General features: G+C 58.4%; 55 protein-coding genes, 1 tRNA gene, 2 pseudogenes and 1 riboswitch (1 of these 59 cut by a window edge). Of the genes and pseudogenes, 14 read left to right on the forward strand and 44 right to left on the reverse strand.

The genetic code is table 11. The annotated features are described in order from the left end of the window. A pseudogene (locus tag TRM7615_RS16790) lies at positions 1–127 on the forward strand (amino acid ABC transporter ATP-binding protein); the annotation flags it as partial. 49 nt (positions 128–176) lie between these two features. Here TRM7615_RS16790 and TRM7615_RS16795 read toward each other — a convergent pair. The 12 genes from TRM7615_RS16795 to yidD form a co-directional block, all read right to left on the reverse strand. Next, positions 177–674: a SixA phosphatase family protein gene (locus tag TRM7615_RS16795; protein WP_108789635.1), complete on the reverse strand. Its 498-nt coding sequence runs from the start codon at positions 672–674 to the stop codon at positions 177–179. Next, the gene (locus TRM7615_RS16800; RefSeq protein ID WP_235824122.1) at positions 671–1,384 is read right to left on the reverse strand and encodes a ferredoxin; all 714 of its coding nucleotides are present in this window, start codon (positions 1,382–1,384) and stop codon (positions 671–673) included. The genes TRM7615_RS16795 and TRM7615_RS16800 overlap by 4 nt, the downstream gene beginning before the upstream one ends. After that, on the reverse strand, positions 1,321–2,115 hold the full coding sequence (locus TRM7615_RS16805) for a sterol desaturase family protein (RefSeq protein WP_108789639.1): 795 nt from the start codon (positions 2,113–2,115) through the stop codon (positions 1,321–1,323). The genes TRM7615_RS16800 and TRM7615_RS16805 overlap by 64 nt, the downstream gene beginning before the upstream one ends. A 57-nt stretch (positions 2,116–2,172) precedes the next feature. After that, complete coding sequence (gene argB / locus TRM7615_RS16810; RefSeq protein ID WP_108789641.1) at positions 2,173–3,036, reverse strand: acetylglutamate kinase; 864 nt, start codon at positions 3,034–3,036, stop codon at positions 2,173–2,175. Between the two features lie 113 nt (positions 3,037–3,149). Beyond that, positions 3,150–4,559: a PepSY-associated TM helix domain-containing protein gene (locus TRM7615_RS16815; RefSeq protein WP_108789643.1), complete on the reverse strand. Its 1,410-nt coding sequence runs from the start codon at positions 4,557–4,559 to the stop codon at positions 3,150–3,152. A gap of 73 nt (positions 4,560–4,632) precedes the next feature. Next, on the reverse strand, positions 4,633–4,998 hold the full coding sequence (locus TRM7615_RS16820; protein ID WP_181893234.1) for a DUF2946 family protein: 366 nt from the start codon (positions 4,996–4,998) through the stop codon (positions 4,633–4,635). Next, entirely contained in the window at positions 4,995–5,648 is a 654-nt protein-coding gene (yihA, locus tag TRM7615_RS16825) for a ribosome biogenesis GTP-binding protein YihA/YsxC (RefSeq protein ID WP_108789645.1), read from the reverse strand. The genes TRM7615_RS16820 and yihA overlap by 4 nt, the downstream gene beginning before the upstream one ends. Next, positions 5,645–6,385 (reverse strand): MOSC domain-containing protein, encoded by a 741-nt coding sequence (locus TRM7615_RS16830; RefSeq protein WP_108789647.1) that lies wholly within the window; start codon positions 6,383–6,385, stop codon positions 5,645–5,647. Before TRM7615_RS16830 ends, yihA begins: the two co-directional genes overlap by 4 nt. Then, a complete protein-coding gene (gene yidC, locus TRM7615_RS16835; protein WP_108789649.1) occupies positions 6,382–8,202 on the reverse strand; it encodes a membrane protein insertase YidC in 1,821 nt (606 codons plus the stop codon). The genes TRM7615_RS16830 and yidC overlap by 4 nt, the downstream gene beginning before the upstream one ends. A 126-nt stretch (positions 8,203–8,328) precedes the next feature. Beyond that, entirely contained in the window at positions 8,329–9,870 is a 1,542-nt protein-coding gene (locus TRM7615_RS16840; protein ID WP_108789651.1) for a putative bifunctional diguanylate cyclase/phosphodiesterase, read from the reverse strand. 75 nt (positions 9,871–9,945) lie between these two features. Then, positions 9,946–10,815 (reverse strand): tRNA 2-thiocytidine(32) synthetase TtcA, encoded by an 870-nt coding sequence (ttcA, locus tag TRM7615_RS16845; RefSeq protein WP_108789653.1) that lies wholly within the window; start codon positions 10,813–10,815, stop codon positions 9,946–9,948. A gap of 159 nt (positions 10,816–10,974) precedes the next feature. Further along, a complete protein-coding gene (gene yidD, locus TRM7615_RS16850) occupies positions 10,975–11,253 on the reverse strand; it encodes a membrane protein insertion efficiency factor YidD (protein WP_108790062.1) in 279 nt (92 codons plus the stop codon). A gap of 110 nt (positions 11,254–11,363) precedes the next feature. Between yidD and TRM7615_RS25360 the strand changes: the two genes are divergently transcribed. Further along, positions 11,364–12,602, forward strand: a complete 1,239-nt coding sequence (locus TRM7615_RS25360) for a pentapeptide repeat-containing protein (protein ID WP_125133702.1) — start codon at positions 11,364–11,366, stop codon at positions 12,600–12,602. A gap of 236 nt (positions 12,603–12,838) precedes the next feature. Then, positions 12,839–14,242 carry an MATE family efflux transporter gene (locus TRM7615_RS16865; protein WP_235824123.1) on the forward strand — a complete coding sequence of 468 codons (1,404 nt, stop codon included), beginning with the start codon at positions 12,839–12,841 and terminating at the stop codon, positions 14,240–14,242. Between the two features lie 3 nt (positions 14,243–14,245). Here TRM7615_RS16865 and rnpA read toward each other — a convergent pair whose 3' ends face one another. After that, positions 14,246–14,668: a ribonuclease P protein component gene (gene rnpA, locus TRM7615_RS16870; protein WP_108789659.1), complete on the reverse strand. Its 423-nt coding sequence runs from the start codon at positions 14,666–14,668 to the stop codon at positions 14,246–14,248. Positions 14,669–14,693: 25 nt separating this feature from the next. Continuing rightward, the gene (gene rpmH / locus TRM7615_RS16875) at positions 14,694–14,828 is read right to left on the reverse strand and encodes a 50S ribosomal protein L34 (protein WP_005980833.1); all 135 of its coding nucleotides are present in this window, start codon (positions 14,826–14,828) and stop codon (positions 14,694–14,696) included. A 314-nt stretch (positions 14,829–15,142) separates the two neighbouring features. On the opposite strand from rpmH, the gene TRM7615_RS16880 reads away from it, so the two are divergent. The 6 genes and pseudogenes from TRM7615_RS16880 to TRM7615_RS16905 all read left to right on the forward strand — a co-directional run bounded on the left by TRM7615_RS16880 (position 15,143) and on the right by TRM7615_RS16905 (position 23,522). Continuing rightward, positions 15,143–15,874 carry a TVP38/TMEM64 family protein gene (locus tag TRM7615_RS16880; protein WP_108790066.1) on the forward strand — a complete coding sequence of 244 codons (732 nt, stop codon included), beginning with the start codon at positions 15,143–15,145 and terminating at the stop codon, positions 15,872–15,874. A gap of 3 nt (positions 15,875–15,877) precedes the next feature. Further along, complete coding sequence (locus TRM7615_RS16885) at positions 15,878–17,296, forward strand: dihydrolipoyl dehydrogenase family protein (RefSeq protein WP_108789661.1); 1,419 nt, start codon at positions 15,878–15,880, stop codon at positions 17,294–17,296. A 16-nt stretch (positions 17,297–17,312) separates the two neighbouring features. Continuing rightward, on the forward strand, positions 17,313–18,698 hold the full coding sequence (locus TRM7615_RS16890; RefSeq protein WP_108789663.1) for a sensor histidine kinase: 1,386 nt from the start codon (positions 17,313–17,315) through the stop codon (positions 18,696–18,698). Between the two features lie 64 nt (positions 18,699–18,762). Further along, positions 18,763–18,839 (forward strand) — tRNA-Arg (locus TRM7615_RS16895). A 217-nt stretch (positions 18,840–19,056) separates the two neighbouring features. After that, a pseudogene (locus tag TRM7615_RS16900) lies at positions 19,057–20,037 on the forward strand (IS5 family transposase). A gap of 494 nt (positions 20,038–20,531) precedes the next feature. Then, the gene (locus TRM7615_RS16905) at positions 20,532–23,522 is read left to right on the forward strand and encodes a calcium-binding protein (RefSeq protein ID WP_108789665.1); all 2,991 of its coding nucleotides are present in this window, start codon (positions 20,532–20,534) and stop codon (positions 23,520–23,522) included. A 47-nt stretch (positions 23,523–23,569) separates the two neighbouring features. Here TRM7615_RS16905 and TRM7615_RS16910 read toward each other — a convergent pair whose 3' ends face one another. The 14 genes from TRM7615_RS16910 to TRM7615_RS16975 form a co-directional block, all read right to left on the reverse strand. Further along, a complete protein-coding gene (locus TRM7615_RS16910; RefSeq protein WP_125133703.1) occupies positions 23,570–23,806 on the reverse strand; it encodes a hypothetical protein in 237 nt (78 codons plus the stop codon). 40 nt (positions 23,807–23,846) lie between these two features. After that, on the reverse strand, positions 23,847–24,992 hold the full coding sequence (locus TRM7615_RS16915; RefSeq protein ID WP_108789669.1) for a M56 family metallopeptidase: 1,146 nt from the start codon (positions 24,990–24,992) through the stop codon (positions 23,847–23,849). Next, positions 24,979–25,371 (reverse strand): BlaI/MecI/CopY family transcriptional regulator, encoded by a 393-nt coding sequence (locus tag TRM7615_RS16920; protein WP_108789671.1) that lies wholly within the window; start codon positions 25,369–25,371, stop codon positions 24,979–24,981. Before TRM7615_RS16920 ends, TRM7615_RS16915 begins: the two co-directional genes overlap by 14 nt. Positions 25,372–25,451: 80 nt before the next feature. Then, positions 25,452–25,853, reverse strand: a complete 402-nt coding sequence (locus tag TRM7615_RS16925; protein WP_108789673.1) for a DUF2160 domain-containing protein — start codon at positions 25,851–25,853, stop codon at positions 25,452–25,454. Then, the gene (locus TRM7615_RS16930) at positions 25,853–26,650 is read right to left on the reverse strand and encodes a carbohydrate ABC transporter permease (RefSeq protein ID WP_108789675.1); all 798 of its coding nucleotides are present in this window, start codon (positions 26,648–26,650) and stop codon (positions 25,853–25,855) included. The genes TRM7615_RS16925 and TRM7615_RS16930 overlap by 1 nt, the downstream gene beginning before the upstream one ends. Next, positions 26,647–27,510, reverse strand: a complete 864-nt coding sequence (locus TRM7615_RS16935) for a carbohydrate ABC transporter permease (RefSeq protein ID WP_108790068.1) — start codon at positions 27,508–27,510, stop codon at positions 26,647–26,649. The genes TRM7615_RS16930 and TRM7615_RS16935 overlap by 4 nt, the downstream gene beginning before the upstream one ends. Then, complete coding sequence (locus TRM7615_RS16940) at positions 27,507–28,580, reverse strand: ABC transporter ATP-binding protein (protein ID WP_108789677.1); 1,074 nt, start codon at positions 28,578–28,580, stop codon at positions 27,507–27,509. Before TRM7615_RS16940 ends, TRM7615_RS16935 begins: the two co-directional genes overlap by 4 nt. Further along, the gene (locus TRM7615_RS16945; RefSeq protein ID WP_108789679.1) at positions 28,580–29,644 is read right to left on the reverse strand and encodes an ABC transporter ATP-binding protein; all 1,065 of its coding nucleotides are present in this window, start codon (positions 29,642–29,644) and stop codon (positions 28,580–28,582) included. Before TRM7615_RS16945 ends, TRM7615_RS16940 begins: the two co-directional genes overlap by 1 nt. Before the next feature lie 95 nt (positions 29,645–29,739). Then, positions 29,740–31,473: an ABC transporter substrate-binding protein gene (locus TRM7615_RS16950; RefSeq protein ID WP_108790070.1), complete on the reverse strand. Its 1,734-nt coding sequence runs from the start codon at positions 31,471–31,473 to the stop codon at positions 29,740–29,742. Positions 31,474–31,712: 239 nt separating this feature from the next. Beyond that, a complete protein-coding gene (locus tag TRM7615_RS16955; RefSeq protein WP_108789681.1) occupies positions 31,713–32,363 on the reverse strand; it encodes an energy-coupling factor ABC transporter ATP-binding protein in 651 nt (216 codons plus the stop codon). Further along, the gene (cbiQ, locus tag TRM7615_RS16960) at positions 32,360–33,142 is read right to left on the reverse strand and encodes a cobalt ECF transporter T component CbiQ (protein WP_108789683.1); all 783 of its coding nucleotides are present in this window, start codon (positions 33,140–33,142) and stop codon (positions 32,360–32,362) included. Before cbiQ ends, TRM7615_RS16955 begins: the two co-directional genes overlap by 4 nt. Then, on the reverse strand, positions 33,142–33,723 hold the full coding sequence (locus TRM7615_RS16965; RefSeq protein WP_108789685.1) for a NikL family nickel/cobalt ECF transporter subunit: 582 nt from the start codon (positions 33,721–33,723) through the stop codon (positions 33,142–33,144). The genes cbiQ and TRM7615_RS16965 overlap by 1 nt, the downstream gene beginning before the upstream one ends. After that, positions 33,720–34,331, reverse strand: coding sequence for a cobalt transporter CbiM (gene cbiM / locus TRM7615_RS16970; protein ID WP_108789687.1), 612 nt, complete (start codon positions 34,329–34,331; stop codon positions 33,720–33,722). The genes TRM7615_RS16965 and cbiM overlap by 4 nt, the downstream gene beginning before the upstream one ends. A gap of 6 nt (positions 34,332–34,337) precedes the next feature. Further along, positions 34,338–35,123, reverse strand: coding sequence for a DUF4198 domain-containing protein (locus TRM7615_RS16975; protein WP_108789689.1), 786 nt, complete (start codon positions 35,121–35,123; stop codon positions 34,338–34,340). A 129-nt stretch (positions 35,124–35,252) separates the two neighbouring features. Next, positions 35,253–35,453: riboswitch (cobalamin riboswitch) on the reverse strand. Positions 35,454–35,667: 214 nt separating this feature from the next. Between TRM7615_RS16975 and TRM7615_RS16980 the strand changes: the two genes are divergently transcribed. Next, on the forward strand, positions 35,668–36,063 hold the full coding sequence (locus TRM7615_RS16980) for a VOC family protein (RefSeq protein WP_108789691.1): 396 nt from the start codon (positions 35,668–35,670) through the stop codon (positions 36,061–36,063). 23 nt (positions 36,064–36,086) lie between these two features. Here the strand turns inward: TRM7615_RS16980 and TRM7615_RS16985 are convergent, their stop codons facing one another. From TRM7615_RS16985 to TRM7615_RS17010, 6 genes are all read right to left on the reverse strand, one after another. Then, a complete protein-coding gene (locus TRM7615_RS16985) occupies positions 36,087–37,718 on the reverse strand; it encodes a class I adenylate-forming enzyme family protein (protein WP_108789693.1) in 1,632 nt (543 codons plus the stop codon). Further along, complete coding sequence (locus TRM7615_RS16990) at positions 37,715–38,497, reverse strand: enoyl-CoA hydratase/isomerase family protein (protein WP_108789695.1); 783 nt, start codon at positions 38,495–38,497, stop codon at positions 37,715–37,717. Before TRM7615_RS16990 ends, TRM7615_RS16985 begins: the two co-directional genes overlap by 4 nt. Before the next feature lie 20 nt (positions 38,498–38,517). Beyond that, the gene (locus tag TRM7615_RS16995; protein ID WP_108789697.1) at positions 38,518–39,306 is read right to left on the reverse strand and encodes an ABC transporter permease; all 789 of its coding nucleotides are present in this window, start codon (positions 39,304–39,306) and stop codon (positions 38,518–38,520) included. Then, positions 39,306–40,127, reverse strand: coding sequence for an ABC transporter permease (locus TRM7615_RS17000; protein ID WP_108789699.1), 822 nt, complete (start codon positions 40,125–40,127; stop codon positions 39,306–39,308). The genes TRM7615_RS16995 and TRM7615_RS17000 overlap by 1 nt, the downstream gene beginning before the upstream one ends. 63 nt (positions 40,128–40,190) lie before the next feature. Next, entirely contained in the window at positions 40,191–41,243 is a 1,053-nt protein-coding gene (locus TRM7615_RS17005; protein WP_108789701.1) for an ABC transporter substrate-binding protein, read from the reverse strand. Positions 41,244–41,269: 26 nt separating this feature from the next. Beyond that, entirely contained in the window at positions 41,270–42,328 is a 1,059-nt protein-coding gene (locus TRM7615_RS17010) for an ABC transporter ATP-binding protein (RefSeq protein ID WP_108789703.1), read from the reverse strand. Positions 42,329–42,497: 169 nt separating this feature from the next. Here TRM7615_RS17010 and TRM7615_RS17015 point away from each other — a divergent pair, with 169 nt between their 5' ends. Further along, a complete protein-coding gene (locus TRM7615_RS17015) occupies positions 42,498–43,118 on the forward strand; it encodes a TetR/AcrR family transcriptional regulator (RefSeq protein WP_165821461.1) in 621 nt (206 codons plus the stop codon). A gap of 58 nt (positions 43,119–43,176) precedes the next feature. Here TRM7615_RS17015 and TRM7615_RS17020 read toward each other — a convergent pair whose 3' ends face one another. From TRM7615_RS17020 to TRM7615_RS17050, 7 genes are all read right to left on the reverse strand, one after another. Then, positions 43,177–43,548 carry a cupin domain-containing protein gene (locus tag TRM7615_RS17020; RefSeq protein ID WP_108789707.1) on the reverse strand — a complete coding sequence of 124 codons (372 nt, stop codon included), beginning with the start codon at positions 43,546–43,548 and terminating at the stop codon, positions 43,177–43,179. Positions 43,549–43,605: 57 nt separating this feature from the next. Next, a complete protein-coding gene (locus tag TRM7615_RS17025; protein WP_108789709.1) occupies positions 43,606–45,009 on the reverse strand; it encodes an NAD(P)/FAD-dependent oxidoreductase in 1,404 nt (467 codons plus the stop codon). A gap of 30 nt (positions 45,010–45,039) precedes the next feature. Further along, complete coding sequence (locus TRM7615_RS17030; protein ID WP_108789711.1) at positions 45,040–45,426, reverse strand: nuclear transport factor 2 family protein; 387 nt, start codon at positions 45,424–45,426, stop codon at positions 45,040–45,042. 138 nt (positions 45,427–45,564) lie between these two features. Continuing rightward, positions 45,565–46,059: a universal stress protein gene (locus tag TRM7615_RS17035; protein WP_108789713.1), complete on the reverse strand. Its 495-nt coding sequence runs from the start codon at positions 46,057–46,059 to the stop codon at positions 45,565–45,567. A gap of 16 nt (positions 46,060–46,075) precedes the next feature. Then, positions 46,076–47,416, reverse strand: a complete 1,341-nt coding sequence (locus TRM7615_RS17040) for a TRAP transporter large permease (RefSeq protein WP_108789715.1) — start codon at positions 47,414–47,416, stop codon at positions 46,076–46,078. Between the two features lie 16 nt (positions 47,417–47,432). Continuing rightward, a complete protein-coding gene (locus TRM7615_RS17045) occupies positions 47,433–47,969 on the reverse strand; it encodes a TRAP transporter small permease (RefSeq protein ID WP_085794163.1) in 537 nt (178 codons plus the stop codon). A 71-nt stretch (positions 47,970–48,040) separates the two neighbouring features. After that, positions 48,041–49,048: a TRAP transporter substrate-binding protein gene (locus tag TRM7615_RS17050; RefSeq protein WP_108789717.1), complete on the reverse strand. Its 1,008-nt coding sequence runs from the start codon at positions 49,046–49,048 to the stop codon at positions 48,041–48,043. A gap of 157 nt (positions 49,049–49,205) precedes the next feature. On the opposite strand from TRM7615_RS17050, the gene TRM7615_RS17055 reads away from it, so the two are divergent. Further along, a complete protein-coding gene (locus tag TRM7615_RS17055; RefSeq protein WP_108789719.1) occupies positions 49,206–50,144 on the forward strand; it encodes a LysR family transcriptional regulator in 939 nt (312 codons plus the stop codon). A gap of 6 nt (positions 50,145–50,150) precedes the next feature. On the opposite strand, the gene gap is transcribed toward TRM7615_RS17055, so the two are convergent. Beyond that, on the reverse strand, positions 50,151–51,182 hold the full coding sequence (gap, locus tag TRM7615_RS17060) for a type I glyceraldehyde-3-phosphate dehydrogenase (protein WP_108789721.1): 1,032 nt from the start codon (positions 51,180–51,182) through the stop codon (positions 50,151–50,153). 339 nt (positions 51,183–51,521) lie between these two features. On the opposite strand from gap, the gene TRM7615_RS17065 reads away from it, so the two are divergent. Then, the gene (locus TRM7615_RS17065) at positions 51,522–52,304 is read left to right on the forward strand and encodes a pyridoxine 5'-phosphate synthase (protein ID WP_108789723.1); all 783 of its coding nucleotides are present in this window, start codon (positions 51,522–51,524) and stop codon (positions 52,302–52,304) included. Positions 52,305–52,307: 3 nt separating this feature from the next. Here the strand turns inward: TRM7615_RS17065 and TRM7615_RS17070 are convergent, their stop codons facing one another. Then, positions 52,308–54,728 carry a GcvT family protein gene (locus TRM7615_RS17070; RefSeq protein WP_108789725.1) on the reverse strand — a complete coding sequence of 807 codons (2,421 nt, stop codon included), beginning with the start codon at positions 54,726–54,728 and terminating at the stop codon, positions 52,308–52,310. Beyond that, positions 54,725–56,176, reverse strand: coding sequence for a trimethylamine methyltransferase family protein (locus TRM7615_RS17075; protein ID WP_222850547.1), 1,452 nt, complete (start codon positions 56,174–56,176; stop codon positions 54,725–54,727). Before TRM7615_RS17075 ends, TRM7615_RS17070 begins: the two co-directional genes overlap by 4 nt. Before the next feature lie 194 nt (positions 56,177–56,370). Between TRM7615_RS17075 and TRM7615_RS17080 the strand changes: the two genes are divergently transcribed. Beyond that, position 56,371, forward strand: a 1-nt sliver of a protein-coding gene (locus TRM7615_RS17080) for an SRPBCC family protein (protein WP_108789729.1). 443 nt of this gene lie beyond the right edge of the window; only 1 of the gene's 444 nt is visible here; only part of the start codon is in view: it crosses the right edge, with 1 base visible at position 56,371; the stop codon falls past the right edge of the window.

Raw genomic sequence — 56,371 nt, forward strand, 5'->3', positions numbered from 1 at the left:
GGTTGCGAACCGCGTGATCTTTATGGATGCCGGTCAGATCGTGGAACAGAACGAACCCGAAGAGTTCTTCAACAACCCGCAATCGGACCGGACCAAGCTGTTCCTCAGCCAGATCTTGGGCCACTGACACTGGGTCTTTCAGAATGTGAAAAGGGCGGGGAATTCCCCGCCCTTTTTCAATCCAGAAGTTCTCGTGGGACGATGAAGTCCTGAACCAAACCGCTGTGCCAATCCACCTCGTCCCACTTGGGCGCATCGAAGGTCATGATCGTGGTGGCGCAGGTTGGGTAGTCGTGGAAACGCTCGGCGTCAGGCGGGGCCTGCACGATCTGGCCCGCAAACTCGGCCATGCCGGGGTTGTGCCCCAGCAGCAGCACGGCTTGTCCGGTGGCGTGGTTCAGCTCGTTCAGAATTTGCTGCGCGGATGCGTGATACAGATCGTCCGTGAAGGTCGTCGTGCGCGCAGTCAGGGCCATGCGTTGATAGGTTTCGCGCGTGCGGTGCGATGAAGAGCTGAGCACTTGGTCCGGCAACACGCCCTTTTTCTTGAGCCAGACCCCAACAGCCTCGGCCGAGGCGCGGCCACGTTTGTTCAACGGGCGGGCGTGATCGGGCAAGCCAGGGTCGCCCCAACTGGATTTTGCATGCCGCGTCAGGATCAGGGTCAAGGTCATGATGGGTGAAATGCTCTCATGTGATGTGCGGTTTGGGCTTGGCTGCGTCCAGCCCCTGCGCTGACTGGGCAGGCCAGGCGGGTGGCGCAGCCTTCGGTCAGGCAGGTCTGTCCGGCTGGTGTGTTCAGATAGGCGTGGCAGTTGTCGACGTCATAGAACGACTGGGCATTCAGGGCTTCGACCGGGCAGGCGGTGGCGCAGGGGGCAGGGCAATCTGTGCAGGGTGAAACACCTGATGGCTGGGGAATGTCGAATTCCTGCTCGAAATGCAGCGCACCTCGGAATGAGATCAGCATGCCGACAGTGTCCTGCACCAGGGCGCCCACAGGGCTGGTGAAGGTGCGCCCGGATTTAAGGGCCCAATCGATGAAAGGCGTGTAGGGCGGCCCGCCAAAGGGAAAGTAGGCCGTTGCAGTGAAATCCTGCGCCAAGCCTTGCACCACCCTGGTTGACCATCGGTCGATCGGATGGCGCAGCCCGTCTGTCCACTCAGGAGAGGTTTCGAATGTGTCCCAAAACGCGGCGGCTGTACCGAGCAGGATCAGCGTTCCACCGTTCAGCTGTTTGGCCTTGCTCATGCGTGGGTGCTGTGCCCCCATGACGATGAGGCCTGTCGCGCGGGCTGCGGCCTCTACCTTGGCATAGCTCACTTGCGTCGAAACGGGAGCGTCAGGCTCCATTTCAGGTGCGCGGGTCGATCGTCCTGCCATTCCAATCCCACCGTCATCTGGTCATGCCCCTGCTCTGGCTGCGCGACATAGGTTCCGAACATGTGGTCCCAAATCGACAGGGCGAACCCATAGTTGCTGTCATGTTCATGCCGGTGCACCGAATGATGAACCCGGTGCATGTCCGGCGTCACCAGAACCCTACGCAGGACAGCATCCAGAGCAAGAGGAAGTTTTAGGTTCGCGTGATTGAACAGCGCCGTGCCGTTGAGCAGAATTTCAAAAATCAGCACGGCCAGAGCACTTGGCCCAAGCAGATAGACCAACCCGATCTTCAGCAGCATCGACAGGGCAATCTCGATGGGATGAAATCGCACGGCGGTGGTCACATCCATGTCGCGATCCGCATGATGAACCCGGTGCAACCGCCACAGCAGCGGCACCTTATGGGTGATCAGATGTTGCGCCCAGATGGCAAAGTCCAGCACCAGTACGCAGACAATCAGCTCAATCCATGCGGGCCAGTCCAAAGCGTTGAACAAACCCCAACCTTGTACCTGCGCATCCCAGGCCGCCCCAATCGCCAGAAGAGGCAGCACAGCCGCCATCAGACGCAGAGTGAGCGTATTCAGAATGGTAATGCTCAGATTGGTGCGCCAACGGTCTGCTCGTGGGAGAGAACGGGGTCGACGGGGTAGGGCGGCCTCTGACAGGGCACAGGCTGCGAACAGGCCCAGAAACACGGCAAAGCGGATGGGGATCTCATGTTCCATCCCGTCACATTCCGACAACGAAATGTGTAATGCAAGCCGGAACGCGACACGAATGCGTCAGTTGGGGCGGATCATCGATCCTGCGCCGTGATCTGTGAAGAGCTCCAGGAGAACACAATTCTGAACCCGGCCATCAACGATGGTACAGGCTCGTACCCCATTGCGCACGGCATCCAGCGCCGTTTCCGTCTTGGGGATCATACCCCCTGCGATCACGCCGCTTGCGGTCATCGCCTCGACATCTGCTGCCGTAAGTTCGGTGACTACGTCGCCTGCAGCGTTCTTCACGCCGGCCACATCGGTCAACAGCAACAGGCGATCAGCTTGCAGGGCAGACGCAATCGCACCCGCAGCAGTGTCGCCGTTGATGTTGTAAGTCTCGCCATTCCGACCTGCGCCCAACGGGGCGATCACTGGAATCACGTCCTTTTCAAACAGATCATGCAGGATTTTGGGATTCATCTGCGATGGTGTACCGACGAATCCAAGCGAGGCGTCGGTCTGATCACAGGTGATCAGATTGGCGTCCTTGCCGGACAACCCCACGGCTGTGCCACCCTGCGCGTTGATCGCCTGCACAATGCGTTTGTTTACAACGCCGGACAGCACCATCTCGACCACCTCGACGGTGGCGGCATCCGTGACGCGTTTACCGTTCACGAACTCGGACTGGATATCAAGTTTCTTCAGCATGGCGTTGATCATAGGACCACCGCCGTGGACGATCACGGGGTTCACGCCAACTTGCTGCATCAGAACGATGTCACGGGCAAAGCTTTCCATCGCCTCGTCGCTGCCCATGGCATGTCCACCCAGCTTGATAACGACGATCGCGCCGTCATAGCGTTGAAGGTATGGCAAGGCACTGCTGAGTGTGGCGGCGGTCGCAATCCAATCGCGGTTCATGTTCTGCTTCTTCATCGTCCAAGTCCCTTTGGCCACCCGTGTTAGGGCCTTTGGCACGATAAGCCAAGTTAGGATTGCCCAAGAGCCCCCTGTCGCGACGGTGACACACCGTCGCGACAGGGGGGAGTTCAGCTGAGCGCCCGTTTCATCGCCGGGATATTCCCCAGAATCAGAAAGTCAAAGGCCAACACCACAAGCAAGGTGAGGCCGACAAGCGGAAAGGCCATTGAGGTGAACAACCCGACGAGCACAGCGCTCTTCCAGAACGGTAGATCTGCGGGCAACGGAGGCGCGGCCAGGCGTCCGGCGCGGGACGGGCGGCGCTTGACCCACATGACGATGCCCGAGACGCAGATAAAGATCACTGACAGGCAGAACAGCGTGTTCAGCACAAAGTTCCAGGTGCCCATGAGCCCCATGTGGAACGGGATGCCAAGCGCCATGGCCTTGCCCATCACCGAGTAATCGGCATAGTGCACATCGGCCAGGATCTTGCCGGTGTATTGGTCCACATGCACGGTCCGGTCGGTGGTCGGCTCATCGGAATCGCTGCTCATGGAATCGCGGTTCAGGGTCCAAACACCGCCTTTCCCGTTGGGATAGGCGACCCGGAACCGGCCATCCATTCCCAACGACACCCCAAGCGCGGCCACTGTGTCGATGTTTACAGGCTGGCCTTGAGGCACGCCGATTGCACCTGAGTTCGAGCCGGAGGCAGGCATGGGTGTCTGCTCCAGCGCCCAGGGGACATCGTTTTGCGCGCCGTGGTTCATGCTTGCGTGGACGTCATCGGACAGCGGAACGTTGTCCCATTTTTCAGCTGGGAAACTGCTCCAAGGTTGCACGATCATGCCGCCCCAAACGCCGGCCCAGGCAAGGCCAGAGATCAGGAACACGACCAGCAGACCAGACATCCAGAACCCGGTGACCGCATGCAGGGATTTCCAGAACGCCCGCCCCTGCGCGCGCAGGTTCGGAACAAAGGCCACCATAGCATTTCCACGCGGCCACCACAGATATAGGCCAGTAAATACCAGCACGAGGCTCAAACCAGCCGCGATCTCTAGCAACCTGTCGCCTGTATCGCCAATCAGCAGGGTCGAGTGGATGTTGTCAGCCAGATCGTACCAGCCTGCGCGCCGATCCCATGTCTCGGTCACTGCACCGGTGTAGGGGTCCAGGGCGACCATTTTCTGACCATCCTCGGTCTTGATGCGGAACACGGTGGCCAAAGTGTCGGATTTGGGGCCGATCCATTCGACAATCGTTCCGGGGGCGGATTGGGTTGCCAGATATGCCTGCTCCGAGATTGGCAAAGCGACCTCTCCGCGGGGGACAGCGATTTTTTCACCATCGCGGCCGTCAAATTGGGTGATGAACATCATCATCAGGCCAGTGACGGCCAGGATGATCAGGAAGGGGATAACAAAAATCCCCGCGTAAAAATGCCATCGCCACGCGGCAAAATAGAACTTCTGTGCAAAGCCATCAGGGTTCTGAGTATCGCCCAGGGGGGTGGTGTTGAGGTTCAACGCCATTGGATTCTCCATATCGGAACGGGCCTTGTGCTGCGGGCACAGGCCTAATTGAGTGTTGGGTGTTCGTGAAAAGTCAGGAGAGCGCAGGCGGCCCGCGCGCATCATAGCGCCAGTGGAATCCGGCAGAGCGATGCGTGAATTCGGCACGGGCCCAACGGGCTTGTGCCGGGAACGTCAGAGGGAACGGTCCCTCAAAGGTCATGCTTGGCGTGACGTCGGTCAATCCGGCATAGGGGCAAGGCATCCGTTCGTCACTGTCTTGATGGTCCGGCTCGTCCTCGTTCAGGTCGACCCAGGTTTCGACAACGCCATCCGAGGTGCAAAGCACCAGCAGCATCCGACCGTCAGCCGTGGTCGCAGGCATCCAGCCTTGAGGAATCGCGCTGGTCACTGCCACCGCGATCAAGACCATCACTGCTGCAAACCGGATCAGGATCATTCGAGTGTTGCAATCACCGATCGCAAGGTCGAAATTCCATCGCCCTTTTCCGACGAGGTCAGGATGATCTCGGGGAAAGCGGCGGGGTGTTTGGACAGCGCACCGCGCACCTGTGCCAAGATGCGTTCGCGGTCCTTGGCCTTGACCTTGTCAGTCTTGGTCAGGACGCATTGAAAGGTCACGGCGCTGGTGTCCAGCAGCTTCATGATTTCGTCATCCACTGGTTTGACACCGTGGCGCGCGTCGATCAGCACAAAGGCGCGGCGCAGGGTCTGACGCCCGCTAAGGTATTGCTTAAGCAGCCGTTGCCATTTCTCGACGACCGGCAGCGGCGCGTTGGCATACCCATAGCCCGGTAGATCCACCAGATAGAGGTCCGGCCCTTGGGTGAAATAGTTGATCTCTTGCGTGCGGCCCGGCGTGTTCGATGCGCGCGCCAGTCCCTTGGTTCCGGTCAGCGCGTTGATCAGGCTGGACTTGCCCACGTTCGAGCGGCCGGCAAAGCACACCTCGATCCGATCTGCTGGGGGCAGGCCGGACATTGCGACAACGCCTTTGACAAACTCGGACTGGCCGGCAAACAGCTTGCGGCCGTGTTCGATGGTGGCGGTGTCCGGGGTCTCAACCTCGGGGAACGGGAGTTGGGTCATAGCAGAGTTACCTTGTCTCCGACGGACAGTTGGCCACCTTGGATCACTTCGGCTTGGACGCTGAAATCCTGATGGCCCCAATGTGACAGGGCGCCCAACGTATCCACGTCGCGGATGCCGGTTTCGGGGTTCGCTGTGGTGGCCAGGCATCGGGTTGTGGGTTCAATGACTCGGAAAACGGCCTCGCCGATTTGAACCTCACGCCCGACCCAGTCGAGCTCTTGCCATTCGGGCACCTGATCGAACCAGACGTTGCCGCGCCAGCGATGAATGGACAGATCCTGCCCCAACTGACGCTCGACCGCGCGGTGCGAGGCCATGTTGCACAATGTCACGGAGGGGAAGTCGGCATCTGTCATGCCACGACCGGGCACGCGTACCAACCGTGCCGAGGCTGCGCGATCTGCAGGCATAAGGGGCTTCACCCAGTCCAGGAACGGTTGCGTGTCAGTCTCTGGATCGAACTCCAGATCGGAACGCTCTGGATGGGACAGAATGATCCGCCCACTGTCCAACAGCTTGCAACTCATGGCCATGAGTTGCGGTGCCTTGGCGCCACGGCTGAAGTTGGCGCAAGGCACCCATTCAGAGCCATCGGCCTTGGACCGTTCATGGGCAACCGCCCAAATGCGATCCCCGGGCATGGTCTGCCCGGGGGTGAATGTTGCCTGCTGCACCGCCTCTCGGCCGTGGCTCTTTATGGGATGCCGCCAGAGGCTGGTGACGAAGCCGGTCATTTCTGATCCGGTTTCGGCGACTTCTTGAACGACGATTTGATGTTGCCAAAGACGTCCGGCTTGTAGCCCTGGCTGCGCATGATCAGATACTGCTGCGTGAACGTGATCGTGTTGTTTGCAATCCAGTAGACCACCAGACCGCTGGCAAAGCTGCCCAGCATGAACATGAACACCCACGGCATCCAGGCAAAGATCATTTGCTGCGTCGGGTCGGTGGGCGCCGGATTCAGCTTCTGTTGCAGCCACATCGAGATACCCAACAGCAACGGAAGGATGCCGATGAAGATCAGCGCCATGATCGATTCCGGTGCCGGGCCACCCCAGGGCAGCCAGCCAAAGCCGTTCATGATTGAGGTCGGATCCGGCATGCTGAGGTCTTGGAACGGGCCAAACCAAGGGGCTTGACGCAGTTCGATGGTGACAAAAATCACCTTGTAGAGCGAGAAGAAGATCGGGATCTGCAAGAGGATCGGCAGACAGCCCGCAGCGGGGTTCACCTTTTCCTTCTTGTATAGCTCCATCATGCCTTGCTGCATCTTTTGACGGTCGTCACCAGCTGCCTCTTTCAGGGCCTCCATCTGCGGCTGCAGTTCCTTCATCTTCGCCATCGAGACGTAGGACTTATAGGCCAGCGGGAAGAGGATCGCCTTGATGATCAGCGTCAGACCAACGATCGACCAACCCATGTTTCCGATCAACTTGTTGATCTCGTGCAGGAGCCAGAAGATTGGCTTGGTCAAGAAAAAGAACCAACCCCAGTCGATGCTGTCGATGTAGCCTTCGATACCGGTGCGCTCGTAGTTGCGAATGGTTTCCCATTCTTTGGCGCCTGCAAAAAGGCGGGTCGATACGGCGGCGGTTTCACCAGCTGCAACTGTCAGGGTCGGCAGGACCGTTTCGGTCTGGTAGATTTTGCGGCGATCGTCATATTTGGCAGCGGCCTTGAACTTGCTGCCGGGTTCCGGGATCAGCGTTGTCATCCAATAGTGGTCGGTAAAGCCGATCCAGCCGTTTTCCTGAACCTGGAACACCTCAGCCTGCACGCCCTCATTCGGGTCGATGTCAAAGTCCCGCACATTGCTATAGGAAATTTCGGCCAATGTACCATCGGTCATACCGACGACGCCTTCGTGCAGGATGAAAAAGCCCTTCAGACCCGGCAAATCGGCGTCCTCACCCGTGCCGTGGCGCGCCAGGATTCCATAAGGTGCCATGCTTGCACTAGAGTCAGAATTGTTGGTGACCGATTGAGTGACCGAGAACATGTAATTCTCGTCCACAGAAATCTCGCGGCGGAAGGTCAGGCCATTGGGGCTCTGCCATGCCAGCGTGATTGGAGTGTCGACCGTCAAGTTGGTCCCTTTTTCAAGGGTCCAGTTGGTGTTTGCACCGGGAACATCGTCACTCGAAACACCCGAGCCGGGCGCCCAGCCATAAAGCGCGTAATACGCCGATTCCGAACCCAGCGGATACAGAACCTTTTCGATCGGCGAGTTCGGTTCGATCGAAACGCGATAGTCCTTGAGTGACAGGTCATCGATACGGCCACCCTTGAGCGAGACGCTGCCGGTCAAGCGCGGGGTGTCGATATCGATCCTCGGTGCTTCGGCGGCTTCCTCAGCCTCAGCTTCAACCGGGCCCGCTGTTGTCGCATCTGCGGCCGATGGGGCTGTGGCGACTGACCCTTCGGTTGCTGCGATTGTCGCGTCTTCGGTCGGGGTGCTGGGCTCTGGCGGTGGGAACAGCACAAACCAGACCAGGATCACGAGAAAGCTGAGCGCGGTTGCGAGGATGAGATTCTTGTTCTGATCGTCCATCGGGGACAGCCACCTTGTGCGTTATGAGACAAGGGAGGGTTCAACAGAGTGCAGGTCAAAAGGTCAAGCGGAATCACGTCGCATCCTGGCCTAAAACGGGATGAAACGCCCCGATGTGAGCCTGTTTCAGCCTGTTTCGCGTCCAATGCGCGGTGCATCCTGCAGTTTCGCCTGGTGCGCGGCAATCCAATCCAATGTCTGATCAAAGGGCATGGGCTTGCCGATGCCAAAGCCTTGGACATGATCGCAACCGAGTTGAGCAAGAAGCGCATGTTCACCGACTGTCTCGACCCCTTCGGCCAAGGTTTCCAGCTCCAACCGTTCTGCCATTGTCAGGATCGCACCGATGAGACGCTGTTGCTCGGGGTCACGGTCGGCCTTCATGACAAAGGATCGGTCAATTTTGATCCGAGTGATCGCAAACCGGCGGATGGACGCGATCGAGGCATGACCGGTGCCAAAGTCATCCAGGTCAATGCGACACCCCAAAGCACCCAGACCTGCAACATTGCGGGTAATGATGTCGTCAGGCGTATTACTGAATACGGTTTCGAGGATTTCGACGGACAGGCGATCGGGCGTCAATTCGAACCGATCCAACTCCCACCGAATTTTTTCTACAAGCTCCGGGTTACACAATTCGTCCGAGGCAAAGTTGACGCCAACTCGCGGCACATCAACCCCTGCGCCATCCCAGGCCTTGAGTGCAGTCAATGCGTGATAGAGCATGACCTGGCCTAACCGCTCCAACAGTCCGGTCTGTTCGATCATTGGCAGAAACTTGTCCGGGGTCAGAACACCGCGTACAGGATGAGTCCAACGCGCCAAAGCTTCAAAGCCGGTTACGCGTCCTGTATCGGTCGAAATCTGCGGCTGATACCAAGGCTGGATCTGACCATTTTCCAAGGCGCTGACCAATTCTGACCGTAGATCATTATCCAACGTTGTGCGTTTCTGCATATCCGGTGAAAACGCACGTATGGTGGACGGACCACAGGCCTTGGCTTCGAGCAGAGCGATCTTTGCGGCGTCCAGCCATTCCAGGGCTTGGGTCCCTGGCGCACGAGACTGCTGGCAAAAGCCAATGGAGCAGGAAACGTAGACTGAACTACCGTCAACAGAAATTGGATCCTCGACGGCGCTTTGGATGCGCCCTGCCAGTTGTATACACAGCTCCAGATCCAGTTGGGGTACGGGGGAGAGGCAAACCGCAAATGTACCATCTTCGAGGCGGGCAACGGTATCCTGGTCGCGCACAGCAGACAAAATGCGTTCGCCGATGTGTTGTGCGACCAAATCACGTGTAGCGTTCCCAAGGCGCTCGGAAAGTTCCTTGAATTCGTCGATTTCGATCAGAAAGTTGGCGGACTTTAGGCCGGTGACCTTGGCTTGCGCAAAAGTGCCTTCGACAGCGCGAATGTATTCATCGCGCAGAACAAAGCCGGTTAAACGATCGCGCGCTTCGTTCACTTGAGCTGGCCATTTGCCCAAAGCTCCTGCAAACGCGAACAAAAGCGGTAACGCCAGCGACACGAACATCAGTGCGGCCTCGCCTCCGACCCAATAGGCGCCCAGCGTTATGGCGGGAAGAAAGGCGAGAATCGGGGGGCCCATCAATACCGGCAACACCCGGGAACGGATCTGGGAAATGTACTGCAAAATCAGCATGTTACTGGTCTGGCCTTTCGCTGGGGGCTCATTCTGACACAGGAAGAACCCTAGGAAACCAAACTGACCCAGACGTTAACGGAGGACGGGAATTTCGTTGGAATTTTCGGAAAATTTTTCTGGCGCCCTCTCGAGCCCCGCAAAGTCAAACAGTTTGGGGTCCAGCAGGTGCGAGGGGCGGGCATTCATCAACGCGCGGAACATGACCTGGCGGCGACCGGGGGAATTTTTCTCCCAGCCATCCAGAATCTGCTTCACCTGTTGGCGCTGCAAGCCGTCCTGAGACCCACACAGATCGCAAGGAATGATGGGATAGTTCATTGCTGTCGCGAACTTCTCGCAATCGGCTTCGGCCACATGCGCCAGCGGGCGATAGACAAACAGATCGCCCTCTTCGTTCACCAACTTGGGCGGCATCGTCGCCAGGCGCCCGCCGTGGAAGAGGTTCATGAAAAACGTCTCGAGGATATCATCGCGGTGATGCCCAAGCACCACGGCTGAACACCCCTCTTCACGTGCAATTCGGTAGAGATTACCGCGCCTTAGACGTGAGCAAAGCGCGCAGAAGGTTCGCCCTTGGGGCACCTTGTCCATGACGACGGAATAGGTGTCCTGATACTCGATCCGATGCGGAACGCCCATTTTCTCAAGGAATTCAGGCAGGACAGTTGCGGGAAATCCGGGCTGTCCCTGATCCAGATTGCAGGCCAGAATGTCGACGGGTAACAACCCGCGCCACTGCAATTCATGAAGCACAGCCAGCAGGGTATAGCTGTCCTTGCCGCCCGACAGACAGACCAGCCAGCGGGCGCCGCGTTCGATCATGCCGTATTGTTCGATGGCCTCGCGCGTATAGCGGACAATCCGTTTGCGCAGCTTCTTGAACTCGGTGGTCGAGGGCGCGCCGGCAAAAAGCGGGTGGATATCTGTATCATCGTCGAGCATCCACGCGGCTTACCCGAGTTGCGCCAACCGGGCAAGACCCGCGCGATGCGTCAAGGTTTATGGGCAACGCACGGTCCGTTACCCCCCCTGATTCTATCCTGTGACATGCGTGCACTACCCGTGCACAGGGCGTGCACCGGCGATACAACTTTCACGCCGTTAATCTTTGCTAACGTTCCCGCAACACTTGGCAGAGGGGGCGTCGGTTTCAGAGGTGGCACCGGGCACGGGATCATAGCCGCTGCTGCCCAAGGGATGGCACCGCCCGATGCGCCGCGCGGCCAGAAGGCTGCCCTTGATCGCGCCGTGTTTTTCCAACGCCTCCATCGCATAGGCCGAGCAGGTCGGCTGATAGCGACAGTTGAACCCTACCCATGGGCTGAAGATCAGCCTGTAAGCCCGCACGGGCAGGGCGACGATATGAGCAACCGGGGTCATGCGCGGACCATAGTCGGAAATGGGGGGCAGGTGAAGGGTGGGGGTAGTCTCGTTGACATTGGAAAGATGGAGCGCGAAAGTCACCCTCAAAAACAACCTAGGGTATTACAGTGTCTTCAGTCGCGCCATTTTTTGAAATCCATATCCCTTTGCAGGTAGTTGTTCTATTGGTTTTGCTAATTGCAAGCCTATTGGTTTACTCGACTCTTGATTTGGTTTCTGGAAGTGGCCCGAGTTGGGTCGAGGAGGTCCAAAAATCACTCGGTCTATTGAAGGTAAATAGGGCGGTCTTTCTCTCTTTCGCAGTCCTCTGGGGGGCCATTTTTGCTCTGACCTTCTTTAGTCTATGGTGGTTCCTAGTGGAGATAGGTTTCTATTTAAGTGAAAGTGAAGAATCTCCACAGGGGTGGGTTTTTCAAGTTTCTCGGATCGTCGCTTTTACAACGGTATTGGGCGCTATTGTTGCGCTTCCTATCACGCTGATCAGGCTTAAGCACTCCAATCGGTCGTTGGGAAACACAAAGATAACGTCAGCACTGGAAGGTCTTTCAGCAAGACGTGAAACAAAGAGGGGCATATCAATAAGCGGACAAGACGATCAAACTGATTTTGAGACAGGCTGGGAAGTTGACATAAGTAGGCGAGTTGCAGCGCTCGACGCACTATATGGAATTGTTGAAGACTATCCTGATGAGGGAGCTAGAATTACAAGGCTTCTCGAGCACTACGTTCGAGCTGAGTCTCCCGAGCGATCATTTGTTAATGCTGACTTTGAAGAGCAAAGTCCTGCTGGTCGGACAAGGCTATTTCTCAGGCAAGTTCATCCAGATATTCAAGTTGCAATGAGTTTGCTGGGCGCTATGGGTCATCGTGAAGGCTTGAATCGACCTGACCTTACGCGACATATTTCATTGGATCGCTGCAAGCTTCTGAACGTTCATTTGGCAGGCGCAAATTTCGACGGAGCATTACTTTCTAACTCAGACCTTCGTTTCTCGAATTTTGAGGGTACCTCTCTACGCGGAACAAACCTTTCAGGGTCATATCTTCAGGGGGCTCGGCTGAATGAAGTGGAGTTTTATGAAAACTCATTCGGGTTGACAGAATTTTATGCGCGTCCTGAACATTTTGCTCATCTAGATGGGGCTAGCTTCCGAGCAGTTGAATTCGATTCTGTGCAGCAGATTTCGTTCGCATTTGAACGAACCTTTGGTGACGGTTCGGTGAGATTTCGGTCAGGGATAACAGATGCGGAGTGGCCAGATCACTGGCCAAGGAGAGTCCTAACGGATACAGAGTTTTCCGCAGCTTTTGGGAGTTGGAAGCTCAAACAAAAAACCCGAGTTTAGCCTGTGGTTCAGTGCGCAGCAGCTATGCTCCGCCTTCGATCAGAGCACCCTTCAGCCCCTGACCCTGGGTGGGGGTGAAGCCCCCTCCCGTTTTGCCGGAGGCAAACCTCTGGTTTGACGTGAGGGTCGGGGGCTGGTCGGCTTTGCCGACTTGGGGCGTGTTTTAGGGGGGTGGTGGTGTCTATGCCTGAATTTGGCTTAGGGTCGAACCAGAGCGGTGAGGCACGGGCGGACCTATGGCAGAGCAGACGGACAAGCAGGCGGTGTTCCTGACGGGCGGGTTGATGCGGCATGTGGTGCGGATGTCGCTCACCACGAGCGTTGGCCTGATGGCCATCTTTGCAGTCGATTTCGTCGACATGATCTTTATCTCGATGCTGGGCAACAATGCGCTGGCGGCGGCCGTGGGCTATGCCGGGACGCTGTTGTTTTTCACCAATGCGCTCAACATCGGGTTGTCGATTGCCGCCGGTGCCCTGGTCGCGCGCGAGTTGGGCGCGGGGCGGGCCGAGCAGGCGCGCAACTATGCGGCCAGTGTGGCGGTTTGGGGGGTGTTGAGCGGGGTTGTCGTCTCAGCCCTGGTGCTGTGGAACGTGCGGGCGTTGCTGGCGCTTTTGGGGGCCGAGGGCGAGGTTCAGGATCTGGCGGTCAGCTATGTCTCGATCATTTTGCCGACGATGTGGGTGATGGCGGCGGCGATGACCAGCATGGCGGTGCTGCGGGCGCATGGGGATGCGCGGCGGTCGATGATGGCGACGATTTATGGCGGGCTGGTGAACGCGGTGCTGGACCCGGTGCTGATCTTTGCGGTGGGGCTGGGGCTGGAGGGGGCTGCGGTGGCCTCGGTCCTGGCGCGGATCACGATGCTGGTGGTGGCGTTTGTGCCTGCGTTGCGGGTGCATCGCGGGTTTGCGCGGCCCTCAGTCGGGCAGGTGGTGCGGGACTTTGGAGTGGTGCGGGCGATTGCGGTGCCTGCAATGCTGACCAATGTGGCGACACCCTTGGGGAATGCCATCGTGGTGCGCGAGATTGCGCAATATGGCACGGATGCGGTGGCGGGGATGGCCGTCATCGGGCGGCTGTTGCCGGTGGCGTTTTCGGTGATCTTTGCGCTGTCGGGGTCGATTGGGCCAATTATCGGCCAGAACTTTGGTGCCGGACAGTTTGACCGGGTGCGGGCGGCATTCCGGGCGGGGGTGCAGTTCACGGGGGTCTATGTGCTGTTGATGGCGGCGGTGCTGTTCCTGTTGCGCGAACCGATCGCGGATGTGTTCGATGCGCAAGGCGAGACGCGCGAGCTGATCTATCTGTTCTGTGGTCCATTGGCTTTGGCGTCGTTTTTCAACGGGGTCATTTTCGTGACCAATGCAAGTTTCAACAACCTTGGCCATCCGATCTATTCGACGTGGATCAACTGGGGGCGTCACACGGTTGGGACCTGGGTGTTCGTGATGATCGGTTCGTATCTGGGCGGCGCCTCAGGGGTGCTGCTGGGCCAGGCGTTTGGTGGCGTTTTGTTTGCCGGCATCGCGTGGCTGCTTGTCGGTCGCGTGGTGTCGGACTTGTCCCGGCCTGTGGATGCCGAGCCGTTTTCCGAGCAAAGGCGCCTGCATTCGCTCTTTGGTCGTCGGGGGTGGTAGTCTCTATCTGTCAAGCTTGCGCAGGGCGTATTCCAGATCGCTGATCAAGAGCGGAAAGGGGCGGGCGATGGTGTCGGCCTTTTTGCCGATCAGCACATAGTCCCAGCCAGGTTTGCCTTGGGCCAGGAGCACGGCACGTGCGGCTTCGCGCAGGCGGCGCTTGGCGCGGTTGCGGGCCACGGCGTTGCCGACCTTTTTTGAACAGGTGAAGCCGATGCGGATGCCCTCTGCTTCGCCCTCGGGGCGTTTGCGGGCCTGGAGCAGCATGGACGATGTGCCCTGTTTGCGGGCGCGGGCAGCTTTGAGGAAGTCGGCGCGTTTGGCCAGAACCTGCATCTGTCCACTGGTCTTTGGACAAACGTAAACCGCCGGGGGCCTCATCCCTTGGCTGCTTGAGCCATTCACGGGGGCCTCCGGCGGTGTCATGTTCAGCTGAACAGTGTCGGTGAGCTTATGCGCTCAGCGACTTGCGACCGCGTGCGCGGCGTGCGTTCAGGATCTTGCGGCCGGCTTTGGTGGCCATGCGCGCGCGGAAACCGTGGCGGCGTTTGCGAACCAGGTTCGAAGGCTGATAGGTGCGTTTCATCGCTCCGTCTCCAATCTATTGTATCGGTCGGGTGCGGTGCAGATTCGCCCGCCCGGTGTATTCGAAGCCCGTCCTTTACGGGTGAAAGGCAGGCAAGTCAAACCCCTGTCCGGGGATTTCCGCGCCTTTTGCAACAAAATTTGCCCGAGCACCAGTGCAATGATTTCAGTTTTGTCGGATTTGGCGACATTCTCTCACGAAACGGGGCGTTATGATCAACGGCGCGTGAGGTGGCTGTTGTCCGGACGCTAAGGATCGCATGTTGGGGACAGACAAGCGAACAGATACTTATGCCACAACCGCCGGACCAGAAGATGACTGATACGACCCCTGCCGCAAAGGCCGGATTAAGCCGCCATATCCCGCTGCTGGTGATTCTTGCCGTGGCTGTTGTGGGGTTCTTTACCCTCCGCGATTACCTGAGTTTCGAGACGCTGCGCGACAACCGCGAGGCGTTGTTGGCGTATCGGGATGCGCATTTTGGGGCCTTGGCGGCGATCTTTGTGGCGGCTTACGTGGTGATCGTGGCCTTTTCCCTGCCCGGCGCAGCGGTGGCGTCGATGACGGGCGGGTTCCTGTTTGGGCTGGCTGTTGGTACGGGGCTTAACGTTGTGTCGGCCACCATCGGCGCCTCGGCCATTTTCTGGGCCGCGCGACTGGGGTTGGGCAATGCACTGACGGCCAAGCTGGAAACGTCCGAGGGGACGATCCGCAAGCTGAAGGACGGGCTGCGTGAGAATGAAATCTCGGTTCTGTTCCTGCTGCGGTTGGTACCTGCCGTGCCATTCTTTGTGGCCAATCTGGTGCCTGCGCTGGTGGGGGTGAAGTTCTCCAACTATTTGTTCACCACCGCCCTGGGCATCATTCCGGGCGCAATTGTCTTTACCTGGATCGGAGTGGGTCTGGGCGGTGTGTTTGATCGCGGCGAAACGCCCGATCTGTCCCTTCTGTGGGAGCCGTTTGTGATCGGGCCGATTGCGGGGCTGTGCGTCCTGGCGATTCTGCCGATTGTCATCAAAGCCCTGCGTGGCAAGAAAGAGATGTAAGCCGTGAAAGAGATCAAGACAGATATTCTGGTCATCGGGGCCGGATCGGGTGGGCTGTCGGTATCTGCCGGAGCCAGCCAGATGGGCGCGGATGTGACCCTGCTTGAAGGTCACAAGATGGGCGGCGATTGCCTGAACTTTGGCTGTGTGCCGTCCAAGGCGCTGATCGCCAGCGGCAAAGCGGCTTGGGGGCAGGCGCATGCGGCCCAATATGGTGTCGCGGATGTGGTGCCGAGCGTGGATTATGCCGCGGCCAAGGATCATGTGCATGACGTGATCGCGCAGATTGCGCCGGTGGACAGTCAGGAGCGGTTTGAAGGGTTTGGTGTTCGGGTCATTCGGGAGTATGGCGCATTTGTCTCTCCGACTCAGGTGAAGGCGGGTGATCATCTGATCACCGCGCGGCGGGTGGTGATTGCCACCGGCTCGTCACCGCTGGTGCCGCCAATTCCCGGTTTGGATGGCGTTCCGTTCGAGACCAATGAGACGATCTTTGATCTGCGCGAGAAGCCCGAGCATCTGTTGATCGTGGGCAGTGGTCCCATCGGGATGGAGATGGCGCAGGCGCATATTCGCCTTGGCTGCAAGGTGACCGTGATCGAGGGCGCAAAAGCGCTGGGCAAGGACGACCCCGAAGCGGCTGCCGTGGTGCTGGATGCGCTGCGGGCCGAGGGGATCGAGATTGCCGAGGACGCGCTGGCTGCGCAGATCCAAGGTGAGGCCGGCGCGATTGAGATTGCGACGCAGGATGGCCGTATCTTCAAGGGATCGCATCTGCTGATGGCTGTGGGGCGCAAGTCCAACACCGACAAGCTGAACCTTGAGGCGGCGGGTATTGAGACGACGCGCACGGGGATAAAGGTGGATGACAGTTTGCGAACATCCAATCGCAAGGTTTACGCCATCGGCGATGTTGCGGGCGGACTGCAGTTCACCCACGTGGCGGGTTATCAGGCGGGGGTCATCATCCGCTCGGCCCTGTTTGGGTTACCTGCCAAAGCCAAAACCAACCACATCCCCTGGGCGACTTATACTGACCCGGAACTGTCGCAGGTTGGTCTGACTGAAGCGCAGGCGCGGGCCGAGCATGGGGACAAGCTTGAAGTGGCGCGGTTCGACTATCACCATAACGACCGGGCCATTGCCGAGCGCAAGACCACTGGGTTCATCAAGGTGATGGTGGTCAAGGGGCGGCCCGTGGGTGTCACCATCGTGGGGCACCAGGCGGGCGAATTGATCGCATTGTGGTCGCTGGCGCTGGCCAATAACCTGAAGATGGGGCAGGTTGCCGCCATGGTCGCGCCGTATCCGACGATCGGCGAGGTCAACAAGCGGGCTGCGGGTGCCTATTTCACGCCCCGGCTGTTTGAGAATCAAACGGTTAAACGTGTGGTCAGGTTCGTCCAGCAGTGGCTCCCCTGACCGGGAAAGGACCTTGATGCTGAACTCGCTTTCGGGCCGGTTTCTGATCCTGACAACGGTCTTCGTGATGTTGGCCGAGGTCCTGATCTTTGTCCCGTCTATTGCGCGGTTTCGCGAGGATTATTTGCTGAACCGGCTGGAGCGGGCGCAGATCGCCTCGCTTGCGCTGTTGGCGGATGACATGCTTGAGGCCAAGCTTGAGGCCGAGCTGCTGGAAAATGCGGGCGTCTTCAACGTGGTGCTGCGGCGTGATGAGGTGCGGCAGCTCATGCTGTCGTCGCCCATCCCGGATGAAATTAGCAAGACCTTTGACCTGCGCATGGAAGGGCCCATGGTGCTGATGCGGGATGCGATGGCGCGGCTGTTCAGCCCCGACAATCAGATCATCCGCGTCATCGGCGCGCCGGTGCGCGAGGCCGGATTGCTGATCGAGGTGACGATGGAGACCGGGCCATTGCGCGCGGCGATGATCGACTATGGTTTGCGTATCCTGATGCTGTCGGCGGTGATCTCGGTCATCACGGCGTTTCTGCTGTTTCTGGCCGTGCGCGTGGTGCTGGTGCGCCCGATCAAGGGCGTGGTCGACACGATGCAGCGGTACGCCCTGGCGCCCGAGGACGCGCGCGGCGTGATCCAGCCCAACGCCGGCGTGACCGAGCTGCGCGAGGCGGAAGAGGCGCTGTTGATGTTGCAGACGGAACTGACGCAGGCCCTGAAACAGCGTGAGCGACTGGCTCAGCTGGGCGGCGCGGTAGCCAAGGTAAGCCACGATCTGCGCAATATCCTGACCTCGGCCCAGTTGTTCACCGACCGTATCGAGGGCAGCGAGGATCCGCTGGTAAGGCGGATGGCGCCCAAACTGGTGAATTCCATCACCCGCGCGGTATCACTCTGTGAGGGGACACTGGCGTTTGGGCGGGCCGAAGAGCCGGCGCCGACACTGACCATGGTGCCGTTGGCATCCGTGATTGACGATGTGGTCGCTAGCGAACGGCTCGCAATTGCAGACGCTTGCGTGCAGATCGAAAATGAGATCCCAGATGATCTGATGGTTCGCGCCGACCCCGAGCAGATGTTCCGCGTGGTGATGAACCTTGTGCGCAACGCGCGTCAGGCGCTGGTGGCGTCGAACAAACCGGGTCAGATCACCGTGACAGCGGGCGAGCGAGATGACACCTGGTGGATTGAAGTGCGTGACACGGGTCCCGGCCTGCCGCCCAAGGCGCAAGAGAATCTGTTCACTCCGTTCCAGGGCGGCGTGCGCAAGGGCGGCACGGGTCTGGGCCTGGCGATTTCCGAGGAATTGGTGCGTGGGCATGGGGGAACCCTGATGCTCAAGCACACCGGGCCCGAGGGAACCACCTTTGAAATATGCCTTCCGCGGGGCGATGGAACTTTTTGAAATTTTTTTGACGAATCCGCTTGCGCCCCCCGAACGCTAGGACTAAATACCGCCTCACCAACGCGGACCGATAGCTCAGCTGGATAGAGTACTTGACTACGAATCAAGGGGTCGGGGGTTCGAATCCTCCTCGGTCCGCCACTGGTTTCCCCTAAAACTTTGAAAATTAGCAACTTTTTTGTTGTCGGACTCAAGATTCTTAGGGGGGGCAAACTATCCCGCAACAAATCCTGCAACATTTGTGTGCGATAGCCATTCCTGACTTCGTTCAGAAATCCGTAGCTCCACCCGAGTCGGCCTTGTTGCCCAAATCGGGTAAGGGATTCACTGCAAGAATCCAGCATGATAGCTGGATGTCATGAGCAGTTGGGCCCTACGAAGTACAAGACCACGAACTGGTCGGCTTACAATGACGCGTTGAAGCGGCGCGGATCGCTGACGATCTGGTTCGATCCAGAAATGGCAGCGCGAGCGCCACCGGCCGGCAAACGCGGCCGACAGCCTAGCTTCAGCGACGTAGCGATCCAGACGTGTCTAACGATGAAGGTGTTGTTTGGCATGCCGTTGCGGCAAACGACGGGGTTCGTGCAAAGCCTGCTGAAGCTTATCGGCTTGGATTGGGTGTGCCGGACTTCAGCATCCTGTGTCGCCGCCAACGAACGCTGAATGTGGCGGTCCCGTACCGTGGCGGAGCGGGCCCGCTGAACCTGCTGATCGACAGCACAGGTATCAAGGCCGAGGGTGAAGGCGAGTGGAATGCCCGCAAACACGGTGGCTCCAAACGGCGTATCTGGCGCAACATACACATCCGCTGCCCGGCAGTCGTTTGCAAAGCAAACGATGAGAGAGGGAATTGACGAAGAAACGCTGGAAGTCCGGGCTGTTGAAGGTTCACTGGCGAATGCCACTGGTCCGAAAGAGCCAGTGGACGGCAGCAACATCGTCCCCTCTCGTGCCATTTGCTTTGCAAATGCTCTGCCGGGCAGTGGATGGTGCCTACGACACGCGCAAATGCCATGAAGCAAGTGCCGCCCGCGGTGCCGCCGCGGTCATCCCACCACGCAAGAACGCCAAACCCTGGACCCCGACGAGCCCAGGTGCCGTCGAACGCAACGAAGCGCTGCGCGTTTCAAAGTACCTGGGCCGAGCCATTTGGCGAAGATGGAGCGGCTACCACCGCCGGAGCCGGGTCGAAAGCAGGATGAACGGCATCAAGCTGCTTAGTCAGTCACTGATGGCTCGAGACTTCGACCGCCAGGTCGCGGAGCTGCAAGCCCGCATCGCGGTGCTGAACGGCTATACCACCCTCGGCAGACCCGTCACAGTGGCCGTAGGATAAGTCCGTCCGGGGAAACGGGAAATCCGCTTAGAACCTGAGTTATGCAACAAGGCCCAAACGAGCGAATAGTGCTCTGCGCTAATCGGGATTAAATCCACACTACTCAGGCGCCGTAGATTGGTTCAAAAAAGGCCTTTGTTGACCAACCAAAAAGAAATCGGACCATCGCGTCATCTCTCGGTTAGGTCGTCCAGCCCTAACTTCCTGACTGAGAGATTTGGCTCTCAAACGGAAGAGGTGACGATCATGACCAAGCACAAGCCGACGAGCACGCGCTTAGGTTTTGAGGCGACTTCGGCCCAATGCAGTTGGCTTTTGCGCGATACGAAAGTTTGGCGAGTGCTCTCAAAGGTATATGTCCTTGCGCCATTTGCGACTTCAGATGTGCAAAAGGTCCCGTGAAGCCTGAGTGTTGTTCGATCACGATGCATGGCAACCACCAGCGTCTCTTGCTGGTTCAGCAACGTGTGTAGACACAGCATCGAGGACGAAACATGGACAACCTGCTTCAGGATGCAGACGAGAGACTCACTTTTGACCAATATGCTGTGTCAGACCACTGGTTAGCCGAGACCAGTGAGAACGGTCGGCCGATACTGACCACATCCGTTGAGACCGTTTTGGATGTCCCGTACGAGCTTGAATTCAACTTGGCTGCCAATCTTGCGGCCGACGTTCAGAATGTCACGGTCGAGGTCTTCTTTGACGGTGAAAGCATTGGAACGTTTCATCACGAGGGCGGTGTTTTCGAAACATATGTCTTTGAATTGATCGGAACGGGCGGCACAGCGAATTTGGACTTCGCGATTACAAGCGTGAATTCGGGAGCCGACGAAGCAATCGATACATCTGGGGTTGTTCCGTCTTATGAGAAGACCATGAACTTTCTGGGCTCGGATGTGACGGTCGAAGCCTTCGCGCCTGGTCAAAACTTTATCTACCAGGTTCTCAACGGTCAGTTGGTGAAGTTTGATCTGGAAACCAACAGCTACACCGAAACCGAGACGTCCGCCGCTGTCAACGTCAACGCGATTGGCTATTCGACTGAATACGATCTGATCTACGGTATTGCCCGCTCGGACGGCGTTGATGCTGTCGGGAATTCCATTGCCCGCAACGATGTCATCGCCATGGATGCAACAGGCGCAACTTATGCGGTGTCACGTGGAATCATGGGGTCCTACATCGGGGACGTGGATGGTCAGGGCAACCTTTGGACGTTCAGTGGAAACTTGAGCAAGGCTGTTGTGTATGACCTGTCGGAAACCAACCCGGACGGCTCGCTGGTCACGCAGGAGCTAGATTTGCCGTCCTTGGGGGTGTCCACCAGTGGTCTTGCCGACCTGGCGTATTTGCCGTCGACACAGACCTTTTTCGGCGTTTCTCATGGCGGTTCAGCGGGTCAGCCCGGCACTTTGGTTTCGATCGACATTTCCGAAGTCAGCCTCGGTGGCGAGCCCGTGGTGACGACACAGGAAATCGTGGGCACGATCGTTGATGGCGCTCAAAAGACCGGCATCCCGTCAAGCGCGTTTGGCGCAACGATGGTGGATGGCGATGGCAATGTGTACGTTGGCGCCAACAATGCGGATCACGATCTTGACCCTTCGACACCGAACCAAGGCGGGTTCTACAAGATCACAACCGGAGATGACGGGGCGCTCTACATGGAGCTGCTTGCCGACGCCCCCACGGTATCGAGCAATGACGGCGCCCTCGACACACGCGGAGTAGACCCTTTCCTTGGCATCGACACGTCATCAACTGTTCTGCTGCGTTCGCCCGTTCTGTCGGTTGCTGTCGCAGAGGACGACTATGTGAAGTTGGCTGCAAAAGGCGATGCGGTGACAGTCGATCTTTTGGCCAACGATGACGTCAGCGAAGGAGAGAGCCTTACGCTGACCCATTTGAATGGCGCGGAAGTCGCCGAGGGCGACACTCTCACGCTCGTTAACGGGGAGGCGGTGACATACCTAGGCAACGGTTTGATTTCTGTGTCGCCCGGGAGCACTCCGAGGGATGTCGTTGCCGAGTTGACGTATTCCATCCGCAATGAAAGCGACATCACGGACACAGCGACCGTTACATTTGCAACGTCTCCGGTGCAGGGCACGGCCGAGAACGATCACATGGTCGGGTTCACGGATGCGGATGGCACACACATAGATGGGCCAGATGGTCTGAACGACGTGATCCTTGGCTATGGCGACAGGGACAAGATCTTTGCAGGTCTTGGAGATGACGACATCTATGGCGGCGGCGGCAACGACTTCATCAGGGCTGAGGCTGGCGATGACGTTATCTATGGCGAGGCGGACAACGATGTCCTCGACGGGGGGACTGGTAACGACACGATGTTTGGCGGTACCGGCAATGACACCTATTTTGTCGATGCAATTGGGGATGTCGTGTCTGAAGAGGGCGGCAGCGGGATCGACTCCGTTAAGTCAAAAGTTGATTTCACCTTGGGCGACGGGTTGGAAAACCTGAGGTTTGCGAAGGGGTCCGAAGCGGATGTCGGCATCGGAAACGAGCTTCGCAACATGATCGTCGGAGAGCAGAACGATGACTTCATCGATGGAAAGGATGGCAACGACAACTTGATCGGTGGGGGCGGAGACGACGAGATTCATGGTGGCGACGGACATGACAAGTTGCACGGAAACGACGGTGCCGACGAACTCTGGGGGGGATCTGGAAACGACAAGCTTCATGGCGGTTCTGGAAACGACGTCGCCTACGGTGGAGATGGCAACGACACGTTGTGCCCAGGCCTAGGTGACGACGTCATGTTTGGGGGCGCAGGTCGGGACTTGCTGTCAGGCAACGCGGGTGCAGATACGGCCTACGGCGGCTTGGGTGATGATATCTACAAGGTTTCGGACGCGCTCGATACAATTGTCGAATACGCGGGGGAGGGATATGACGTGGTGCACGCCACGGCAGATTTCTCGCTCTCCAACCATGTCGAAGACCTGCAATTCTTCGGTGACGGTGACTTTGGTGGAAGCGGAAACGCCCTTGATAACCGTCTGATCGGCAACACCGGCAACAACGCGCTGTCGGGAAATGACGGCGACGACTACATAAACGGAATGATCGGCAACGACATTCTCGAAGGAGGTCTTGGGTCGGACAAGATCATAGGCGGTGCAGGCAACGATCATATGGCCGGAGGAGACGGCGCCGATACCCTTGGCGGTGGGGACGGCGCGGACGTGATCAACGGTGGCCTCGGAGATGACTTTCTGAGCGGTGACGCAGGCGCGGACGTCTACGAATTCTCGGTTGATGACGGTCGTGACCTGATCAAAGGCTTTGATACGGCAGAGGACTCCCTTCGGTTTCTGGATGTTGAACCAGTCGCGATCACCTGGATCGACGCTGATCGCGGCATTTCGATTGAGTACGGCAACAACGCGTCAGTCTTTTTGACTGGCTTGATGATCGATCAGGCTGGCGACATCGAAATCTTCTTTCTTTGAGGCATGATCTGCGCGTCTGTGCTTACCCGTTCACTGTCAACTTCAGATCAGATCGGGTTGGAGCGCAGGCGCCGCATATCGTCAGTTCTCAACTGCTTTTCGCTGATGAACTTGGCTTCAGCGACCCGGGCTTTAGCGTCCCCGTAAATAGAAAGTTTAGATTTCATCTGTTTTGGTTTGCCGGATTTGTGGAACTGGGAAGCGACGGCAGATGCGATGAAAAGTGCAATCGCGCCCACAAAATGGGGCACGTCTGAAGGGGCATGAGTTTTGAGCGCGACCAAGGAGAGGTCCGCACAACAACTCACCGTCGAGATATAGGTGTCAGTTTCGAATGCGTCCGAACGTGGACAGGCGGTTGATTTCGTCGAGCCGTTCCAGATTGACGACAGTTGAGAGCATCAGCCGATCCTGGCTCCAGTCACCCGGTCTTTGAACAGCAACAGCCGTGATGGACAGGGCAGTGACCAAAGGCAGCAACAGGGTCAAGAAAAGCAGGCGTTGAAAACGCACGGGGCGTGACTCCAACGCTGACAAGACGCGGCTCTCCAACATGCTGGGCCGGTTGTTCCAGTTGCTGGAGCGGTCGGCCGTGACCAGGGTGACCTTTGGAACCGCAATGACGAAGGCCCGGTCGCGGCGGAGCGTGCCTTGGCAGATGGACAACAGCGTATCGCAATATGTCCGCACATCGATGATGCCTTTGGACAGAACTTTGCTGTCGCAATTGAATTCCCGAAGCTCTTCGACTTGCCGTTTCCAGGCATGGAAGAACGGGTTCAGGAAGAAGATGGGTTTCAACGCTTCCAGTATGATCTCCCACTCGAGGTCCCCTTGTCTGACATGCTGCAACTCATGGGCCAAAGACACCTTGAGTTCATGGGACTGGCCGAGCATGTGTGACGGAAGAACGACGTAATAGTTCCACAAACCACGTGTCGAAAAAGGCACCAGGGTCCGGTCGGACAGCATGATCCGTACGCGGCCGAATTTGCGCCAGCCATAGCTGTTGGCCACGATGCGGTACAAGCAGAACACGGAAAAGATCAACCGCAATGTTCCGATTGCCAGTCCTGCAACAAAGACACCTATGACCGCCTTTGCCGCCACGCCGGTACCGGTCATGACGTTCAAGATAAAGGTGTCGCGCGCGTGAATGAGACCTTCCAGGTCAGAGGCTTTCATCTCGAAGCCGCCATTCAGGTAATAGGACACGACCATGTCCGAAAGGTTCAGGTTGAGCTGGCTCGCCACTCCGTTGGTTTGCAACGTGCGAAATCCCAGCGCCAGGAACGGTGCGAAAAGAACGACCAGGAAAACCCCGTTCAGCAATTTGAGCTGAGTTCCGTGAAACTGGCTCAATCCTGCTTTCTGCATTGCCTTTTGCATGCAGAACCAACAGCAGTAAGCAACGCACACAAGGATGTTCGCATTCACGAATGCATCCAGAACCGCTTCACCCGGTATCATTTTTCAACCTCCGATCCACAAGTGCCCGGATTTGCCCCAATGCTTCTTCTGTCAACTCTTCATCGCTCAACAGGCGTGCAACAAGAGATGCAGGCGTGTCGTCGAAGAGTTTCATCGACAGATCACGAAGTGTGCGTGATTGATACGTGTCCCGCGCCAGGGTTGGGATATACACATGGCTTTTCCCTTCCTTCCGGCTGGTCACAAACTCTTTCTGTTCAAGAATACGCAAGATGGTCGCAGCGGATGTGTAGGCAAGATTGCGATCATCCGGCAATCGCGCCAATACATCCCGAACAGTACCCTCTCCCAAAGCCCAAAGCTCGTTCATGAACTCCAGTTCGACTTCGGTCAGCAGGTCGCTTTTCTTCTTTTTCATTGCTGCCCCATCTGGCTCATCCGCTCACTCGTAGCATTGCACGAGTAAATACTAAGGTTTTCGTTTTACAAAGTGAAAATTCACACCTTTCGGAAGCAAAAGATGCCCCAGGCGATGCTGATCCCCAGCGGCCACCATACCGGTTGACCGACAAGCCCAAGCCACGCAAGGAAAATATATGCGGTTCCAAGAAGGCAGATGAACAGCCTGTCGCCAAGGGTTGTGGTCAGGCCCAGGACACCCTTGCGTTCAATCCCATCGCGATATTTGAACACCTCCAGCACGCCGATCACGGCAATCGCGCCAAAGATTCCACAAAACAGCACGAAAGTTGCCGGGGTCCAGGCCATCCAGAAGGACGGCCAAAGCGGTGCGGTCCAGGAGAAGCCGGTTTCTTCTTCCTTTTTGGCCACGTTGCCCCAGCCCTGGGCGGTTGCCGAGTTGGCCATGAGAAGTGGGAGCAGAGTGAATAGGTATCTCATCAGACCCTCCCCAGGGCAAAGCCCTTGGCAATGTAGTTGCGAACGAAGTAGATCACGATGGCACCGGGAATGATGGTCAGCGTTCCCGCCGCCGCCAAAAGCCCCAGCTCGTACCCTGCCGAAGAGGCTGTTTTGGTCATCGTGGCGGCAATGGGTTTGGCTTCGACCGCGGTCAGGGTTTTCGCCAACAGCAGCTCGACCCATGAAAACATGAAGCAGAAGAAGGCCGCGACGCCCACGCCTGCCTTGATGGTTGGCAGGAAGATCGTGACGAAGAAACGCGGGAAAGAGTAGCCGTCAACATAGGCCGTCTCATCCAGCTCTTTCGGCACGCCGCCCATGAACCCTTCGAGGATCCAGACTGCCAGCGGGATGTTGAACAGGCAATGCGCCAGCGCAACCGCCAGATGGGTGTCGAACATTCCAACCGACGAATAGAGCTGAAAGAAGGGCAGGGCGAAAACGGCGGCCGGGGCCATGCGGTTTGTCAGCAGCCAAAAGAACAGCTGCTTGTCGCCAAGGAACCGATAGCGAGAGAAGGCATAGGCTGCAGGCAAGGCCACGCAGACCGAAATCACCGTGTTCAGCGACACATAGATGATCGAGTTGATATAGCCCCAGTACCAGGTCGGATCGGTAAAGATTACCCGGTAATTCTCGAGTGTGAAGGTCTGGGGAAAAAGGCTGAAACCGCCCAGAATTTCCTGTGTGGTCTTGAAGCTCATCGCCACCAGCCAATAGATCGGCAAGAGCAGGAACAGGATGTAGAGGATCGGAATGAGGGAGCGTTTTCTCATTGCGCGTCATCCTTTGTCATGAGGGTGTAGAAGAGCCACGAGACCAGCAGCGTGATTGCGAAATAGATCAGGCTCATGGCCGCCGCCGGTCCAAGGTCGAACTGGCCAAGCGCGATTTTCACAAGGTCGATCGAAAGGAGCGTCGTCGAGTTGCCCGGTCCACCGCCGGTCAGAACGAAGGGCTCGGTGTAGATGTTGAAACTGTCCATGAACCGCAGCAGCACCGCAATTGTCAGAACCGTCTTCATCTTGGGCAGCTGGATGTAGCGGAACACTTTCCATGGGGATGCGCCGTCGATCTTGGCCGCTTGATAGTAGGCGTCCGGGATCGAAACCAGGCCTGCATAGCTGAGCAAAACAACCAGCGAGGTCCAATGCCAGACATCCATGATGACGATTGTGACCCAGGCTGAAACGGGTTGTTGGGTCATGTCATAGTTGATGCCCAGAACATCATTCATGAAGTATCCCAATAGGCCGATGTTGGGCAGGGTAAAGATGTTCCACATCGAGCCCACGACATTCCAGGGGATCAGCATCGGCAAGGCCATGGTGACGAGGCAAACCGGCACCCAGAACCCTTTGCGTGGCATGGACAGCGCCACGATGATGCCCAGAGGGATCTCGATCGCAAGGATCAGGCCAGTGAACATGAACTGTCGTCCAAGTGCTGCATGGAAACGCTCCGAGCGCAGGATCTGCTCGAACCAGTCCAACCCTTGCCAGAAGAACACGTTGTTCCCGAACGTCTCCTGAACCGAGTAGTTGACTACGGTCATGATCGGGATCAGCGCGTTGAAGGCCACCAGCAACAGCACCGGCAGCACAAAGAACCATGCGCGTTGGTTTTCGGTCTTCATGATACCACCTCGGTCGCGATCCATCCGTCGCGGTACAGTCGTGTTTGATTTTGCTGGAAGGCCAGATGCACCTCGGTGCCTTGTTCAGGCAGATTGCCTTCGATCACGGCTTTGACGGCCGTTTCACCGACCATGGTTTCAACCACGGCATGGCGGCCGACATCCGAAACCTTGCGCACCCGTGCAGGAATGCCTGCGTTCGACAGCGAAACGAATTCCGGCCGGATGCCCAATTGGGTCACGCCGCCTGATCCGGTCACTTTGCCTTCGAGGCTGACGGCCTGACCGTTGAACATGACCTGTCCCCCCTCGACCAAGGCGGGCAGGATGTTCATGCCGGGAGAGCCGATGAAGTGGCCGACAAATGTATGCTGGGGCCGTTCGAACAATTCGACCGGCGTGCCGATCTGCACGATCTCGCCTTCCTGCATGACAACCACCTGATCGGCAAATGTCAGTGCTTCGGTCTGATCGTGGGTCACATAAATCATCGTGGCCCGGACCCGCTGATGCAGTTCCTTCAGCTTGGATCGAAGCTTCCACTTCAGATGCGGGTCAATCACGGTCAGCGGTTCATCGAACATGACAACGTTCACGTCATCACGCACCAAACCCCGCCCCATCGAGATCTTTTGTTTGTTGTCAGGTGACAGATGTGCGGCGCGGGTGTCGAGCATGTCCTCTACCTCCAGCATCGCGGCGATCTCGGCGACGCGTTCGGTGATCTTGGCTTCGTTCACGCCGCGATTGCGCAACGGGAAGGCCAGATTTTCGCGCACTGTCATCGTGTCGTAGATGACCGGGAACTGAAAAACCTGCGCGATGTTGCGCTGATCCGGCGGCAGGTCGGTCACGTCCTTGTCGTCAAACAGGATGCGGCCATCGGACGGGGTCAAAAGGCCCGAGATGATGTTCAGCAACGTGGACTTGCCGCACCCCGATGGACCAAGCAGCGCATAGGCACCGCCGTCATTCCAGTCGAGGTCGATCTCCTTGAGCGCATAATCTGCAGGCCCCGTGGGGTTGGGCAGATAGGAATGGCGCAAGTTGGATAGAGTGATCTTTGCCATTACGCCACGAGCCTCCCGTCAGGCGAAAAGTAGAACGCCTTGTTTGTATCCATGAAGAACTGGTGGTCTTCGCCAACCTTGTAGGGATGAACGCCTTGCGACAGGGACACCCAGCCATCAGATCCCATTTGGAAATGCGCGCTGGATTCAGAGCCGGACAGCTCTGTCACCTGCACAATTCCGTTCAGCGCCACATCCTTTGCATCGTGGCGGACCGGCAAAACGTGGTGGGGGCGTATCGCGACGGTATAAGCCCCGTCTGGCAGCGCGGCTGCTGCGCCTTGCAATGTCCAGCTGACCCCGGTGCGTAATTCCGCCTGATTGCCAGTCTTTGTGATCTCGGCCGCGTTGATGGGCGGGTCTGAAAACACGCGGGCCGAGGCCAACGTCGCCGGTTCGCGGTAGATCTCTGCCGTGGGACCAAATTGGGTGACCACACCGTCATCCATCAGAGCGGTTTCGCCCCCCAACAGTAGGGCCTCTTCGGGTTCGGATGTTGCGTAAACGACGACCGCACCGCGTCCGGCAAACAGTTCGGGCAATTGCTCGCGCAGCTCTTCACGAAGTTTGTAGTCGAGGTTTGCCAAAGGTTCATCCAGGAAAACCGCGCGACTTTCCTTGGCAATTGCACGGGCCAGGGCACAACGCTGTTGCTGGCCACCGGACAATTCCTGCGGGCGGCGCTTGAGCATCGGTCCGAGCTGCAGAATATCGGCCGCTTCCTGCACGCGGTCTTCGATTTCCGACCGGGCCATGCCTGCAACCCGTAGGGGGGAGGCAATGTTGTCGAAAACGCTCATGTGGGGGTAGTTCACAAAGAACTGGTGAACGAGGCTGATGTTGCGTTTCTGGGTCGACAGTTTCGACACGTCTTCACCGTCGAAAAGGATCTGCCCAGAGGCCAGAGGATCCAGCCCGGCCATCAGTTTGATCAGCGAGGTTTTTCCTGATCCGGTCTGACCGAGCAGCACATTGAAATGCCCGGTCTTCATCACCAGCGAAGTCGGCTTGATGTGCGTGATGCCACGCACCTCTTTGCTGGCACCCTTTAGCTCGATTGTCATGGTATTCGCACCTTGAGTGGGGTGTGGCCGAAGCTAGGGATAACGCTCCGGCCACTTTGGGCCCTCCTCGGTGTCCCAAGGAGGGTGGTGTTGGTTTACTGGTTCCAGCGCGCGACCAGCTCGTCATAGTTGACGGTCTCGCCCTGCGGCTTTTCGTTGTCCAGTTTCGCCTTGGCGCCGCCTTTGCCCAGCCATTCGGACGCGTCCTTTGGCTCGTTCAGGCGAGGGCCACAGCCGCCATAGATATTGGCGCTTTCATCCGCGGCCTGCATACGAGCCATGGTGATGTCCATTTCTTCGGCCAGACGGTCCATCGCTTCCTGCGGGGTAAAGGCGCCCGAGTTCACGTCACCGATCTGCTGCCACCAGATTTGGGCCAGCTTCGGATAGTCAGGCACGTTGATGCCGGTCGGTGACCATGCCACGCGGTCAGGCGAGCGGTAAAACTCGACCAGGCCGCCCAGTTTCGATGCGCGTTCCGAGAACGATTCGTGGTTAACCGAGCTGTCGCGGGTGAAGGTCAGACCCACATGGGACTTCTTCACGTCGACGGTCTTGGACGTCACGAACTGCGCATAGAGCCATGCCGCCTGTGCGCGTTCAGACGGAGTGGATTTCAGGAAGGTCCACGACCCAACATCCTGATAGCCCACTTTCTGGCCTTTTTCCCAATAGGGGCCATGCGGGCTGGGCGCCATCCGCCACAGTGGGTTGCCATCGGCGTCCACGGTGTTGTTGCCTTCGGACTGTGGCTTCACCATGTCGGCGGTGAACGCAGTATACCAGAAGATCTGCTGGGCCACGTTGCCCTGGCTGAGCGCAGGCAGGGACTGGTAGAAGTCAAAGCTCGCAGCACCCGGAGGGGCATAGTTGCGCAGCCATTCGTCCCATTTGCGGATCGCATAGACGGCCGCCGGACCGTTTGCTGCACCACCGCGCGATACGGAGGCGCCGACCGGGTTACAGGTGCCCGCTTCCATGCGGATGCCCCATTCGTCGATCGGAACACCGTTCGGCTCGCCTTTGGAACCAGCACCGGCCATCGACAGCCATGCATCGGTCATACGCCAGCCCAAGTCAGGCGCGCGCTTGCCGTAATCCATGTGGCCATAGATTGCGACACCGTCGATTTCCTTCACGTCTTCCGAGAAGAACTCTGCAATGTCTTCGTAAGCCGACCAGTTGACGGGAACGCCCAGGTCATAGCCGTATTTTTCCTTGAACGCTGCCTGCAGGTCTTCGCGGTCAAACCAGTCCTTGCGGAACCAGTAGAGGTTCGCAAACTGCTGGTCAGGCAGCTGGTACAGGTTGCCATCCGGGCCGGTGGTGAACTGGATGCCCATGAAGTCGTCCAGATCCAGCGTCGGCGAAGTTGTCGCCGCCCAATCACCCGCCATCTGTTCGGTCAGGTTATACGCCAGCTGCAAGCGCGAGTGCGTTCCGATCAGGTCGGAGTCATTGACGTACCCGTCATACAGGTTCCGCTGGGTCTGCATCTGGGTTTGTACGGCCTGAACGACCTCGCCTTCACCCAGGATCTGGTGATTGACCTTGATGCCCGTGATTTCTTCGAAGGCTTTTGTCAGAACTTCGGATTCATAGCCGTGTGTTGGAATGCCTTCGGACAGGACGTTGATTTCCATGCCCGCAAATGGCTGGGCCGCGTTGATGAACCACTCCATCTCAGCCTTCTGTTCGTCTTTCGACAAAGTGGATGGCTGGAATTCCTGTTCAATCCATTTCTGGGCTGCCGCTGTGTCAGCAAAAGCAGTCCCAGACCCCGCGATGACGGCCACTGCCGCAGTCGCGGAGAGCAGATACTTGCGCATCATGTCTCCTCCCAAAGATTATGTATTAGCTGGGCTTCCCAGCATTAACTTTGATATTCGCAGTGCAATTTCCCTGTCAACTAAAATATTAGTAGAAGGGTGTCTCGACCCTGCCTGCCCAAGTTTGAAACCACGAAAGTCGGGCAAGCAAACACCGATCCGCTGGCTGCGGTTCGCGTCGGTCCCGCAAGGGGTGGGCAGCCCTGCAAAAATGGAGAAAGTTCCGAGCAAGTACTCGGTCAGCTTGCGATCAGGCGACCGTCACGCAGTTCCAGGGTGTCCGGAGCCAAAGCTTGGCGGAACGCGGGGGCATGGCTGACCAGCAGGATGGCCTGAGGAAGGTTCTGCAGTATCTCCAGCAAACGCGCCTCGTTCTTGGTGTCGAGCGCGTTGGTGGGTTCGTCGAGAAGCAGAGCCTTGGGTTCCATTGCAAGCACGGTCGCAAGGGTGACCAGTCGCTTTTCTCCGCCAGACAGCTTGTGGGTAATGCGATCACGCAGATGCATCAGGTTCAGGTCCGTCAGAACTTGGTCCACGATCGCAAGTGCTTCGGTTTTGCTGCGGCCCAGATTCAGTGGCCCAAAGGCGATGTCTTCGGCCACTGTCGGGCAAAACAGCTGATCGTCAGGGTCTTGAAACACAAGGCCGATCTGGCGACGGACGTCATGGAAATCAGCCTCTACGCGTCTGTCCTGACCCAGGGCGATCACACGCCCCGAAGTGGGCATCTGCAACCCAAGTGCGATTCGAAAGAGAGTGGACTTGCCCGAGCCATTGGGGCCTGCAATCGACAGGCGTTGCCCCGGTTCAAGTTTGAATGAGGCACCGTCCAACACAGGGGCCTGCCCGGGATAGGAAAAACAAATCTGTTCCAACTTGAGCAGCGTCATAGAAGATCCAGACACAAAAGACCGACGCACACTGCTGTGAGCGTTGCGGCGAACAGGTGGTCACGTCGGGTCATCCGAAAGTCCTGCAACAACAATAGACGCCCAGAAAAGCCCCGGCACTTCATGGCCGCCAGAATACGCTCGGATCGTTCAATGGCGCGGACCAACATCATGCCGACAAGATAGCCGAAACTCCGGTAGGTGTGCCAGTTGGTACCGGGCCGAAAGCCGCGGATTTTCATGGCACCGCGCAGGCGCAAGTATTCTTCGCGCAGCACTTCGATGTAGCGGATCGTGAACATCAAGAGATGTACCAGCACTTCGGGACAGCGCAGTTTGTGCAGGGCATGGCCCAAGGTGACGGGCTCCATCGTGCCGACCAGAACCATCAGCGCCAAGATTGCAGCATTGGCGGTCAGGGCGATCTCAACCGCTTTCCACAGGCCTTGCCAACTGGCGGCAAAGCCAAACACCGTGAACATCGCGTCGCCCGGCATGGAAAATGGCAAAAGCACCAGCATGAAGATGATGAAGCTGTCCATCATGGCCATACGCTTGAGCGTGCGGCGAATAGGCAGGCGGGACATCAGCAGCAACCCAATTGAGGTCGCAAGCGCAGTGAGCAGCGCGGGAATGGTGCTGAGAGACACCGTGACAATGGCAAAGACACAGGCCATCACGATGCGCATGCGGGGATCATGGTCGCTGATCAACCCGTAAGAAAAGCCGCCTTGGGCCTCGGTCAGCGTCTTGGCCTGGGGTTCCAGCGCATGTGCCATCAGGCGGTCATCTTTTTGCGGGCAGCGACGTAAAAGCCGATGCCGAAGAGACCGATGATGTAACCGATGCCGCCCAGGATGCTCTGCAGGTCATTGTGTTCGCGATAGGCGGCAATTTCCCGACGCAGGGGGCGGGTTTCGTCGCGCACGATTTTGGCAATCGCAGCGCGCTCTTCATCGGACAGAGAGGCGACGGTGATGGTGGCACCGCTTTCGGCGGGGGCGGCCAAAACGGGTGGGTCCGAAGCTTCGGCTTCCACACCCAGGATGTCGGCGACTTCATCGGCGGGCATGGTGACATCGGCCACATGGCCTGCGCCCAGATCAGCCTTGAAGGTGTGTGCGACAGGTCTGGTGGGGGTGAAAAGGAAAAAACCGTCCGCATCGGTTACGGTTCGGCCCAATTCGGCCCCATCGAGCCCGTAGACGATGACCTCTTGATCCACGGCCATGTCGCCATTGGAGAAGCCCAATTCACCTTCAATCGCCTCGCCGGCCGGGAACACCCCGGCAATCACCTTGTGGGCCAGCGCAGGCAATGGTGTCAGGATCAGGGTGCAGATAAGGGTCAGCTTTTTCATGAGGTTGCCACCTTTATAAAAAGCTCTGGTTTGACTTTGCGGGCAAGCAGAACCGCAAAACCCGTCAAAACGGCCTCGATTGCCATGACCGGGATGTGGGCAAAGAACACCAATTTGGCAGCGGGTAGGAATGCATCACCCGACAGGGCAAGAGAGACAGCGACAAAACCCGTCGTGGCCGCGATGGAGAATGCACCACCAATGCCGCCCCAGATCGCGCCGTGAACCGGGGATCCCCGGGCGATCAAGCGACCAAAGAGCATCCACGTCAGCACCGCAGGCAGGGCGATGTTCACGGTGTTGACCCCCAGCACGGTCAAGCCGCCAAAGCCGAAAAACACGGTTTGCAGCAGCAATCCGACAAACAGGGCAGGGAAGGCGGCCCACCCGAGCAACAGCCCAGCCAAACCATTCAGGATCAGATGCACAGAGGACGGGCCGATCGGCACGTGGATCAGCGAGGCGACGAAAAAGCTGGCCGCAAGCACGCCCGCTGTGGGGATGCGATCAAGATCCAGCGATTTCAGCCCAATTGCGATCCCGCCTGCCGCAGCGACGGCACCGCCGATCACGACAGGGTTGGCAAGGGCTCCGTCCACGATGTGCATAAGGGCTTACTCCAGATCCCAGGCGCGGATCCAGATCACGGCATCCTGGCTCAGTTCTTTGCCGTCATGCTCGGTTTCTGGACCCGACCCCAAGGCGGCAAAACCCCAGTAGCCTGCCTTTGGCACGCCAAAGGTGAAATAGCCGTTGTCGTCCGAGATCGCGACCAAAGCCCCACCAGGCAGCGGCGACGCTGTTGGTGCCTTGGATCCGGTGCCCGTCAGGTCCGGCTCGGCGGCCATGTATTCGATCTCGATTTCGGCACCGGCGACCGGTTTGCCGTCGCTCAGCACGCGACCGGTAAAGGTCGAGCCTGCAATAACGTTATAGGGCTTGTTCAGCGGCAGAATTTCAGTGGCCAGACCCTGCGGCTGATTCCAATCGGTGGGCAGCTCATTGCGGTTCAGGTACGCCTTGGTGATCTGCTGGATATAGATGTCTTCGGATTCTTCGTAGTAGGGCGCGGGAACTGTCACAACGACATAGTCACCCGAGCGCTTGACCGGGACAGAGCCCATGAACGCCTTGGCGGTGTTTTCGGGGCCGTCAAAGGTGGTCTCTTTCAGCGTGTCCATCAGGTCGGTTTTCTTACCGTTGTGGATCACATAGAACTCTTCCGGCTTTTCCAGGGTCATCACGTGACCAGCTTCGAATGGGTGCCAGAATATCAGCTTGACCGGCACGTCTCCGGGGCGTTCGATCATGGTGTCGTCGGTATATTCCAGCAGGAAATGGGCCTGTGCCAATGCCGGGATGGCCATGGCAGCTGTTGCAGCCAACAGCAGTTTCTTCATGAATTCTAGCCTTCTCATGTTGCGCCTTCCCCGGCACAGGTATTTTTTGACATCGGGGAACGCGAAACTATTTGCCCAATTGGGCAAACAGATCCGGCGTACACCCCGTCGCCGATGAGGAGCGCCCTTTCCGGGGGCGCATGTTCGGCAGGTCTCCTGACTCGCGGGTCAAAGCGCTTGGCTGACCTTCCCGGGGTGTCCCAGTGGTATTATCAGCCGCACTCACCGCTTACAGTTGCGGGGGCAGTTGCAGACTTGGCACACATGTGCCGCACTGCATTCCCTATTGCTTCCGAGGATACCCCCGGAACCGAACATTCCGCGTTCATGCCAGAACATGTTGCCCGCGGTCAACAAACTATTGTGGGTGATGGTGCTGCTCTGTCTCGAAGGGCAACGTCAGGGCATCAAGTGGTGCTGGAACTGGCCGGTTTGATCAAGATAGGATGGATTGGGTGCACCAAAGCCCATGCGCCGAGCGTTTCCAAAGGCCAATCGGCAAAGGCAAGATGGATCGCAAAACCCCAAAGGAACGGACCAGCAAATGAAAATCTATGTAACCAGTATCTTTGTCGACGATCAGGACAAAGCAGAAGCGTTCTATACCCGCGTCTTGGGGTTCCAAGTGAAGCACAACATTCCATTGGGTGAAGATCGATGGCTGACGGTGGTCTCGAGCGAAGCGCCAGACGGAACAGAACTGTTGCTAGAGCCAAGTAATCACCCGGCTGTCGGACCTTACAGGGCTGCGCTGGTCGCGGATGGCATACCGGCTCATTCGTTCCAGGTTGAGGATCTGGATGCCGAGCGAAGGCGGCTTGAAAAACACGGGGTAGAGTTCGTGCAAGAGCCGATGGATGCGGGCCCGGTCCGCATGGCCATCATTGACGACACATGCGGGAATCTCATTCAGTTGATTGAAATGAATGAGGCCGGTTGAGGGTCCCAGTAAACTGTTAGCCGCTACATGAGAGCAGACAATTCTTTCTCTGACAGTTCCGACATCCTCTGTGTGTCAAAAACGGTGCCCTCAATGTGGTGCGGCGTGATCTGGGTTTTGGCGATCTTGTTGGTTGCGGTGCGCGGAAACTCTTGGACATACGCGACGTAGCGCGGGCGTTTGAATGCGGCCAGCCGTTCGGAATGGTTCATGATGGCCACAGGGGGCATGTCGGTTGCCTTGATCCCATCGGCCAGTTTGACCAGGACCATGACCTCTTCCCGCCGCAGATCATCCGGCACCGCAATGGCGGCGGCTTCGGCGATCTGTGGGGCCTCCCGCATGGCCGCCTCGACCTCGCTGGCGGAGATGTTTTCACCGGCACGTTTGATCATCTCTTTCAGTCGTCCCACGATGCGGTGATAGCCGTCGGCGTCCTTGATGAACAAATCACCCGAGCGGAACCAGTCGCCATCAAAGTTGTCGGCGTTGGCGTCGGGGCGTTTGTAATAACTCAGCATGATTGACCGGCCTCGGATCTGCAGCTCTCCGGCCTGGCCCGGGGGGCATTCCCTGCCGTTTTCGTCAACCACGCGGGTTTCCCGGAACGGTGCGGCCAAGCCACAGGTGTTGGTTTCCAGCTTCTCGCCTGCTGCATGAGGGCAGATGATGGCCGGGCCGACCTCGGTCATGCCAAAACTGTCCCGAGCAACAAGGTTGAACCGCGCCTCGGCTTCGGCGCGGGCTGAGGGGCGCCAGCCAAAGGCGTGGACATAGTTCAACGGGATATTGGCGTCTTCTGGTGCAGGTGGCACGGTTTTCAGGATGGGTTCGGGCAAAACGCAGTAATGTGCCTGATTTTCGTGTAGCCAGCCCAGGAACTTGGTCAGGCTCATTTTTGACGCGATGATGGCCTTGCCGCCGATGGCCATGGCCGACAGGAACGACCACTGCCCGTCCATGTAGAAAAACGGCGCCCAAAAGAACAGGTTGCGGTTGTCATAGTGGGTGTGGACCTGGGCAATCGAATGGCTGAGTACGATCCAATAATCCTGCGTCAACATGCAGCCCTTGGGGAAACCGGTGGTGCCAGAGGTATATTGCAGGTTGGCCAGGTCTTGGGCCGTGACGGCATAGCCGGGGTCAAAGTCTGCCAGTTCTTCGCCTGTTTCCAGATCGCCCAACGCGCCGGAGACAACCACCATAGGTTTGTTCAACAGCTCGGGGCGGTTCGTCATCTCGCGAAATGCGGGCAGGAATTGATCGCCGATGATCAACGCCTGCGCATCTGATTGGTTCAGGATGTAATCCAGCTCCTTGCCGCCGTAGGCAGTGTTCACTGGAACGATGACGGCGCCGATCTTCATGATCGCAAACCAGATCAGGGCCGAGGCTGGCCCATTGGGCAGCATCACAGCGATATGAGCGCCCTTGCGATAGCCCCGTTCCAGCAGGTTGGCGGCGATCCGGTTCGAGCGGCGGTGCAGCGCGGTGTAGCTAAGCTGCACCCCGTCCTGAAAATAGTCGAGCGCGATGGCATCGCCGTATTTCTCGGCCTGTGCAGCGCAGAATGCAGGCAGGCTGTCGGGAAAACCCTGCGCCGTCAGTTTGGCGCCCAAGGTGTCGATCTCTTGCTGTCCGGGGTGCAGGGTCATTCCGCCGCTCCTGTTTCCGCCAGTGGCGGTTGCGTCGATTGGACTGAACGGGCCAGACGATACATGTGACCGGCCATTGCCATGCTGTCGGATCGGCTCATGTCAAAACCGCGCTGGTAGCTTTCCATTTCAACCCGCACACCCAAAGGGGGATGCGAGGCGATGCGTTCTGCAGCAATCCAGGCGGTGTCCATCAGCTTGTCCGGTGCCACCACGTCGTTGATCAGAAACAGGCGCTGGGCTTTTTCCGCGTCGATCTTTTCGCCCAGCAGCAGCAGCTCCATAGCCGCGACATGGGGGATCATCTTGCCAAGCGACAGCGCGGCACCTGCGCCACCCATGCCATAGGCAATCTCGGGCATACCAAAGATCGCGTTGGTCGCAGCATAGCGGATGTCCGACAGAAGGTTGAAGTAGATGAAGCCCTGTCCAAAGCAATACCCGTTCGCGGCCCCCACGATGGGCTTGTAGCGGGGCATTGTCATCACCTCATGCTCCCACCCCGGGTATTCCTGCGTGTCAAAGGATCGCGACGGGTTCAGGTGCCGGTCGACGATTTCTTCGCGCGTGCGGTCAGGGCGTTTCGATTTGATGTCGTCGCCCGCACTGAACGCGCGATCTCCGGCCCCGGTCAGTATCCCACAGCGCACGTCAAGGTCGGCGTTGAACTCTTGCAGGATCTCAAACATCTGCTTGTGCATCGCCGGGGTGAAGACATTCACCGGCGGGTTGTCGATGGTGATCGTGGCGATGTGGCCGGATATTTCGTAATTCAGCATGTCTGTCTCCGGGGTTGCGGTCAGGCCGCGTTGTTCTTTTCCGCGCGTCGGCGCAGCAGTTCGGCAATGGTCATCGCAAGGGTTGTGACCACGACAAAGAACACGCTGACGGCGGCGATGGTTGGGTTGATTTCGAACCGCAGGTCATTCCAGATTCGCATCGGCAGGGTTTCGGCGCTGGACATCAGGAAGAGCGAGATGATGAGTTCATCAAAGCTGACGAAGAAAGCAAAGATGCCAGCCGACAGGATGGCGGGGGTGAGTGGCGGCAGGGTTGCGGTCAGAAAGGCGCGCAAGGGGCCAGCACCCATGATCCGGGCCGCGCGTTCCAGTGTCGGGTCGATCTGGCGATAGGCCGAGCCGACCATGAGCACCACAAAGGGCAGGCCAATCGCGGCATGGGCGCAAACCAGGGTCAGCTCATTGTCACTCACGCCCATACGCACAGCTAGGATGAACACCCCTAGCGCCACGATGATGTTGGGCACGATGGCGGGTGCCACGAAGAGGGCGGTCAGCGCACCGCTGGTCTTGCTGCGTTTGCGGCCAAGGCCGATGACCGACAGGGTGCCAACAAAAGTGGCGAGGATACTGGCCCCAAGCGCCACGCGCAGGCTGCGAAAGGTGGCGGCCATCCAGACCGGGTCGCTGAAATAGTTGATGTACCAGCGCAGGCCGAACTCTTCGGGCGGAAAGCTCAGGAAACGTCCGCTGGAAAAGGAGATCGGCACCACGATCAGGATCGGGAAGAACAGGAAAATCACCACCAGAACGTAGAACAGGGTGAGAAGCGGGTTCCGGTCTTGCATCAGTGCGCCTCCTCTTGATGGTGGACCAGTTTGGCGGATGCGCCCCGGACCAGAACCAGCACCAGCAGCGTTGCACCCAGCAGGACAATCGAGATTGCGGCGGCAAAGCCCCAGTTGGTCTGGCTGACCTGTCCGCTGATAACGTTGGCCAGCATCGCGTCGCGGCGACCACCCAGCAGAGCAGGCACGATGAAAAAGCCCATCGACAGGATGAAGACGATCAGGGTTCCCGTGATCGCGCCTTCGGCCGAGAGCGGCAGAAACACCTCACGGAACGCCTTGCGCGGGCTTGCGCCCATTATGCGGGCGGCGCGCAGCAGGGATTGGTCGATCTCGGTCATCGAGGAAAAGCAGGTGACGATCAGGATTGGCAGCATGATCTGCACCATGGCCACATAGACGGCGCCGGTGGTGAACAGCATCTTGATCGGTTCATCAATCAGACCCAGCCAGATCAGGCTTTGGTTGATGATGCCCTCTTTGCCCAGCACCACCATCCAGGAATAGGTGCGCGCCAGGATGGACATCCACATCGGCACCAGCACCAGGAACATCAGGAACGGGCGACGGGCTGGGGGCTGGCGGACAATGAAGTAGGCGATGGGATAGCCGACCAGCAGACAGACCAGCGCCACCACGGTTGAGATCTGAAGCGTGCTCCAGAAGATCCGCATATAGGCGCCGCGGGTGGCGAAGCGCACGAAATGTTCGGTTGTGAACACCGGATCGAACAGCCCCTGCTGAAACACGATCCCTACGGGGATCAGAAATAGCATCCCGATCAGGGCAATGCCGGGCAGCAATGTCAGCCGCTTGGTCATGGCTTGGCGCTCCGCAAGGACAAGGGGTGGGGTGGCCGCTACTGTCGAGCAGCGGCCATGGGATTATTCGAGGATCCAGTCTTCCCAACGTTCTTTCAGCGGGCCGAGGTTCTTGCCCCAGAACACGGCGTCAGTGACGAACTGTTTGCCAACGTTGTCGGGATGGGTTGGCATCATCGCACCCTTTTCTGCGGGGATGTGGTCATAAAGCCCTTTGACCATGCCCGGATACGGCACCATCGACGCAAATTGCGCTGCGCGTTCGGGGTTCGTCATCATGTAGCTGATGAACTGCTGCCCTGTTTCGACGTTCTCGGACCCCTTCACGATGGCCACATAAGACGCCTTGATGCCGCCGCCGTTCCAGTTGATTTCGACCGGCACACCTTCGGACGCAAGCTTGGTGATGCGTCCGTTCCAGGCCGAGGTATAGGCGACCTCTCCATCCGACAGCATCTGTACGGGCTGCGCGCCAGCCGTCCACCAGGCGGTGATGTGGGGCTTGATCTCATCCAGCTTGGCAAAGGCGCGGTCCTGCCCTTCTGCGGTGGCCAATACGGTGTAGACATCTACCGGAGCTACACCGTCTGCGATCAGGGCAAATTCCAGGTTGTCGATGGGCTGGTTTTGCAAGGCGCGACCGCCGGGAAAGGTTTCAACATCCCAGAAATTTGCCCAGGACGTCATCTGTTTGCCGTCGGGCAGCTCATCCGTGCGCACCGCCATGATGGTCGAAAAGGTGGCCGCAATGCCCGCGTCCGGCAGCTTTGCCTCCTCCGGCAGCGCGCCCGAGGGGTCGATGGTGGACCAGTCCAGAGGGGCCAGCCAACCCGAGAGCGAGGCGGTGGCGTATTCGATCGGGTTCAACTCGGTCACGTCCCAGGTCACTTTGCCCGCGACCTGCATCGCCTTGAGCGCCGAGGCCCGGTCCGAGGTCGCCAAAGCATTGACAGCAATGCCGGTTTCGGCGGTGAACGGGTCGTCGAACACGCCTTTCATCACCTGGCCCAGACCGCCGCCGGACCCGGCATAGGTGATAGAGCCGTCGGCCCAGGCCGTCCCTGCGGCGAGGGTCGCGCCAAGCGTCAGCGCGGTGAATGTGGTTTTGATGGTCATCTCTCTCTCCCTTTGCGTTTCGATGTTCAGGTCGCGACCAATGGCGCGGCGTCTGCCGGGTCAAAGGCCAGCGTGATGGTCTGGCCTGTGTGTGGCAGGCGATCATGGCCCGACCGCTGGCTACGCACCTCGAGCCTGCGGCCCGAGCGCAAGCGCACCGTTTGCGCCACGACCGGGCCAAAGAATGTCTCGTCCTCGACAACCCCTTGGAAAACCGAAAGGCCCGATGTGTTTTCGCCCGGGATCACACGCAGGCGTTCGGGGCGGATGCTGATGGCGACGGCGGTGGGATCTGATACCGGGATGTCGATCCCCATGTCCGGAACGGCTGCTGTGCCGTCCGTGACGGCGGATAGGTCGAACATGTTGGATTGACCGATGAAATCCGCGACAAAGCGGGTACGGGGCCGGTCATAGAGCACCTCGGGCGCGTCGATCTGAACGATCTTACCCCCTTCGAGGATGGCGATCCGATCCGACATGGTCAGTGCTTCGGTCTGATCGTGGGTGACAAACAGCACGGTCGTTCCGATCTCGCGGTGAATGCGGCGGATCTCGTCCTGCAGTTCTTCGCGCAGCTTCAGGTCCAGCGCGGACAGGCATTCGTCCATCAGCAGAACGGGCGGTTCAAACACCACGGCCCGGGCCAGGGCGACGCGTTGACGTTGCCCACCGGACAGGGCGGCAGGCTTGCGCGCGGCAAAGGCGCCAAGCTGCACCATCTCCAGCGCCGCCTTTACCCGGCGATCAATCTCGTCCCGCGCGCCTTTGCGCATGCGCAGGGGGAACGCCACGTTCTCGGCCACGGTCTTGTGCGGAAACAGGGCAAAGTTCTGGAACACCATACCCACGTTGCGGTGTTCTGGCGCGACGCCGGTCAGCGGGCGGTCACCGGTGTAGACTTCGCCCGATGTGGCATCCGAAAACCCGGCCAGAATGTTCAGGGCGGTCGATTTGCCCGACCCGGACGCTCCCAGAAGCGTCACGAATTCTCCCGGTGCGATATCCAGATTGAAGTCGGTCAAAGCGACCGTTTCCCCAAAGGATTTGGTGACCTTCTCAAAGTGAACGCGTGAGCCCTGCATGTGTGATCCATTTTTGAACACGATGTCTTATTTTTTAGAAGTTGACGAAAAATAGACACTGTGTCAATTATTTTTCATGCAGATGGAAGTTACCCCACGACAGATACTAAAAACCTCTCAAGTAGAGGGGTTTAGCGTTGCCGATATTTTACAGGACCGGGCCCGCAAGATGGAAAAGCGCCGCAAACGGGTGCGCACACGTGCCGCGCTGTTGGCGGTGGCAGCCCGCGAGATTGAACAGGTCGGATATGATTCCCTGACCATGGATCACCTGGCCAACGCGGCCGGATTGGTCCGTGGAACGCTTTATCTGTACTATCACAGTCGGGCCGACATCGTGAAAGCGGTGCTGCGCAAATACTGGGCCCTGATGCGCATTCATCGCCCGCGGGGTGGTGGGCTGGGGCTAAAGGCGTCGATCCATCGTGCAAACACCTATTCCGTCATGCTGGCCGCCCGGAACCCGCGCCTGCTGGAGGCGCGAGAAATCCTGTTGCGCGAAGACGCCGAAGTGGCCGCGCGCATGGCATCGGTCAACCGCATCTGGTCCGAGCGCATTGTCAGCGATCTGATCCGGCGTGGCCTGACCGCGCAGGACGATGAAGACTTGTCCTTTCTGCGCCTCAAGGCCCGTGCAGTCATCAACATGTCTGACACGCTCTTGTCGGATGTGCATCGCCTATCAGGCTGGGACGACACCGAAGGGCCCATTGACTTGGATCTGGTCATTCGGGTGATGGACGATTTGTGGTATCGCTCGCTCTACCTGCCGCAACCGGATGAAGCTTGACCCCGAGGACTTGTGGTGCCGAATTAAAAATCCTCGACCGATGTGGTCGAGGATTTTGTCAGTTCGCGGTGTCGCGAATGACGAAATGCTTGGTGGTGGTTTCGACCACTTCCCAGAAGCCGCGAAAACCGTCGGGGATCACGAAGCTGTCGCCGGTCTTGAAGTCCTGGCGGGTGCCGTCTTCGTGGATCAGCGCGCAATGGCCGGACACGATGTAGCAATATTCGTCCTTGTCGGTGAAAGCGTGCCATTTGCCGGGGGTCGAGGTCCAAGTGCCCGCGGACAGCTTGCCATCGGGACTGGTGAAATGCATGCCGACCTTGTGGTGTGGGTCGCCTTCGGTGACGCGGTCGGGCAGATCGGCCAGGCGGCGTTCGCTGCGCGAGGCGGGTTCGTCAAACAGGGAAATGACATGGGGTGCGGTCGTCATGGTTGTCGTCTCCTATAAGGAAAAAGGCCCCCGAAGGGGCCTGAGTTGGGGAGGTAATCAGATCACTTCGTCTTTGAGATAGTACCAGATATAGGCCATGCGTTGTCCCATTCGGCGGAACGGGGTCAGCAGGCCGTGGCTGGGCAAGGGCGAGGTGAAGATGGGCAGGTTGAATGCCTCATCCTTCTTGCCTGCGACCAGCTGCGCCATACGGCGACCCGCTTGGGCTGAGTACATCACGCCGTTGCCGCCGTATCCCATGGCGTAGAATACGCGCTGTTTTGGGTCAGGCTGGAAGATGCGGGGCATCATGTCGTGGCTGACGTCGACCCAGCCCCACCAGGAGTAGTCGAGGTTGATGTCTTCGAGCGCCGGGAACTTGCGGGCCAGGTTGGCGCGCAGCAGCTGCAGGTGCTTGTCGTTTTCGGCGTCACGCCCGGTCACAGCCGAACGCGAGCCGATCTGAACCCGATTGTCTGGCAACAGGCGGTAGTAGTGGCGCAGGGTGCGAGTGTCGGTCAACGGCGACATGGTCTTGATGCCGCATTCGTCCAGCTCCGACTGGGTCAGCGGGCGCGTTACCATCGAGTTGGACAAGATCGGCATCAGGCGATGCTTGGTTTTGGAGTTCAGGCCCGGAGGCGTGTAACCCGCTGTCGCCAACGCAACGGTTTTTGTTTTGACAATACCTCCAGGAGTGCGGACATGGTGGATGCCATTTTTGGTCTCCCACCCCATCACCGGGCTAGCGGTGTGGATCTTGACGCCAAGACGACGAGCCATGTTCACATAGCCAAACGCCAGTTTGGCGGCGTGGATGCAGGTGCCGTCGGGCTCCCACATGGCGCCATAGGCATCCTGGTCGTTCACATGCTCGGATTGCAATTCCTCTTTGCTGATCACACGAGAGCCATAGCCAAATGTGCCGTTGAGCAGGTCGCTTTCCTTTTGCAGCCCTGCCATCACCTTTTCACGGTGCGCGATGTAGTAGTGCCCACCAGTCTGCGGATCGCAGTCGATGTCGTCGCTGGCGATCAGGTCATTGAACAGATCAAACGCCTCGGACACTTCGCGATGCATGCCTTTGGCCACATCGACGCCCCAGCGTTTGATCCATTGCGACCGCTTGAGGCGACCGGATGAGATCTGGGCCTGCCCGCCGTTGCGAGTCGAGCAGCCCCAGGCCACAGTGTTGGCCTCAAGGACCACGGCCTGAATGCCGTGTTCCTTGGCGAGGTGAATGGCGGTCGACAGGCCGGTGTAACCCGACCCGACGATCACAACGTCAGCTTCCATGTCTCCTGACACGGGGCCATCATCAGCAGGCGGTGTGCCCGCAGTGCCGATCCAATAGGTCGGTGCATGATCACGGTTGTGTCCCGGGCCAGCATCAATGATCGGATCGTACTTCGGATCATAGCTGGTTTTGGGCCAGTGACGAGGGATGCTGTTGTCCACCATTCTTAACTCCTCTGGTTGCGGCGTGCTGCCTTAGGCTTTGAACATCGGGCGCGACTTGCGCAGCGCCTGTTTCACAGTGAGCAGGCCGTCACGCACGGTGAACAGATCGGCGCCTTCGGCTTCGACCCGCATGCCGTCCGCATCGGTGCCCGAGAAAGTCCATTCGGACACGGCGCGATCACCGTGGACAAAGTGGCTGTGGTGATCCCAATGCGCGTCTTTCATGCCGGCCCAAACAGCCGAGAAAGCGGCGGCGATGGCTTCTTTGCCTTCGACCTTGTTGCCGAATTTCTCGTCACCACCGACGGTGTAGAATACGCAGTCATCGGCAAAATGGGTCATCACACCGTCGATGTCGTGACGGTTGAACGCGTCGAACGTGTCCGCCAGGTCCTGCGCGGTCAGGGTTTTGGTCATTGCTTTTGTCCTTTTGAGTTAAGCGTTTCGAAATCAGGTCGTCGTGCAACATGATGTCGAAAAGCTTTCTGCCCGGCGGGGCAGGGGCCGCTCGCGCATGCCGGTTGTGACATGCGCGAACGGCCTTGGTTCAGAACCTCACCCGGAGGTGGGGTGCGGTACGATCAGCGTCGGGATGGCCGAGCGGCGCAGAACGCGCTTGGCCACGGTGCCCAGGAACGTGTGCGAGAACCCATGATCGTGGGCGCCCAACACAATGAGGTCGCAGCCCAGCTCTTGCGAGCGACGCAGGATCACCTCGGCTGGGTGGCCGTCGGTCACCTCGATCGAGGCCACCTGATCCTTGATCTTTGCGTCGTCCCCTTCGAACTTGGCCCAGAAGTTGGCTTGCCGCTCGGCCAGGACCTTGCGCACCATCTCGTGGCGGCGCTCGGTGGCTTTTTTGCGGGTGTCCTCGTTCAAGATGAACATCTCCATCGTGACCTTGGCATCGTCCGACAGGGGCTCGTTCACGTGCAGCACGTGAATCTTGGCCCCGGTGCTTTGCGCCAACGCGGCAGCGTGGCGCAAAGCATATGTCGAGTTGTGCGACAGGTCGGTGGCAAACAGGATATGCGTAACCATTGGTTCCATGAATTATCCTTTCAAGTCAGTAGCCAAAGACGCGCGGTAGCCACAGCGACAGTTCCGGGAAGAAGGCGATAACGAAAATTGCGATCGTGTTCACGGCTGCAAACGGCAGGGCGCGGAGCGAGATCTCTTCGATCGAGATGTTCGAAATACCGCTGGCGATGAACAGGTTTTCACCCAGTGGCGGTGTCTGGAAACCAATGCCCAGGGTACAGACCATCACCACACCAAAGTGGATCGGATCGATGCCCACCGAATAGGCCACGGGCAACATCACCGGAACCAGGATCAGGATGGTTGCCAGTGTCTCCATGAACATACCCACGAAGAGCAGGAAGAAGATGATCAGCGCCCAAATGACGTAAAGGTTTTCGGTAAAGCTGAGCATCGAATCCGCGATGATCGCCGGGATCTGGTTTTCCACCAGAAGGCGGCCAAACACGGTTGCGGTGAACAGGATCAGCAGCACGCGGCCTGTCAGCCATGTGGTGGCTTCCAACGCCTGGAACAGCTTGGCCCAGGTGATTTCGCGGTAGATGACCACGCCCACAAACAGGGTGTAGAAGATCGCGACAATCGCAGCCTCGGTCGGGGTGAAGAAGCCGGTATAGATACCGCCCAGGATCACCATTGGTGCCATCAGAGACCAGAACCCACGGTACATTTCGCAACCGATGTTCTTGGCCGACCAACCCTCTGCCGAGCCAGAGTAACCGCGCTTTTTTGACATGAAGTAATTCAGTGTCATGATCGAAGCAGCGATCAGGAAAGCCGGGACGAAACCTGCGATGAACAGTTTCGAGATTGAAACCGACTGGAAGGTGCCGAATTTTTCGATCGCTTCGGGTGGAGCGGTAAAGCCAAGCGCGGCAATGCCGAAGATAACCATCGGGATCGACGGCGGGATGATGATGCCCAGACCACCCGACGAGGCGGTGATGGCAGATGCATAGCCGCGCTCGTACCCGCGGTCGATCATTGCCGGGATCATCAGCATGCCGACAGCAGCGGTGGTCGCCGGGCCAGAACCCGAGATCGCGCCGAAGAACAAGCACGCCATAACGGTCGCAGCTGAAATACCACCGGTGAACGGACCGGCAAGGCTTTCGGCCACGTTGATCAGGCGTTTCGAGATGCCGGCCGCCTCCATCAAGGCACCAGCAAGGATAAAGGCAGGCAACGCCATCAGTGGGAAGGACCCGACCGAGGTAAAGGCGATCTGCACGAATTTGATTGGGTTCTCATCCAGATAGAGGAACGAGATCAGCGATGCACACCCAAGCGCGACCGTGATGGGCGCACCGATGAGCAACAAGAACAGGAAGGTTCCAAACAGGATGCTTACGATTTCAGATTCCATGACTACTCCCCCCTAATCAGTTGGATTTCGCTGCGTCTGTGGCAGCTTTGATTTCGTCGAGGTCGATCTGATCGGGATCAGCGATTTCTTCGCCTTTGATCAGTTTGCGATAGTTCACCTGAATGACGCGGATGGTCATCAGCGTGAACGCAAAGGGCAGCACCATGTAGATGTACTTCATCTCGATGCCCAAGGTCTGGGATTTCCAGAATTTGTTCATCTTGTTGAAGACGAAATCAGAAGCCAGGTAGATGAAATAGACGTTGAAGAAGAGCCAGAAGATGTCGGCAAATGCTTCGATGTATTTGATCGCGCCATCAGGCAGGAAGCGGAACTGGAAGGTCACCCGGTTGTGGGCCCCTTTCAGCGCGGCGTAGCTTGCGCCGAAGTAGACGAACCAGACGAACATGTAGACGGACAGTTCTTCGATCCAACTGAATGAAAAGCCGAATACCTCGCGGGCGATGATTTGTGTGAACAACAGAACGACGAATCCGGACAGAAGGATCCGGCAGATGACGCTTTCTATGTTGTCCAGGAATTTCCAGAACATTTCTTGTTACTCCTCCCTGAGAAAGGAAAGAGCGCGAGGATCGCGCTCTTACCGGTCTTTTCTGCGGGGTCTTACTTGACCGGATCGCGGCCGATTTCGGCCAGAGCAGCATTCACTTTGTCGATGCCACCAACCGAGTCGTAGAATTTCGGCCAGACGGCTTCGGTCGCCAGTGTGATGAACTCTTCTTCGTTGTTCTCAGGATCAACGATTTCCATGCCGCGCTCTTGCAGGGTGGCTTTGATGGTCGCTTCCTGATCGCGCAGATACTGAGCCGAGAACTGAGTTGCAGCTTCACCAGCGGCCAGAACGGCAGCTTGGTCGTCAGCCGACATGCCCTGGAATACAGCTTCGGAGACGATCAGAGGCTCAATCGAGAAGAGGTAACGCAGGTTGGTGATGTAGGTCTGAACTTCGTCAAACTTCATCGCGTAGTTGGTGATGTAGGGGTTGTCCTGACCATCAACAACTTTGGTCTGCAGACCAGCAAAGGTTTCCGACCATGCCATCGGCGTCGGGTTTACACCCCACGACTGGTAGGTCGCGATCATGATTTCGTTCTTCGGAGTACGAATGACCAGGTCCGACAGGTCTGCAACCGATTTGACCGGGTGCTTGGAGTTGGTCAGAACGCGGAAGCCCGAGTAGGCCCAACCGATGATGCGAACACCCGAGTCGCGGATGGTGTTTTCCACCAGTTCTTGACCGACGGGGCCTTGGGTCAGCTTTTCAGCATCTTCCAGGGACAGGATCATGTAGGGCAGGGTCAGTGTGCCGACGGTCGGCGAGAACGGTGTGACGTTGTTGATCGCCAGGATCGAGAAATCCAGGGTGCCGATTGCTGCCTCGTTCACGGTGTCCTGCTCAGAGCCCAGCTGGCCGTTCAGGAACAGAGTTGCAGTATGATCTGTGCTCTCTTCCAGAGCAGCGATGAACGCTTTGCCCAGAGCTTCTTGTGTACCACCTGCGCCGTCACCAACAGCGATCTTGAAGTTTTTGGCGTCGGCTGCGCCCGCTGCCATGATCGCGGCCACGGAAACGGCGGCGGTCAGGGTGCTGAGCTTTTTGAAAAATGACATGGAGGTCCTCCCATTTGTCGATTGGCCGGAGAGCGCGCTGGCGCGGGGAGAGTTGAGCCAGTCCGATTCTACCCCGGTGGAGGTGGTCTTAGGTTGTTTCATATGTTTCTTGAATGTAAACTTGTTCGCGCAAAGTTTCATAATTGGCCAACGTAGAATGGCAAAAAAGTCTTTGGTCACCCGGATCGGGGATGCCGATCTGAGATTGTTAAGAATTTTCAAAGCGGTGGTTGATAGTGGTGGTCTTTCCGCTGCGGAAACCGAGCTGAACATCGGGCGCTCCACAATCTCGAAACACATTTCGGATCTGGAAACGAGGTTGGAGCTGGTGCTGTGTCATCGTGGGCCGGCAGGGTTTTCGCTGACTGAAGAAGGCGCCCGTGTATTGGAAGCGGCGGATGAACTGTTGGCTGCCGTGAGCCGATTCCGCGTCGAGGTCAATGAGATCAAGGAGAACCTGGCAGGCACCGTGCGGGTGGCGCTGTTTGATTTGTGCGCATCGAACCCCGAGGCCCATGTCGCCCGGTCGATCAGCAAGTTTAACGACATCGCCCCGGCGGTGCAGGTCGAACTGTCGTTGGAACCACCGACTGTCATCGAAAGCCAGGTGATCGAGGGGCAGTTGGACTTGGGGATTGTACCGTTGAACCGCCCGTCTGAAAGTTTGGATTACAGCCCGATCTATGGCGAGCACATGTTCATGTACTGCGGCGTTGGCCATCCATTTTTTGAAGCCGATCAGGACGGTATTTCGTTGGATGACGTACGTGCCAGCAACTATGTAGGCATCAGTGTGAATTCTCCGAACTTGCGGATTGGCCAACAACTTAAGCTGAGGCGTTCGGCGAAGGTGCAGTCCGAGCACGCTTTGACGATTCTGATCATGTCAGGCAGTTACATCGGATTCCTGCCCGATCACCTTGCTGAGCCGTTTCAGGCCCGAGGCCTGATGCGCGCGGTGATGCCGAATGAGCTGCACTATCGAACCCAATTTGCAATCATCACACGCAAACGTCCCGAGCCGACGCGAATAACCCAGGTTCTGCGGGAAACCCTGATTGCAGATCATCAGCAAGAGATCGCGGAACAGGCCTAAGCCTGTTCAGCCCGCCAGCCGCGTTGTCAGCGTGTTTTGCATCGCCCGCCCGATGGCGCGACCGGTGTCGAGCATCCGGTTGGAGAAGCCCCATTCGTTGTCATACCAGCTGACGACACGGACCATCCCGTCGCGTGTCACGGTGGTTTGCGCGGCCGCAAAACATGACGAATGCGGATCATGATTGAAGTCGGCCGAAACCAGAGGGGCATCCTCGTACGCCAGGATGTTCGACAACGGCCCTTTCGTCGCGGCTTTGATCGCGGCGTTGACAGTGTCAACGGTCGCGGGACGTTTCGGTACAAAACTGAGATCGACCAGCGACACGTTGGCAGTCGGCACACGGATAGCCGAGCCTTCGAGGCGCCCTTCGAGCTGTGGCAACACTTGCGAGATAGCGCGTGCGGCGCCGGTCGAGGTCGGAATCATCGACACTGATGCAGCGCGCGCGCGATAGAGATCGCGGTGAGGGGTATCATGTGTTGGCTGGTCGCCTGTGAATGCATGGATGGTGGTCATGTATCCGGTTTGAATTCCGAATTCGCGATCCAGTACCATGGCGACGGGGGCCAGGCAGTTGGTGGTACAAGATGCATTCGAGACAATCAGGTCATCAGCCGTCAGCTGATCGTCGTTGACGCCAAAGACCACTGTGCGGTCCATGTTGGTTCCGGGGGCGGACAGCAGAACCCGCTTGGACCCGTTCTGCAAGTGTCTTTGCAGATGTTCGCGAGAAGTGAAACGTCCGGTGCATTCAAAAGCGATGTCGACGGTCTGCCAAGGCAGCCTTTCCGGCGCAGGTTCCTGGGTGAAGCTTATGGTGTGGTTGCCAACCCTAAGGGTGGACCCATCCAGCATCACGGGCTGTGCAAGCCGACCATGAACACTGTCGTACTTTAGCAGATGCGCCAGGGTCTCGGCCGGGGCCAAGTCATTGATGGCTACAACGTGCATGTCTTCGGTTCCGCTTTCCAGCAGCGCCCGCAACACACCTCGCCCGATGCGGCCAAAACCGTTGATCGCAATTTTCAATGTCACGTCGCCTCTCCCCTTGCGAAACTTGTTCGACACTCGTCATTCGCGCAATAGTTAGCGCTAACATATCCAGAAAGCAAGCGTGTTTTGCGGGTTCTGGATCAATCCGTCCTATGTAGCGGCGCGAACGCCGTTGCCAGGGCAGAAGAGGGCAGCGTGTTTCAAAACACCCAATGGGTCTGGAGCAGGCACAAAGCCTATGTCCATCTAACTCGGACCTGCAAAAACAAGCCGTGGAAAGTCATGAAATTGGTCTGCTTCAATTGTCCAGTATTGGAGGTTCTGAGCGTCCATCATGATTGTTAAGGCAAGACTGAATTTGACGGGTTAAGGATCCCTTTGATGCCGGACAATATTGCTGCAACACCGACGAAGCTGTCGGTCAACCTCAACGCAGTTGCGTTCCTGAGAAATCGCCGGGACATGCCCTGGCCCAGTGTCGTCGATACCGCGCGCCTTGTGCTTGATGCGGGCGCGCACGGGATCACGGTTCACCCGCGCCCCGATCAACGGCACATCCGGTTCAATGACGTTCATGATCTGGCTACGTTGATTGCCGCGGATTACCCCGAGGCCGAATTCAATGTCGAAGGGTATCCATCGCGAGACTTCCTTGACTTGGCAATGGCGTCCAGAGCCCATCAGGTGACGCTGGTGCCGGACGATCCCGGCCAGTCCACATCCGATCATGGCTGGCAGGTGGAGCAGAATCAGGAATTGTTGGGTAGTGCGATTGACGCCTTGCACGCAAACAGTCAGCGGGTCTCGCTTTTTGTGGATGTCAACGCGGCTGACGTTTGTGCTGCGGGCGACGTGGGGGCGGACCGGATCGAATTCTATACCGGACCTTATGCAGCACTTTTCGAGCGATCCGAGCACGGTGGAGAGTTGGGCCGCCTGAACGATGCGGCCCATGCGGCGCGGCAGGCGGGGCACAACGCCCAGCCCGGTTCAAGGGCGCTGACGATGAATGCCGGGCATGATCTGACGCTGTCAAATCTGCCCGCGCTGAAAGAGGTCGTGCCAGATCTGGCCGAAGTATCCATCGGCCATGGGATCACGGCCGATGCTTTGGTGATGGGTTTCCCCGAAGCGGTGCGTCGGTATCTGCAGGTACTAAGCTAAGCGCTATTGCTTGAGCCGCAGGTTTTGCGGATCGTATTGTGCGGGATCGTGCCGAATCGCTGTGTGATCTTCCCCAAGAATGCGGACATGGCAGGCCTCGTCCATTGCCAGTGTCCCGCGTTCCACATAGCCCAAAACCAGCGTTTTGTCGGTGCGGATGCCATGGGTGCCCGAGGTGACATAGCCGATGACCTTTTCGTCCTTGACGATAGGTTCGGACGCTAAGGGTTCTGGTGAGGGTTCGGTCACCTCCAACCCAACCCATTCCCAATCGACGGGTTGACCCGCCTGCCGCACCAGCGCCGCTTGCCCCTGAAACGTGCCTTTGTCGGGTTTGGCAAACCCCTGCAGCCCCGCGTCAAAGAGGGTGTATTCGGTGCCGAAATCGGCACCCCAACCGTGATACCCCTTTTCGATCCGCATGGAATTCAGCGCATAAGAGCCGAATTGTACGGCATCAAAGTCTGCGCCGCGCTCCATGATCGCTCCATAAAGTTTGGGCAGGTCGGCGCTTGCCACATGCAGTTCCCACCCCAGTTCGCCGACGTAAGACACGCGCATGGCGATGACGTCCACGCCCGCGATCTGGCATTCGGCCACTGACATCCATGGGGCGGCGGCAGCAGAGAGATCGGCCTCGGTCAACTCAGTGAGCAACGCGCGAGATTTGGGGCCCATCACCATCAGTGCACCGTCCTTTTGGTGCCCCATCGACAGGGTGACGCCGGTGTCGGGCAGTTGCTCTGACAGCAGGTCGAAATCGCGCAGGCTGGCGAGGGTTGGACCGCACAGGACAAAGCGCTCTGCGGACAGGCGCGCGATTGTGGCCTCGGAGTAAATGCGTCCGTTTGGGGTGAGCATATAGCTCAGCTTGATCCGCCCGGGTTTGGGGATGGTTCCGCAAAAAACGCTGTCCAAATAGGCTTCGGCGCCCGGTCCCTCGACCGTGAATTTGGTGAAGCCGCCGTGGTCCATGACGCCCACCGAACTGGCAATGGCCTCGATCTCGCCGCTCACGGCTGCGTGCCAGGGTTCTTCGTGGTAGCTCAGCGCGCCGGTGTCGGGGTGGTCGGGTGTTTCGAACCAGAACGCACGTTCCCATCCGCCGATTTGTCCCATCACCGCGCCAGAGGCTTTGAGTTGGTCATACAATGGCGTGCGTTGAATCGGGCGGCCGGATTGCATGTTCCGATGCGGATAGGGGATGGCATATTGCAGATCGTAATGTTCGGATGCACGGGCATGGGCGTAATCAGGTGTCGCCCACTCGCCAAACCGGCGCGGGTCCCAGGCAGAGAGGTCCCATTCGGTCTCACCTTGGGTGATCCATTCGGCCATCGCCTTGCCGATGGCGGCCGAATGGGTGATCCCAACCTGCACCCCTGTGGCGTGATAGAAATTCGGTGCGCCTGCCGCAGGCCCGACCAGCGGCAGGGCATCCGGCGCATAGGCAATGGGTCCGTTGACGAACCGCTGCGCTCCGGCCTCGGCCAGCAGGGGGACGTGTACAATGGTGTCTTCAAGCACTTCAAGGATGTCCTCGACACTGTCGGGAAACAACTGATGGGCAAAGTCGTCCGGTGGGCCTTCGGTGGGCCAGGCCGGGCGGCCCGCGTGGGCGTAAGAGCCCAGAAGGAAGGCGTTGCGCTCGCGTCTGAGATAGAAGCGGATATCCGGGTCACGCACCAGCGGGAAGAGGTCAGGATGGGCGTCAAGCTCGGCCAGGGGTTCGGTGACCAGATACTGGTGCTCCAGCGTGATGACCGGCGCTTTCAGCCCTGCCATTGCGGCAATCCTGGCGCCATAGAACCCACCCGCGTTGATGACTATTTCCGCGGTGATCGTCTCGGTTGCGGTCGAGATCTGCCATTCGCCGCTGGCCGTACGAGCGATGCCGGTCACAGGTGAAAACCGCTTGATCTGTGCGCCCAGATCGCGCGCGCCCTTGGCCAGCGCCTGGGTCAACTGGCTTGGGTCGATATCGCCCTCATAGGGGTCCATGATCCCGCCCAGAACAGTATCATCTGGGGACCAGAACGGGTGCATGGCGTCCATCTCGGACGGGCTTAGACGGTGCAGGTCGAAACCGGCGCTGTTTGCGATTCCTTCAAGGTGCCCAAACAGTTCCATCCGTTCCTTGGTATGGGCGGGCCAGAAGGCACCCGTGTGGCGGTAAGTGATCGGGCTGTCGACCGTATCGCCCAGATCCTTGTAGAGCTGCCAGCCATAGTTCCCGGCCCGCATCCCCAGCCATGAGGTCGCATAGGTCGGGATGTTGCCCGCGGCGTGCCAGGTCGAGCCGCTGGTCAACTCGTCGCGTTCCAGAAGCAGGGTGTCGGTCACCCCCGCAAGGGCCAGATGATACAGGATCGAACACCCAACGGCGCCCCCACCAATGACAACAACGCGCTTATGACTGTTCATGTATGATCCTTGGGCACTTTGATGTCGAACGCGGCACGAATGGCGGCTTCGCGGTCTTTGGGCAGGTGTGTTGGCGCTTGCGCCGTCAACTCGCGCACGCGGTCCTTGGCGCGATCCGTCAGGGCCGGGCGCCCGGCCTCTTGCCAGTCTTGCACGCTTTGGCGGTCGGCCAGCGCGGGATAGACGTATTCGGTCCGCATCCGGGCCAGGGTCTGTGCTTCGCCCAGGTAATGACCCGGGCCACTGGCAACTGCCTCGATCATCTCCAGGTCCAGCGCATCATCGGCCAGCTCAACCCCGCGTACGGACCGCAGGATGGCGGCGCACATGTCATCGTCGATGACCAGCGCCTCGGGCGAGGCGACCATGAGTGAGCCGAGCATGCCGACGCTGAGGTTGATCATGTCCGCCCCGGCCTGTGCGGCCAGGGCAACGGTATAGCCCTTTTCATAACCCGCCTGAGCGTCCGGCTCTTTGGCGTCGGTCATTCCGGCCGAGACAGTCGAGGGGATATCGAGGTTCAGCAGCAGCTGCGCTGCGGCGGCGTTGGCCACGGCGGCCTCGCCACTGCCGCCGGTCATCGCGCCTGTTCGTAGGTCGCTGATGAAAGGCATGAAGGCCAAAATGGTGGGGAAGCCGGGGCTTAGGACATTGGCGATGATCAATCCGGCGAGCGACTCGGCCAGCCCCTGCGCCAAGGCACCAGCCAAAGTCACCGGGCTGGTCGCGCCAGCCTGCGCTGCGGTGCAGATTTGCAGCGGCATTCCGGCCTGGATCGCGGCCTTCATGATCTCGACGCCTTCGGGGGCAAACCGCAAGGGCGAGACTGCGTGCACGATGATCCCCATGCAAAATGGGTGCTGGCGAAACCGGCCTTCGCCACCCAGGGCGATGTCGAACATCTGAGTGATGCGCGGCACGTGTTGCGCGGTGTCAAAGCTGATTCCGATGGGTTTGGGGCAGGCCTTGAGGCAGGCAAAAGCGGTGTTTGCGTCCAGATCCCAGGCTGTTTCCATGTCGCGGGCCACGATGGGGCGAACACCGTAGTGGATGTTTTCAGCCCGACCCACGATCTGCATCAGCTGATAGAGATCCGCAAGTTGCGCGGCACGAAATCCGCCTGCGTCGTCAGGAACTTCGACCGCTGCACCACCGGTGCCGATGTGAACATTGCCGCCGCCGATGGTCAGGCCCAAATCCTCGGAAAACCCCGGCAGGTTGACGCGTCTCATGGCCTTGGACAGCGTGGCGTCGATCATTGTCTTGGGGAAACACAGACGCCCATCGTCACGGCGTCTTGCGCCTTGTTCGATGGCCAATGCGGCGACGTCTTCGGGGCAGTCGGCCATGCCGATCTTTTCAAGGATATCAAAGGCGGCCTGAGTGATCTGGTCCAGCCGCCGGGGGCCTAATGGGCGAAAGGTGCCGCCGTGGGGCGGAGGTGTCACGCGAGTGCCGCGTGGCGTGTGTTGCTCTCTTGCCCGCCGTGCCAATGCCTGCTCCGATCTTGCTGCTTCCCCTCAGGCAACGCGCTGAATGAGACAGTTGCTTTCGAAAAAACGACATGATGAAGTCGGTTTTTGCGGGCCTATGGCTCAAGACCGGGATTTAACATTGGATCAACCCAAAGGAGCAGTGACCTA

Source organism: Falsiruegeria mediterranea M17, assembly GCF_900302455.1.
GTDB classification, from domain to species: domain Bacteria; phylum Pseudomonadota; class Alphaproteobacteria; order Rhodobacterales; family Rhodobacteraceae; genus Falsiruegeria; species Falsiruegeria mediterranea.

Excerpts from the sequence above, each read along its gene's own strand:
- TRM7615_RS16795 (WP_108789635.1), bottom strand. The coding sequence starts at position 674 with ATGACCTTGACCCTGATCCTGACGCGGCATGCAAAATCCAGTTGGGGC.
- TRM7615_RS16800 (WP_235824122.1), bottom strand. The coding sequence starts at position 1,384 with ATGGCAGGACGATCGACCCGCGCACCTGAAATGGAGCCTGACGCTCCC.
- TRM7615_RS16805 (WP_108789639.1), bottom strand. The coding sequence starts at position 2,115 with ATGGAACATGAGATCCCCATCCGCTTTGCCGTGTTTCTGGGCCTGTTC.
- argB (WP_108789641.1), bottom strand. The coding sequence starts at position 3,036 with ATGAAGAAGCAGAACATGAACCGCGATTGGATTGCGACCGCCGCCACA.
- TRM7615_RS16815 (WP_108789643.1), bottom strand. The coding sequence starts at position 4,559 with ATGGCGTTGAACCTCAACACCACCCCCCTGGGCGATACTCAGAACCCT.
- TRM7615_RS16820 (WP_181893234.1), bottom strand. The coding sequence starts at position 4,998 with ATGATCCTGATCCGGTTTGCAGCAGTGATGGTCTTGATCGCGGTGGCA.
- yihA (WP_108789645.1), bottom strand. The coding sequence starts at position 5,648 with ATGACCCAACTCCCGTTCCCCGAGGTTGAGACCCCGGACACCGCCACC.
- TRM7615_RS16830 (WP_108789647.1), bottom strand. The coding sequence starts at position 6,385 with ATGACCGGCTTCGTCACCAGCCTCTGGCGGCATCCCATAAAGAGCCAC.
- yidC (WP_108789649.1), bottom strand. The coding sequence starts at position 8,202 with ATGGACGATCAGAACAAGAATCTCATCCTCGCAACCGCGCTCAGCTTT.
- TRM7615_RS16840 (WP_108789651.1), bottom strand. The coding sequence starts at position 9,870 with ATGCTGATTTTGCAGTACATTTCCCAGATCCGTTCCCGGGTGTTGCCG.
- ttcA (WP_108789653.1), bottom strand. The coding sequence starts at position 10,815 with ATGCTCGACGATGATACAGATATCCACCCGCTTTTTGCCGGCGCGCCC.
- yidD (WP_108790062.1), bottom strand. The coding sequence starts at position 11,253 with ATGACCCCGGTTGCTCATATCGTCGCCCTGCCCGTGCGGGCTTACAGG.
- TRM7615_RS16865 (WP_235824123.1), top strand. The coding sequence starts at position 12,839 with ATGGCAGAGCAGACGGACAAGCAGGCGGTGTTCCTGACGGGCGGGTTG.
- rnpA (WP_108789659.1), bottom strand. The coding sequence starts at position 14,668 with ATGACACCGCCGGAGGCCCCCGTGAATGGCTCAAGCAGCCAAGGGATG.
- rpmH (WP_005980833.1), bottom strand. The coding sequence starts at position 14,828 with ATGAAACGCACCTATCAGCCTTCGAACCTGGTTCGCAAACGCCGCCAC.
- TRM7615_RS16880 (WP_108790066.1), top strand. The coding sequence starts at position 15,143 with ATGACTGATACGACCCCTGCCGCAAAGGCCGGATTAAGCCGCCATATC.
- TRM7615_RS16890 (WP_108789663.1), top strand. The coding sequence starts at position 17,313 with ATGCTGAACTCGCTTTCGGGCCGGTTTCTGATCCTGACAACGGTCTTC.
- TRM7615_RS16905 (WP_108789665.1), top strand. The coding sequence starts at position 20,532 with ATGGACAACCTGCTTCAGGATGCAGACGAGAGACTCACTTTTGACCAA.
- TRM7615_RS16915 (WP_108789669.1), bottom strand. The coding sequence starts at position 24,992 with ATGATACCGGGTGAAGCGGTTCTGGATGCATTCGTGAATGCGAACATC.
- TRM7615_RS16920 (WP_108789671.1), bottom strand. The coding sequence starts at position 25,371 with ATGAAAAAGAAGAAAAGCGACCTGCTGACCGAAGTCGAACTGGAGTTC.
- TRM7615_RS16925 (WP_108789673.1), bottom strand. The coding sequence starts at position 25,853 with ATGAGATACCTATTCACTCTGCTCCCACTTCTCATGGCCAACTCGGCA.
- TRM7615_RS16930 (WP_108789675.1), bottom strand. The coding sequence starts at position 26,650 with ATGAGAAAACGCTCCCTCATTCCGATCCTCTACATCCTGTTCCTGCTC.
- TRM7615_RS16935 (WP_108790068.1), bottom strand. The coding sequence starts at position 27,510 with ATGAAGACCGAAAACCAACGCGCATGGTTCTTTGTGCTGCCGGTGCTG.
- TRM7615_RS16940 (WP_108789677.1), bottom strand. The coding sequence starts at position 28,580 with ATGGCAAAGATCACTCTATCCAACTTGCGCCATTCCTATCTGCCCAAC.
- TRM7615_RS16945 (WP_108789679.1), bottom strand. The coding sequence starts at position 29,644 with ATGACAATCGAGCTAAAGGGTGCCAGCAAAGAGGTGCGTGGCATCACG.
- TRM7615_RS16950 (WP_108790070.1), bottom strand. The coding sequence starts at position 31,473 with ATGCGCAAGTATCTGCTCTCCGCGACTGCGGCAGTGGCCGTCATCGCG.
- TRM7615_RS16955 (WP_108789681.1), bottom strand. The coding sequence starts at position 32,363 with ATGACGCTGCTCAAGTTGGAACAGATTTGTTTTTCCTATCCCGGGCAG.
- cbiQ (WP_108789683.1), bottom strand. The coding sequence starts at position 33,142 with ATGGCACATGCGCTGGAACCCCAGGCCAAGACGCTGACCGAGGCCCAA.
- TRM7615_RS16965 (WP_108789685.1), bottom strand. The coding sequence starts at position 33,723 with ATGAAAAAGCTGACCCTTATCTGCACCCTGATCCTGACACCATTGCCT.
- cbiM (WP_108789687.1), bottom strand. The coding sequence starts at position 34,331 with ATGCACATCGTGGACGGAGCCCTTGCCAACCCTGTCGTGATCGGCGGT.
- TRM7615_RS16975 (WP_108789689.1), bottom strand. The coding sequence starts at position 35,123 with ATGAAGAAACTGCTGTTGGCTGCAACAGCTGCCATGGCCATCCCGGCA.
- TRM7615_RS16980 (WP_108789691.1), top strand. The coding sequence starts at position 35,668 with ATGAAAATCTATGTAACCAGTATCTTTGTCGACGATCAGGACAAAGCA.
- TRM7615_RS16985 (WP_108789693.1), bottom strand. The coding sequence starts at position 37,718 with ATGACCCTGCACCCCGGACAGCAAGAGATCGACACCTTGGGCGCCAAA.
- TRM7615_RS16990 (WP_108789695.1), bottom strand. The coding sequence starts at position 38,497 with ATGCTGAATTACGAAATATCCGGCCACATCGCCACGATCACCATCGAC.
- TRM7615_RS16995 (WP_108789697.1), bottom strand. The coding sequence starts at position 39,306 with ATGCAAGACCGGAACCCGCTTCTCACCCTGTTCTACGTTCTGGTGGTG.
- TRM7615_RS17000 (WP_108789699.1), bottom strand. The coding sequence starts at position 40,127 with ATGACCAAGCGGCTGACATTGCTGCCCGGCATTGCCCTGATCGGGATG.
- TRM7615_RS17005 (WP_108789701.1), bottom strand. The coding sequence starts at position 41,243 with ATGACCATCAAAACCACATTCACCGCGCTGACGCTTGGCGCGACCCTC.
- TRM7615_RS17010 (WP_108789703.1), bottom strand. The coding sequence starts at position 42,328 with ATGCAGGGCTCACGCGTTCACTTTGAGAAGGTCACCAAATCCTTTGGG.
- TRM7615_RS17015 (WP_165821461.1), top strand. The coding sequence starts at position 42,498 with ATGGAAAAGCGCCGCAAACGGGTGCGCACACGTGCCGCGCTGTTGGCG.
- TRM7615_RS17020 (WP_108789707.1), bottom strand. The coding sequence starts at position 43,548 with ATGACGACCGCACCCCATGTCATTTCCCTGTTTGACGAACCCGCCTCG.
- TRM7615_RS17025 (WP_108789709.1), bottom strand. The coding sequence starts at position 45,009 with ATGGTGGACAACAGCATCCCTCGTCACTGGCCCAAAACCAGCTATGAT.
- TRM7615_RS17030 (WP_108789711.1), bottom strand. The coding sequence starts at position 45,426 with ATGACCAAAACCCTGACCGCGCAGGACCTGGCGGACACGTTCGACGCG.
- TRM7615_RS17035 (WP_108789713.1), bottom strand. The coding sequence starts at position 46,059 with ATGGAACCAATGGTTACGCATATCCTGTTTGCCACCGACCTGTCGCAC.
- TRM7615_RS17040 (WP_108789715.1), bottom strand. The coding sequence starts at position 47,416 with ATGGAATCTGAAATCGTAAGCATCCTGTTTGGAACCTTCCTGTTCTTG.
- TRM7615_RS17045 (WP_085794163.1), bottom strand. The coding sequence starts at position 47,969 with ATGTTCTGGAAATTCCTGGACAACATAGAAAGCGTCATCTGCCGGATC.
- TRM7615_RS17050 (WP_108789717.1), bottom strand. The coding sequence starts at position 49,048 with ATGTCATTTTTCAAAAAGCTCAGCACCCTGACCGCCGCCGTTTCCGTG.
- TRM7615_RS17055 (WP_108789719.1), top strand. The coding sequence starts at position 49,206 with ATGGCAAAAAAGTCTTTGGTCACCCGGATCGGGGATGCCGATCTGAGA.
- TRM7615_RS17065 (WP_108789723.1), top strand. The coding sequence starts at position 51,522 with ATGCCGGACAATATTGCTGCAACACCGACGAAGCTGTCGGTCAACCTC.
- TRM7615_RS17070 (WP_108789725.1), bottom strand. The coding sequence starts at position 54,728 with ATGAACAGTCATAAGCGCGTTGTTGTCATTGGTGGGGGCGCCGTTGGG.